Annotated in this window: 53 protein-coding genes, 3 tRNA genes, 2 pseudogenes and 1 riboswitch (1 of these 59 cut by a window edge); of the genes and pseudogenes, 29 read left to right on the top strand and 29 right to left on the bottom strand. The window is 64.6% G+C overall.

The features are described 5' to 3' along the window. Positions 1-123: the 5' end (the start) of a chromosome segregation protein SMC gene (gene smc, locus ACN4F8_RS04725; RefSeq protein ID WP_419472488.1), read on the bottom strand. Its footprint begins 3,396 nt before the window's first position; the window shows 123 of its 3,519 coding nt (coding positions 1-123); it begins with the start codon at positions 121-123; its stop codon lies off the left edge, out of view. 243 nt (positions 124-366) lie between these two features. On the opposite strand from smc, the gene ACN4F8_RS04720 reads away from it, so the two are divergent. From ACN4F8_RS04720 to ACN4F8_RS04685, 8 genes are all read left to right on the top strand, one after another. Continuing rightward, positions 367-1,125, top strand: a complete 759-nt coding sequence (locus ACN4F8_RS04720) for an MHYT domain-containing protein (RefSeq protein ID WP_419472487.1) — start codon at positions 367-369, stop codon at positions 1,123-1,125. Between the two features lie 68 nt (positions 1,126-1,193). Then, entirely contained in the window at positions 1,194-2,417 is a 1,224-nt protein-coding gene (dapC, locus tag ACN4F8_RS04715; protein ID WP_419472486.1) for a succinyldiaminopimelate transaminase, read from the top strand. Between the two features lie 37 nt (positions 2,418-2,454). Continuing rightward, positions 2,455-3,288 carry a 2,3,4,5-tetrahydropyridine-2,6-dicarboxylate N-succinyltransferase gene (gene dapD, locus ACN4F8_RS04710; protein ID WP_419472485.1) on the top strand — a complete coding sequence of 278 codons (834 nt, stop codon included), beginning with the start codon at positions 2,455-2,457 and terminating at the stop codon, positions 3,286-3,288. Between the two features lie 121 nt (positions 3,289-3,409). Next, entirely contained in the window at positions 3,410-4,570 is a 1,161-nt protein-coding gene (locus ACN4F8_RS04705; protein WP_419472484.1) for a PilT/PilU family type 4a pilus ATPase, read from the top strand. Positions 4,571-4,574: 4 nt separating this feature from the next. Next, positions 4,575-5,747 carry a succinyl-diaminopimelate desuccinylase gene (gene dapE / locus ACN4F8_RS04700; protein ID WP_419472483.1) on the top strand — a complete coding sequence of 391 codons (1,173 nt, stop codon included), beginning with the start codon at positions 4,575-4,577 and terminating at the stop codon, positions 5,745-5,747. A gap of 7 nt (positions 5,748-5,754) precedes the next feature. Next, complete coding sequence (gene prmB / locus ACN4F8_RS04695; RefSeq protein WP_419472482.1) at positions 5,755-6,660, top strand: 50S ribosomal protein L3 N(5)-glutamine methyltransferase; 906 nt, start codon at positions 5,755-5,757, stop codon at positions 6,658-6,660. Next, entirely contained in the window at positions 6,657-8,621 is a 1,965-nt protein-coding gene (locus ACN4F8_RS04690; protein WP_419472481.1) for an ABC-F family ATP-binding cassette domain-containing protein, read from the top strand. The genes prmB and ACN4F8_RS04690 overlap by 4 nt, the downstream gene beginning before the upstream one ends. Before the next feature lie 105 nt (positions 8,622-8,726). After that, positions 8,727-8,975, top strand: a complete 249-nt coding sequence (locus ACN4F8_RS04685) for a GlsB/YeaQ/YmgE family stress response membrane protein (protein WP_419472480.1) — start codon at positions 8,727-8,729, stop codon at positions 8,973-8,975. 84 nt (positions 8,976-9,059) lie between these two features. On the opposite strand, the gene ACN4F8_RS04680 is transcribed toward ACN4F8_RS04685, so the two are convergent. From ACN4F8_RS04680 to tolB, 6 genes are all read right to left on the bottom strand, one after another. Beyond that, positions 9,060-9,135, bottom strand: a tRNA-Lys gene (locus ACN4F8_RS04680). A gap of 53 nt (positions 9,136-9,188) precedes the next feature. Next, complete coding sequence (locus ACN4F8_RS04675; protein WP_419472479.1) at positions 9,189-10,025, bottom strand: tRNA threonylcarbamoyladenosine dehydratase; 837 nt, start codon at positions 10,023-10,025, stop codon at positions 9,189-9,191. Continuing rightward, a complete protein-coding gene (locus tag ACN4F8_RS04670; protein WP_419472478.1) occupies positions 10,022-11,134 on the bottom strand; it encodes a YeeE/YedE family protein in 1,113 nt (370 codons plus the stop codon). The genes ACN4F8_RS04675 and ACN4F8_RS04670 overlap by 4 nt, the downstream gene beginning before the upstream one ends. 63 nt (positions 11,135-11,197) lie before the next feature. Continuing rightward, entirely contained in the window at positions 11,198-11,962 is a 765-nt protein-coding gene (gene ybgF / locus ACN4F8_RS04665) for a tol-pal system protein YbgF (protein WP_419472477.1), read from the bottom strand. A 2-nt stretch (positions 11,963-11,964) separates the two neighbouring features. Continuing rightward, positions 11,965-12,549 (bottom strand): peptidoglycan-associated lipoprotein Pal, encoded by a 585-nt coding sequence (pal, locus tag ACN4F8_RS04660; protein ID WP_419472476.1) that lies wholly within the window; start codon positions 12,547-12,549, stop codon positions 11,965-11,967. 64 nt (positions 12,550-12,613) lie between these two features. Beyond that, positions 12,614-13,927 (bottom strand): Tol-Pal system beta propeller repeat protein TolB, encoded by a 1,314-nt coding sequence (gene tolB / locus ACN4F8_RS04655; protein WP_419472475.1) that lies wholly within the window; start codon positions 13,925-13,927, stop codon positions 12,614-12,616. A 151-nt stretch (positions 13,928-14,078) separates the two neighbouring features. Here tolB and msbA point away from each other — a divergent pair, with 151 nt between their 5' ends. Further along, the gene (msbA, locus tag ACN4F8_RS04650; RefSeq protein WP_419472474.1) at positions 14,079-15,926 is read left to right on the top strand and encodes a lipid A export permease/ATP-binding protein MsbA; all 1,848 of its coding nucleotides are present in this window, start codon (positions 14,079-14,081) and stop codon (positions 15,924-15,926) included. Between the two features lie 9 nt (positions 15,927-15,935). On the opposite strand, the gene rng is transcribed toward msbA, so the two are convergent. The 8 genes from rng to ACN4F8_RS04610 form a co-directional block, all read right to left on the bottom strand. Then, the gene (gene rng, locus ACN4F8_RS04645) at positions 15,936-17,480 is read right to left on the bottom strand and encodes a ribonuclease G (protein ID WP_419472473.1); all 1,545 of its coding nucleotides are present in this window, start codon (positions 17,478-17,480) and stop codon (positions 15,936-15,938) included. Positions 17,481-17,508: 28 nt separating this feature from the next. Next, a complete protein-coding gene (locus ACN4F8_RS04640) occupies positions 17,509-18,126 on the bottom strand; it encodes a Maf family protein (protein WP_419472472.1) in 618 nt (205 codons plus the stop codon). Beyond that, positions 18,123-18,590: a 23S rRNA (pseudouridine(1915)-N(3))-methyltransferase RlmH gene (gene rlmH / locus ACN4F8_RS04635; protein ID WP_069046531.1), complete on the bottom strand. Its 468-nt coding sequence runs from the start codon at positions 18,588-18,590 to the stop codon at positions 18,123-18,125. Before rlmH ends, ACN4F8_RS04640 begins: the two co-directional genes overlap by 4 nt. Beyond that, a complete protein-coding gene (gene rsfS / locus ACN4F8_RS04630) occupies positions 18,587-19,381 on the bottom strand; it encodes a ribosome silencing factor (protein ID WP_419472471.1) in 795 nt (264 codons plus the stop codon). The genes rlmH and rsfS overlap by 4 nt, the downstream gene beginning before the upstream one ends. Continuing rightward, a complete protein-coding gene (gene nadD / locus ACN4F8_RS04625; protein WP_419472470.1) occupies positions 19,378-20,025 on the bottom strand; it encodes a nicotinate (nicotinamide) nucleotide adenylyltransferase in 648 nt (215 codons plus the stop codon). The genes rsfS and nadD overlap by 4 nt, the downstream gene beginning before the upstream one ends. After that, complete coding sequence (gene hemF / locus ACN4F8_RS04620) at positions 20,022-20,939, bottom strand: oxygen-dependent coproporphyrinogen oxidase (protein WP_419472469.1); 918 nt, start codon at positions 20,937-20,939, stop codon at positions 20,022-20,024. Before hemF ends, nadD begins: the two co-directional genes overlap by 4 nt. A 78-nt stretch (positions 20,940-21,017) precedes the next feature. Beyond that, entirely contained in the window at positions 21,018-22,292 is a 1,275-nt protein-coding gene (gene purD / locus ACN4F8_RS04615) for a phosphoribosylamine--glycine ligase (RefSeq protein WP_419472468.1), read from the bottom strand. Continuing rightward, a complete protein-coding gene (locus ACN4F8_RS04610; protein ID WP_419472467.1) occupies positions 22,289-23,014 on the bottom strand; it encodes a YebC/PmpR family DNA-binding transcriptional regulator in 726 nt (241 codons plus the stop codon). Before ACN4F8_RS04610 ends, purD begins: the two co-directional genes overlap by 4 nt. Positions 23,015-23,113: 99 nt before the next feature. Here ACN4F8_RS04610 and ACN4F8_RS04605 point away from each other — a divergent pair, with 99 nt between their 5' ends. After that, positions 23,114-24,661, top strand: a complete 1,548-nt coding sequence (locus ACN4F8_RS04605) for a helicase HerA-like C-terminal domain-containing protein (protein WP_419472466.1) — start codon at positions 23,114-23,116, stop codon at positions 24,659-24,661. Between the two features lie 11 nt (positions 24,662-24,672). After that, a complete protein-coding gene (locus tag ACN4F8_RS04600; protein WP_419472465.1) occupies positions 24,673-25,158 on the top strand; it encodes a DUF1499 domain-containing protein in 486 nt (161 codons plus the stop codon). A gap of 68 nt (positions 25,159-25,226) precedes the next feature. On the opposite strand, the gene clpA is transcribed toward ACN4F8_RS04600, so the two are convergent. The 3 genes from clpA to icd all read right to left on the bottom strand — a co-directional run bounded on the left by clpA (position 25,227) and on the right by icd (position 29,506). Then, a complete protein-coding gene (gene clpA, locus ACN4F8_RS04595) occupies positions 25,227-27,563 on the bottom strand; it encodes an ATP-dependent Clp protease ATP-binding subunit ClpA (protein WP_419472464.1) in 2,337 nt (778 codons plus the stop codon). A 93-nt stretch (positions 27,564-27,656) separates the two neighbouring features. Continuing rightward, positions 27,657-28,022 carry an ATP-dependent Clp protease adapter ClpS gene (gene clpS, locus ACN4F8_RS04590; RefSeq protein WP_419472463.1) on the bottom strand — a complete coding sequence of 122 codons (366 nt, stop codon included), beginning with the start codon at positions 28,020-28,022 and terminating at the stop codon, positions 27,657-27,659. Positions 28,023-28,252: 230 nt separating this feature from the next. Further along, positions 28,253-29,506 (bottom strand): NADP-dependent isocitrate dehydrogenase, encoded by a 1,254-nt coding sequence (gene icd / locus ACN4F8_RS04585; RefSeq protein WP_419472462.1) that lies wholly within the window; start codon positions 29,504-29,506, stop codon positions 28,253-28,255. An 81-nt stretch (positions 29,507-29,587) separates the two neighbouring features. On the opposite strand from icd, the gene ACN4F8_RS04580 reads away from it, so the two are divergent. Continuing rightward, positions 29,588-30,037 carry a DUF192 domain-containing protein gene (locus tag ACN4F8_RS04580; RefSeq protein ID WP_419472461.1) on the top strand — a complete coding sequence of 150 codons (450 nt, stop codon included), beginning with the start codon at positions 29,588-29,590 and terminating at the stop codon, positions 30,035-30,037. 27 nt (positions 30,038-30,064) lie between these two features. Here ACN4F8_RS04580 and ACN4F8_RS04575 read toward each other — a convergent pair. From ACN4F8_RS04575 to xseA, 3 genes and pseudogenes are all read right to left on the bottom strand, one after another. Continuing rightward, positions 30,065-32,301: pseudogene (locus ACN4F8_RS04575) on the bottom strand (NADP-dependent isocitrate dehydrogenase). 238 nt (positions 32,302-32,539) lie between these two features. Further along, positions 32,540-33,121 carry a superoxide dismutase gene (locus ACN4F8_RS04570; protein ID WP_419472460.1) on the bottom strand — a complete coding sequence of 194 codons (582 nt, stop codon included), beginning with the start codon at positions 33,119-33,121 and terminating at the stop codon, positions 32,540-32,542. 100 nt (positions 33,122-33,221) lie between these two features. Then, entirely contained in the window at positions 33,222-34,529 is a 1,308-nt protein-coding gene (gene xseA, locus ACN4F8_RS04565; protein ID WP_419472459.1) for an exodeoxyribonuclease VII large subunit, read from the bottom strand. Between the two features lie 349 nt (positions 34,530-34,878). Between xseA and ACN4F8_RS04560 the strand changes: the two genes are divergently transcribed. The 6 genes from ACN4F8_RS04560 (at position 34,879) to adk (ending at position 38,888) form a co-directional block, all read left to right on the top strand. Continuing rightward, entirely contained in the window at positions 34,879-35,520 is a 642-nt protein-coding gene (locus ACN4F8_RS04560; RefSeq protein ID WP_419472458.1) for a MotA/TolQ/ExbB proton channel family protein, read from the top strand. A gap of 4 nt (positions 35,521-35,524) precedes the next feature. Continuing rightward, entirely contained in the window at positions 35,525-35,962 is a 438-nt protein-coding gene (locus ACN4F8_RS04555; protein WP_419472457.1) for an ExbD/TolR family protein, read from the top strand. Positions 35,963-35,987: 25 nt separating this feature from the next. After that, a complete protein-coding gene (gene lpxK / locus ACN4F8_RS04550; RefSeq protein WP_419472456.1) occupies positions 35,988-37,049 on the top strand; it encodes a tetraacyldisaccharide 4'-kinase in 1,062 nt (353 codons plus the stop codon). A 39-nt stretch (positions 37,050-37,088) separates the two neighbouring features. After that, on the top strand, positions 37,089-37,295 hold the full coding sequence (locus ACN4F8_RS04545; protein ID WP_419472455.1) for a Trm112 family protein: 207 nt from the start codon (positions 37,089-37,091) through the stop codon (positions 37,293-37,295). Further along, complete coding sequence (gene kdsB, locus ACN4F8_RS04540) at positions 37,292-38,074, top strand: 3-deoxy-manno-octulosonate cytidylyltransferase (protein ID WP_419472454.1); 783 nt, start codon at positions 37,292-37,294, stop codon at positions 38,072-38,074. Before ACN4F8_RS04545 ends, kdsB begins: the two co-directional genes overlap by 4 nt. A 157-nt stretch (positions 38,075-38,231) precedes the next feature. Then, the gene (adk, locus tag ACN4F8_RS04535) at positions 38,232-38,888 is read left to right on the top strand and encodes an adenylate kinase (protein WP_419472453.1); all 657 of its coding nucleotides are present in this window, start codon (positions 38,232-38,234) and stop codon (positions 38,886-38,888) included. Between the two features lie 58 nt (positions 38,889-38,946). On the opposite strand, the gene ACN4F8_RS04530 is transcribed toward adk, so the two are convergent. Genes ACN4F8_RS04530 through ACN4F8_RS04520 form a run of 3 tightly spaced genes read right to left on the bottom strand, consistent with a single transcriptional unit; the run spans position 38,947 to position 40,827 of the window. Beyond that, complete coding sequence (locus tag ACN4F8_RS04530) at positions 38,947-39,426, bottom strand: DUF6152 family protein (protein WP_419472452.1); 480 nt, start codon at positions 39,424-39,426, stop codon at positions 38,947-38,949. An 11-nt stretch (positions 39,427-39,437) separates the two neighbouring features. Further along, positions 39,438-39,857 (bottom strand): hypothetical protein, encoded by a 420-nt coding sequence (locus tag ACN4F8_RS04525; RefSeq protein WP_419472451.1) that lies wholly within the window; start codon positions 39,855-39,857, stop codon positions 39,438-39,440. A 1-nt stretch (position 39,858) separates the two neighbouring features. Next, positions 39,859-40,827 carry an asparaginase gene (locus ACN4F8_RS04520; protein ID WP_419472450.1) on the bottom strand — a complete coding sequence of 323 codons (969 nt, stop codon included), beginning with the start codon at positions 40,825-40,827 and terminating at the stop codon, positions 39,859-39,861. A gap of 110 nt (positions 40,828-40,937) precedes the next feature. On the opposite strand from ACN4F8_RS04520, the gene lexA reads away from it, so the two are divergent. The 3 genes from lexA to ACN4F8_RS04505 all read left to right on the top strand — a co-directional run bounded on the left by lexA (position 40,938) and on the right by ACN4F8_RS04505 (position 43,185). Continuing rightward, positions 40,938-41,624, top strand: coding sequence for a transcriptional repressor LexA (gene lexA / locus ACN4F8_RS04515; protein ID WP_419472449.1), 687 nt, complete (start codon positions 40,938-40,940; stop codon positions 41,622-41,624). A gap of 134 nt (positions 41,625-41,758) precedes the next feature. Further along, positions 41,759-42,133, top strand: a complete 375-nt coding sequence (locus ACN4F8_RS04510; RefSeq protein WP_419472448.1) for a hypothetical protein — start codon at positions 41,759-41,761, stop codon at positions 42,131-42,133. 44 nt (positions 42,134-42,177) lie between these two features. Further along, positions 42,178-43,185: a D-2-hydroxyacid dehydrogenase family protein gene (locus ACN4F8_RS04505; protein ID WP_419472447.1), complete on the top strand. Its 1,008-nt coding sequence runs from the start codon at positions 42,178-42,180 to the stop codon at positions 43,183-43,185. Positions 43,186-43,250: 65 nt separating this feature from the next. On the opposite strand, the gene ACN4F8_RS04500 is transcribed toward ACN4F8_RS04505, so the two are convergent. Continuing rightward, on the bottom strand, positions 43,251-45,284 hold the full coding sequence (locus tag ACN4F8_RS04500; RefSeq protein ID WP_419472446.1) for a FimV family protein: 2,034 nt from the start codon (positions 45,282-45,284) through the stop codon (positions 43,251-43,253). Between the two features lie 163 nt (positions 45,285-45,447). On the opposite strand from ACN4F8_RS04500, the gene ACN4F8_RS04495 reads away from it, so the two are divergent. The 5 genes from ACN4F8_RS04495 to ACN4F8_RS04475 all read left to right on the top strand — a co-directional run bounded on the left by ACN4F8_RS04495 (position 45,448) and on the right by ACN4F8_RS04475 (position 51,010). Then, the gene (locus tag ACN4F8_RS04495; protein ID WP_419472445.1) at positions 45,448-46,968 is read left to right on the top strand and encodes a 3-hydroxyacyl-CoA dehydrogenase; all 1,521 of its coding nucleotides are present in this window, start codon (positions 45,448-45,450) and stop codon (positions 46,966-46,968) included. 1 nt (position 46,969) lies between these two features. After that, positions 46,970-47,749, top strand: coding sequence for an oxepin-CoA hydrolase, alternative type (locus ACN4F8_RS04490; protein ID WP_419472444.1), 780 nt, complete (start codon positions 46,970-46,972; stop codon positions 47,747-47,749). A 110-nt stretch (positions 47,750-47,859) separates the two neighbouring features. Then, positions 47,860-48,579 carry a Crp/Fnr family transcriptional regulator gene (locus ACN4F8_RS04485; RefSeq protein ID WP_419472443.1) on the top strand — a complete coding sequence of 240 codons (720 nt, stop codon included), beginning with the start codon at positions 47,860-47,862 and terminating at the stop codon, positions 48,577-48,579. 49 nt (positions 48,580-48,628) lie between these two features. Beyond that, positions 48,629-49,714, top strand: coding sequence for a phosphotransferase family protein (locus ACN4F8_RS04480; RefSeq protein WP_419472442.1), 1,086 nt, complete (start codon positions 48,629-48,631; stop codon positions 49,712-49,714). 36 nt (positions 49,715-49,750) lie between these two features. Next, the gene (locus ACN4F8_RS04475) at positions 49,751-51,010 is read left to right on the top strand and encodes an acyl-CoA dehydrogenase family protein (RefSeq protein WP_419472441.1); all 1,260 of its coding nucleotides are present in this window, start codon (positions 49,751-49,753) and stop codon (positions 51,008-51,010) included. Positions 51,011-51,032: 22 nt separating this feature from the next. On the opposite strand, the gene ACN4F8_RS04470 is transcribed toward ACN4F8_RS04475, so the two are convergent. Then, a complete protein-coding gene (locus tag ACN4F8_RS04470) occupies positions 51,033-51,698 on the bottom strand; it encodes a hypothetical protein (protein WP_419472440.1) in 666 nt (221 codons plus the stop codon). Positions 51,699-51,765: 67 nt separating this feature from the next. On the opposite strand from ACN4F8_RS04470, the gene ACN4F8_RS04465 reads away from it, so the two are divergent. The 3 genes from ACN4F8_RS04465 (at position 51,766) to ACN4F8_RS04455 (ending at position 52,744) form a co-directional block, all read left to right on the top strand. Further along, positions 51,766-52,470, top strand: coding sequence for a glutathione binding-like protein (locus tag ACN4F8_RS04465; RefSeq protein WP_419472439.1), 705 nt, complete (start codon positions 51,766-51,768; stop codon positions 52,468-52,470). Between the two features lie 56 nt (positions 52,471-52,526). Beyond that, positions 52,527-52,603, top strand: a tRNA-Pro gene (locus ACN4F8_RS04460). Between the two features lie 64 nt (positions 52,604-52,667). Beyond that, a tRNA-Arg gene (locus ACN4F8_RS04455) sits at positions 52,668-52,744 on the top strand. Here ACN4F8_RS04455 and ACN4F8_RS04450 read toward each other — a convergent pair. The 3 genes and pseudogenes from ACN4F8_RS04450 to ACN4F8_RS04440 form a co-directional block, all read right to left on the bottom strand. Beyond that, positions 52,703-53,986, bottom strand: coding sequence for a D-amino acid dehydrogenase (locus tag ACN4F8_RS04450; protein WP_419472496.1), 1,284 nt, complete (start codon positions 53,984-53,986; stop codon positions 52,703-52,705). The two genes, ACN4F8_RS04455 and ACN4F8_RS04450, sit on opposite strands and share 42 nt — an antisense overlap. Positions 53,987-54,153: 167 nt before the next feature. Continuing rightward, positions 54,154-54,248, bottom strand: a riboswitch (glycine riboswitch). 9 nt (positions 54,249-54,257) lie between these two features. After that, positions 54,258-55,250, bottom strand: a complete 993-nt coding sequence (locus ACN4F8_RS04445; RefSeq protein WP_419472438.1) for a tripartite tricarboxylate transporter substrate binding protein — start codon at positions 55,248-55,250, stop codon at positions 54,258-54,260. Positions 55,251-55,267: 17 nt separating this feature from the next. Beyond that, positions 55,268-55,405 (bottom strand): annotated as a pseudogene (locus ACN4F8_RS04440) (amidohydrolase); the annotation flags it as partial.

Raw genomic sequence — 55,405 nt, 5'->3', positions numbered from 1 at the left:
CATGATGTTGGACTTGCCGCAACCATTCGGCCCGACCACGCCCACCAGCTGGCCCGGGAGCATGAAATTGGTCGGTTCGGCGAAGGACTTGAAGCCGGAGAGCTTGATGGAGTTGAGACGCACGGCGCTGCCCGATGACTGAAGGAGGAACGCCCGCCCTTGGCCGACGACGCGAGCGAAATGATACCCCGCAGCCCTCGCAGGTCGTCGGACCAACGGGCTTGGCGCGAGACAGCCGGAAAACGCAGCGAGTGCGGCGTTTTGCACGCAGTACCGAGGTTTGCATGCTTACTTTCAGCCTCAAAAACCCTATGCTGCGCCCGAGTCGTATGAACCCCGCCATCTCGCGGCTGTCTCAACCCCACCATGAATTCCACAGTCACAACCTCCTTTGACCCCTGGCTGGTCGCCCTGTCGTTCGCTTTCGCCGTCATCGGCTCCTTTGTTGCCCTCACCGCTGCCGGTCGCGTGAACCAGCGCGGCGGGACTCAGAGCCTGTCCAACATCGTCACCGTGGGCGTCGCGCTGGGCGGCATCGGCGTGTGGTCCATGCACTTCATCGGCATGCTCGCGCTCGACATGGACGTGGGCAGCAGCTATTCGATGGTGGATACCTTTGCATCACTTTTGATCGTGATCGTGGCGACTTCGTGGACAGTGAGCTTTGCTGCCCGGTCGCCAGACAAGCTGCCCCGCCTGGTCACGGCCGGCGTGCTGCTGGGCATAAGCGTGGTCGTCATGCACTACCTGGGCATGTTCGGTCTGAAGATCAACGGCTACATCCGCTGGGACTACGGTGTGGTGGTGCTCTCCATGGTGATCGCGGTCGTGGCGGCCACCGCCGCGCTCTGGCTGGCCTTCAACAGCCCCACGCTCAACCGCCGTGTGGCCGCGGCCTTGGCCATGGGCGTGGCGGTTTGCGCCATGCACTACACCGGCATGTACGCGGCCGAGTTCGTGTGCACCACCGAGAGCCGCAACGCCATTCCCCAAGGCACGGGCTACATCAGTTCGTTCCGCCTGCCCACGCTGGTGATCGCCATCACTTTGATGATGACGGCCGTGCTGTCGGTGGACCAGTTGTTCCAGTACCTGCGCAGCAAACCGGCGCGCCTGAACGCCTGAGCGGCGTACAAAGGTACCGAACGCCCCTTGGGGGCGGGGGTATCGTGAGGCAAACGGATAATCGCAGGATGAACCCGCTTTTGTCCCGCCTGCAGCCCTACCCCTTCGAGCGGCTGCGCCGCCTCTTTGCCGACATCACCCCCAACCCCGACCTGCGGCCCATCAGCCTGGGCATAGGGGAGCCCAAACACGCGGCCCCCACCTTTCTCAAGCAGGCCCTGACCGCTGCGCTGGACACGGGCCTGTCCAGCTACCCGGCCACCGCCGGCGATCCCGCCTTGCGCGAGGCGTGTGCGGCCTGGGTGCAGCGGCGCTACGGCGTGGCGGTGAACCCCGCCACCCAGGTGCTGCCCGTCAACGGTTCGCGGGAGGCGCTCTTTGCCTTCGCTCAGACTGTGATCGACCCCAACCGACCGGGCGCCACGGTGGTGTTTCCAAATCCGTTCTACCAAATCTACGAGGGTGCGGCCCTGCTGGGCGGCGCCGAGCCGTTTTATGTGGCCAGTGACCCGGCGCGTAACTTCGCGGCCGACTGGGACAGCGTGCCGGCCGAAGTCTGGGCCCGCACCCAACTGCTGTTTGTGTGCTCGCCAGGCAATCCGGCCGGCGCCGTGATGCCGCTGGACGAGTGGCGCAAGTTGTTCGAACTGAGCGACCGCCACGGCTTCGTGATCGCCTCCGACGAGTGCTACAGCGAGATCTATTTCCGCGACGAACCGCCATTGGGTGGGTTGGAAGCGGCGAAGGCGCTGGGCAGAAACGATTTCCGCAACCTGGTGAGCTTCACCAGCCTGTCCAAACGCAGCAACGTGCCCGGCCTGCGCAGCGGTTTTGTGGCAGGCGACGCCGCACTCATCAAACCCTTTTTGCTCTACCGCACCTACCACGGCGGCGCCATGAGCCCGGCCGTGCAGGCCGCCAGCGCTGCGGCGTGGAACGACGAGGCCCATGTGGTGGACAACCGGCGCCAGTACCGCGAGAAGTTCGCCCAGGTCACACCGCTGCTGGCCGAGGTGCTTGATGTGGCCCTGCCCGACGCGTCGTTCTATCTGTGGGCCGGCGTGCCGGCGTCTTTTGCCGATGCCGCTGCAGGCTTGAGCGCCGACGAAGCCTTCGCCCGTGCCCTGCTGGCTCAATACAATGTGACGGTACTGCCCGGCAGCTACCTCGCACGCGATTTCAATGGATCGAATCCCGGCAAGGGTCGCGTGCGCATGGCCCTGGTGGCCGAATCCGCCGAATGCCTGGAAGCCGCCCACCGCATCAGAGCCTTCATGGCCGGGTGCACCTGACTCCCCCTTTTTTCTTTTTCTTCCTCCGACCTGCCTCATGACACAACAATTGCAAACCCTGATCGACAACGCCTGGGACAACCGCGCCGAACTCTCCCCCGCCTCTGCGCCCAAGGAAGTGCTGGACGCGGTGGAACACGTGATCGCCGAGCTCAACAAGGGCCGCCTGCGCGTGGCCACGCGCCAGGCCGTGGGCCAGTGGACGGTGCACCAGTGGATCAAGAAGGCGGTGCTGCTCTCCTTCCGCCTCAAGGACAACGAACTGATGCGCGCGGGCGACCTGGGCTTCTTCGACAAGGTCAAGACCAAGTTCTCGCACCTGAGCGAATCCGAAATGAAGGCCACCGGCGTGCGCGTGGTGCCGCCCGCTGTGGCGCGCCGCGGCAGCTTTGTGGCCAAGGGCGCGATCCTGATGCCCAGCTACGTGAACATCGGCGCCTACGTGGATGAGAACACCATGGTCGACACCTGGGCCACGGTGGGCTCGTGTGCCCAGATCGGCAAGAACGTGCACCTCTCGGGCGGCGTGGGCATCGGCGGTGTGCTGGAGCCGCTGCAGGCCGGCCCCACCATCATCGAAGACAACTGCTTCATCGGTGCGCGTTCCGAGGTGGTTGAAGGCGTGGTCGTCGAAGAGAACTCCGTGCTGGGCATGGGCGTGTACCTCGGCCAGAGCACGCCCATCTTCAACCGCGACACCGGCGAAGTGGTGTTTGGCCGCGTGCCCAGCGGCAGCGTGGTGATCAGCGGCAGCCTGCCCAAGAAAACGGCTGGCGGCAAGGACTACAGCACCTACGCGGCCATCATCGTCAAGACGGTTGACGCGCAGACGCGCTCCAAGACCAGCCTGAACGACCTGTTGCGAGACTGAACATGATGCCCCCACGCTCCACCGCTTCGCGGGTCGCTGCCCCCCAAGGGGGCTGGCCTTGCTTGGGGCGGCCCGGCGCGGCGGCCTGCCTCACTGTACTTATTCACTTGAAGGGATCAGCATGAGCAGCGGAACAATGGAGCGCATCCTGCGCCTGATGGCCGACAAGAAGGCCTCGGACGTGTACCTGACGGCGCATGCGCCAGCCATGATCAAGATCAACGGCCAGACCATCCCGATCAACAGCCAGGTGCTGCCGCCCGAAGCGCCGCGCAACCTGCTCTCGGAGATCATTCCCTCCACGCGCATGGAAGAGCTGCAGGAAACCGGCGAGCTCAACATGGCCGTGCCGCTGGAGGCGCTGGGCAATTTCCGCGTGAGCGCGTTCCGCCAGCGGGGCAACGTGGCGGTGGTGATCCGTTTCATTCCGGGTGATATCCCGGCGCTCGATTCGCTCAACGTGGCGCCCGTGCTGGCCGATCTGGTGATGGAAAAGCGCGGCCTGGTGCTCATGGTGGGTGCCACCGGCGCCGGCAAGAGCACCACGCTGGCGGCCATGATCGACCACCGCAACGAATGCGCCAGCGGCCATGTGCTGACCATTGAAGACCCGATCGAGTACGTCTACAAGAACAAGAAGTCGGTGGTGAACCAGCGCGAGATCGGGCCCGACACCGCGTCGCTGCAGATCGCGCTGAAGAACGCGCTGCGCCAGGCGCCCGACGTGATCCTGATCGGCGAGATCCGCGACCGCGAAACCATGTCGGCCGCCATCGCCTACGCGCAGTCGGGTCACCTGTGTCTGGCCACACTGCACGCCAACAACAGCTACCAGGCGCTCAACCGCATCCTGAGCTTCTACCCGGTGGAGGTGCGCCCCACCATGCTGGGAGACCTGGCCGCCGCGCTGCGTGCCATCGTCTCGCAGCGCCTGCTGCGTACCCACACCGGCAGCCGCGTGCCAGCCATGGAAGTGCTGCTCAACACCTCGCTGATCGCCGACCTGATCCAGAAGGCCGATTTCTCCGGTGTGCGCGAAGCCATGGAAAAGTCACTCGCCGATGGCTCGCAAAGCTTCGAGCAGGATCTGGCACGCCTCATCAACGACGGCCTGGTCACGCGCAACGAAGGCCTGGCGCAAGCGGACTCGCCCAACAACCTGCTCTGGCGTCTTCAAAACGACTTCCACGCGAGCAAGTCCAACGACGCGGCCAGCGCGAACGATGAAGACACCGCCGAGAACGCCACGTTCACCGAATTCACGCTCGACGTGAAGTATTGATCCCATGACCGACACCCTGCGCCTGACCGAACAGCTCATCGCCCGTGCCTCCGTCACGCCGCGCGATGAAGGCTGCCAGGCGGTCATTGCGCAGCGCCTGGAAGCCCTGGGGTTCCGCTGCGAAACCATCGAAAGCGGCCCCGACGATTTCCGCGTGACCAACCTCTGGGCGCGCCTGGGCACGGGCCAGCAACCCACGCTGATCTTCGCCGGCCACACCGATGTGGTGCCCACGGGCCCCGCCGCGGCGTGGAGCAGCGACCCCTTTGCGCCCACGCACCGCGACGGCAAGCTCTATGGCCGTGGTGCGAGCGACATGAAAGCCTCGCTGGCGGCCATGGTGGTGGCTTGCGAAGAGTTTGTGGCGGCGCAACCCCAACCGGGCATCGACATCGCCTTTTTGCTCACCAGCGACGAGGAAGGCCCGGCGCTGGACGGCACGGTGGTGGTGTGCGAACGGCTCCAACAACGCGGTGAGCGCCTGGACTGGTGCATCGTGGGTGAACCCACCTCGGTCGAGCGCACCGGCGACATGATCAAGAACGGCCGCCGCGGCACCATGAGCGGCAAACTGACCGTCGAGGGCATCCAGGGCCACATTGCATACCCGCATCTCGCAAAGAACCCGATCCACCTGGCCGCGCCCGCATTGGCCGAACTGGCCGCCACCACCTGGGACGCCGGCAACGCGTTTTTCCCGCCCACCAGCTGGCAGGTGAGCAACATCCACGGCGGCACGGGCGCGAGCAACGTGATCCCCGGTACCGTGGTGATCGACTTCAACTTCCGCTTCTCCACCGAGTCCACGCCCGAGGGCTTGCAGCAACGCGTGGCAGAGGTCCTCGCGCGCCACGGCCTGCAGGCCGGCAGTGGCTACGACCTCGCATGGACACTCGGCGGACGCCCCTTCCTCACGCCACCGGGCACCCTGGTGGAGGCCGTGCGTGCGGCCATTTTTGAGGAAACCGGCATCACGACCGAGCTCTCCACCACCGGCGGCACCAGCGACGGGCGATTCATCGCCCAGGTCTGCCCGCAGGTGATCGAACTCGGCCCACCCAACGCCACCATCCACAAGATCGACGAGCATGTGGCCGTGGCCGACATCGAACCGCTCAAGAACATTTACCGCCGCACGCTGGACCACCTGTCCCGCCTCGCCGCATCCCCCGACTGAGCGCCCCGTGAAACTGAAAGAACTGCTGGCTGCGGCCACCCGCCGCCTGGACGCGGCCCGACTGGCCTATGGTCACGGCACCACCAACGCGCGCGACGAAGCCATCTGGCTCGTGCTGTGGCAGCTCGGCCTGCCGCTGGACAGCGACCTCGACGCCCTCGCCCGCCAACCCATCACGGCGCAGCAGCAAGCCGAGGTGGAGGCGCTGATCCAGCGGCGCATCGACACCCGCGAACCGGCTGCCTACCTCACCGGCGAAGCCTGGCTGCAAGGTGTGTCCTTTCATGTGGACCGCCGTGCCATCGTGCCGCGCAGCTTCATCGCCGAGCTGCTGGCCGAAGGCTCCATCGACCCCTGGCTGGACGAACGAACCCGCGATGTGCTGGACCTGTGCACCGGCAACGGCAGCCTGGCCGTGCTCGCGGCCATGGCCTACCCTGAAGTGCACGTGACCGCTGCGGACATCTCCCCGGAGGCGTTGGAGGTCGCGCGCATCAACGTGGCGCGTCACGAACTGCAGAGCCGCATCCAGCTCGTGACCTCCGACGGTCTGACGAACTGCCCCGGTCCCTGGGACCTGATCCTGTGCAATCCGCCCTATGTGAACGCACAGAGCATGGCCGTGCTCCCACCCGAATACCGCGCCGAGCCGGCCCTGGCACTGGACGGCAACACCGCTGGCAACGTCGATGGCATGGACTTCGTGCGCGCCCTGATCCGCGACCTGCCCCGCCGCCTGAAACCCCAAGGCGTGCTGGTGCTGGAAATCGGCAACGAACGCGAGCACTTTGAAGCCGCGTTTCCCCACCTCGAAGTCGTCTGGCTGGCCACCAGCGCTGGCGACGACCAGGTTCTTCTGCTCACCCTTGAATCCCTCACGGCGACGCCCACCTCAACGACGCCCGCTCCATGATCACCTTGAAAAACCTTGTCCTTCGCCGCGGCGTGAAGGTCCTGCTCGACAACGCCTCGTGCACCATCAACCCGGGTGAAAAAGTCGGCCTCGTGGGGCGCAACGGCGCTGGCAAATCCAGCCTGTTCGGTCTGCTGAACCACACGCTGCACGAAGACAAGGGCGACTTCTACGTGCCTCCCCAGTGGCGCATGGCGCAGGTGGCGCAGGACATGCCCGAGACCGATCAGACCGCCACGCAATTCGTGATCGAGGGCGACGTGACCCTGCTCGCCGCCCAGCAGGAAGTGACCGCATCGGAAGACAGCGGCGACGGCGAGCGCATGGCGCACGCCTACATGGCGTTGCACGACGCCGGCGCACACGACGCACCCGCCCGCGCGCAGGCGCTGATCCTCGGCCTGGGCTTTCGCACCGACGAGCTGGAACGTCCGGTCAACAGTTTTTCGGGCGGCTGGCGCATGCGCCTGCAGCTGGCCCGCGCACTGATGTGCCCGAGCGAGTTGTTGCTGCTGGATGAGCCCACCAACCACCTGGACCTGGACGCACTCGTCTGGCTGGAGGCCTGGCTCAAGCGCTACGAAGGCACGATGCTCGTCATCAGCCACGACCGCGAATTTCTGGACGCGGTGACCAACGTCACCATCCACATCCACACCGCGCAGCTCACGCGCTACGGCGGCAACTACAGCCGCTTTGAAGACATGCGCGCCGAGCAGATGGCGCTGCAACAGTCGGCCTATGCGCGCCAGCAGGACAAGATGGCGCACCTGCAGAAATTCATCGACCGCTTCAAGGCCAAGGCCAGCAAGGCCAAGCAGGCACAGAGCCGCGTGAAGGCGCTGGAGCGCATGGAAAAAATCGGCCCGGTGCTGGCCGACGCCGACTTCACCTTCGAATTCACCGAGCCGCAAAACCTGCCCAACCCGATGCTGGCCATGAGCGACGCCAGCTTTGGTTACCCGCCGCCGGACGAAGGCAGCGAGCCCACCGTGATCGTGCGCAACATCAGCCGCTCGGTGCTGGCGGGCCAGCGCATCGGCATCCTGGGCGCCAACGGCCAGGGCAAGTCCACCGTGGTCAAGACCATCGCGCGCGACCTGCAACCCATCGCCGGCCAGATCACCGAAGGCAAGGGCCTGAACATCGGCTACTTCGCGCAGCAAGAGCTCGACGTGCTGCGCCCGGCCGACACGCCGCTGGAGCACATGATCCGTCTGGTGCGCGAATGCACGGCCGAGGGCCGCCTGAGCGGCCAGCCCACGCGCGAGCAGGACCTGCGCAGCTTCCTCGGCAACTTCAACTTCACCGGCGACCAGGTCAAACAAAGCGTGGGCAGCATGAGCGGCGGCGAAAAGGCCCGTCTGGTGCTGTGCATGATCGTCTGGCAGCGCCCCAACCTGCTGCTGCTCGACGAGCCCACCAACCACCTGGACCTCGCCACGCGTGAAGCCTTGTCGGTGGCACTCAACGAGTTCGAAGGCACCGTCATGCTGGTCAGCCACGACCGGGCCCTGCTGCGCGCCGTGTGCGACGAGTTCTGGCTGGTTTCGCGCGGTGGCATCGAACCTTTTGATGGCGACCTCGACGACTACCAGCGCTACCTGCTCGACATGGCCAAACAGTCGCGCGAGGCGCAACGCCAGGAACAGCGCGATGCGCAGCGCGCCCCCGCCGTGGCTGCGGTGGCGGCGCCCGAGCAAAAGCGCGTTGATGCCCAGCGCCGCCAGCAACTGGCCGAAAAAACCAAACCACTGAAAAAAGAGCTGGAGCAGACCGAGAAGCGCATGGCGCAACTGGCGCAGGACAAAGCCCGCCTGGAGGCCGCCATGAGCCAATCGCTCAGCCCCGCCGACATGGCCAAAAACGGCAAACAGCTCAAGGCTGTGAACGACGAGAACGAGACGCTGGAAGCGCGCTGGCTGGAGCTCACCGAAGCCATCGAGGCCGTTGACGCCTGAGCTTGTGACGACCCGCCCGGGACACGGCCTGAGACCGACACAAAAAGCGGCTAGAGTGCAGACTCTATTACTTTTGTATCAACCACAACGCTCAGGAGTTTTCGAATGATGTCCATTCTCGGCACCCTCTTCATCGGTCTCATCGCCGGTTTCATTGCCCGCGCCCTCAAGCCCGGCAATGACAGCATGGGCTGGATCATGACCGCGCTGCTCGGTGTGGCCGGCTCTTTCCTTGCCGGTTTCCTGGGTACCGCACTCGGCCTGTACCGCCAAGGCGATCCCGTGGGCTTTCTCGCGTCGGTGGTTGGCGCGATCGTCCTGCTGATGATCTACAGCTTCGTGAAGAAAAACTGAACCTCCACAAGCCAACGACCCGCAACAGCGCATGCGGCGGGCAACAAAAAAGCCCTGATCTTTCGATCAGGGCTTCACATGTTTTGGTGGGACGTGCGGGGGTCGAACCCACGACAAACGGATTAAAAGTCCGCTGCTCTACCAACTGAGCTAACGTCCCATCAGGGTTTCGCGTTCTGCACACTGTTTGCACACTGTGTATCCCGCGAAGCCTCAAATTATAGCTTCTTTTTCGGGGCCTTTTGAAGACCTCGCGAAGATTGCTTGTGCATCTTTCGCCAGGGTGTTCATCACCCACCCGGCCGCACAAAAACCAAACGCCGCCGTGACGCTCACCACCGAGCCGTAGCCGTGGCAATTGAGCGAACCATCCACGTCTTCGATGTTGCACGACGCATCGGGTGGCGCCACCGTCTCGCGGCTGAACACGCAGCCCACGCCCATGCGGCCTGTGCGTGCGCCACCATGGTGTTTGCGCAAGCGGTAGCGCAGCTGAGCCAGCAATGGGTCGTGCGTGACCTCGCTCAGGTCCGCCACATCGACCGCGTGCGCGAGCCGCTTGCCGCCCGCAGCGCCCACGGTGACGAAGGGGATGGCGTGGGTTGCGGCCCAAGCGGCCAGGGTGGTCTTGGCACGCACCTGGTCGCAGGCATCAATGACCGCCGAAGGCAACCCGTCAAGACCCGACACACCGTGCAGCAAGGCGGGCCAGTTCTCCGGCGTCACAAAATCATCGACCACGTCCACCACGCAGTCGGGATGAAAGAGCGCGATGCGATCGCGCATGGCCTCGGCCTTGGCCTGGCCCAGCGTGGGTTCCAGCGCGTGAATCTGCCGGTTGATGTTGGACTCGGACACATGATCGAGGTCGATCAGGGTGAGGCGCCGCACGCCACTGCGCGCCAGGGCCTCCACCGCCCACGAACCGACCCCACCGATGCCCACCACCACCACGTGTGCGTTGAAGATGCGCTGCGCCCCATCAACGCCGTAGAGTCGACGCAGGCCGCCAAAGCGGCGCTCGAAGCCTTCGTTCGTGTCTTGCGTCACTCGCGGTCCAGCAACCAGATCTGGAATCGGAAACCACCGACGGCACCGAGCACGATGCCAGTGACCGCGATGATGCTGGTGAGGCTCAGGGTGGACAGGCCCGACATGCCCTGCCCCACCGTGCAGCCCAATGCCGTGACGCCGCCCACACCCATGCACACGGCACCGACCATGTGCAAGGCCGTGTCTTGCGTTGTGCGGAATCCTTCCCAGCGGAAGCTGCCTTCCAGCACGGCGCAGGCAAACGCACCGACCACCATGCCAACCACCGTCACAGTGCCAAAGGTGAGCACCTTGGAGGTGTCGCTGAAGAAGATGAGCCAGTCGAGCGTGTAGGCCATGGGTGCGGTGAAGGTCAGCGCGTCCATGCGGCCGGTGTTGCTGCCCAGGAAAACAGCGTCCAGCGTTTCGGGATGTTCGGCCACAAAGCCCAGACGGCCGCTCACCCACCACATGGCGGTCACCACCAGCCCCAGGCCGATGCCGGCCAGCAGGTTGTTGCCGGTGCGGAAATCGCGTCCCAGCAATGCCCAGACCACCAGCGCTCCACCCACCACCAGCGCGAACAACAAACCCGTGAGCGCTGGCGCGGAACCCATCACACTGGCCAGCCAGGCGGGCAGCGCCGAGCCCGACGCCATGTTGAAGGACACGGTGTCCACCGTGTTCACGCGCAGCACGGCGGTCACACCGCGCAAGGTGGCAAACGCCGCTATGGCCATGACGAAAAAGACCACCAGCGACTTGAGACTGCCAGCGCCGATGCGCACCAGCGTCTTGCTGCCACAGCCCGAAGCCAGCACCATGCCGAAGCCGAACAAGGCTCCGCCCAGAATGGCAGACAGCCAGATGACGCGGGAACCGGTGTAGATGCTTTGCGAGGGATCGATCCAGCCCAGCCAGGCCATGCCGTAGAAGCCGATCATCGCGATGCCCACCGCCATGCCCCACATGCGCATGCGGGTCCAGTCGCCCATGTTCACGATGTCGCTGATGGCGCCCATGGTGCAGAAATGGGTGCGTTGTGCGATGAACCCAAAAACAAGGGCCACAGCGAAGGCGGCCCAGAGAACGAGGGTGTTGAGTTTGGCGAGGTCGGCAATTTCCATGGCCGCCATTGTAGGAGGCCGCACCCCGCCCTGAAGGACGCGTGTCAGGGCACGCGGCTCACATCAACGCAGGCGGGCCAGGCGCTCGCGCGCTGCGGCAGCAGCCTCGGAATTCGGGTACGTCTTCACCAGATTTTCGAGTGTGCTTTTGGCGGTGCGCGCGTCTTTCAGCTCCACATGGCTGTTGGCCATGGCGAGCATGGCCTCGGGCGTGCGCATGTGTCCAGGGAACTCACGCACCAGCCGACCATGGGTGGCCACCGCTTCCTTGTAGGCTCGGTTGGCGTACTGCGCATTACCCAGCCAGTACAACACCGAGGGCGTGTAGCCGCTGGCGGGGTAACGTTGCAGGAACGCTGCGTAGGAAGCCGACGCAGGCTGGAACTCCGACTTGCGCAACTGCGCCATGGCAGCTTCAAAGTCGTTCTTCTCGACCGGTGCTGCCGTGAAGGTCTGGCCATCAAACTCGATGCGCAGCGGCTCCACCTGTCTCAGGCGCTCGTCAACGCCAGCCTGCACATCTTTCTGCTGGCGCTGCAGTTCAGAGACTTCGCGCGCCAATTGTTCGTTCTGGCCTCTGAGGCGAGCGAGTTCGGCCCGCAACTGCTCGATCTGGTTCGACAACTCCAGCAGGCTGCGGCGCGTGCTCGCATCGCCTTCGCGCGCTTCGGCCGCCGCAGTGTCGGCAGCCTGTTTGTTGGCGTCGACCTTTTGCCGCAGCTCGATGATGGCCTTACGCGCCTCGTCGTCGCCAAACAAGGCGTGGGCCTGCAAGGGCCACAGCGTGGCCAGGAAAAGCGCCCAGGGCGCGGCGGCTGTGAGCTTCATGTTCAGCGGTAGGTCAGTTCAACGCGGCGGTTCTTGGCGAACGATGCTTCGTCCAGTCCGACCTGGGCGGGCTTCTCTTCGCCGAAGCTCACGGCTTCCATCTGCGCGTCGGACACACCCAGCAGGCTCAGCGAGCGGCGCACGGCTTCGGCACGCTTCTGGCCCAGCGCCAGGTTGTATTCGCGACCGCCGCGCTCGTCGGTGTGGCCTTCCAGGTTCACACGGCGGGTGCGGTTGGCGTTGAGGTAGCGTGCGTTGGCTTCCAGCGTGGTGGCCGAATCGGCCTTGACCTCGAAGCTGTCGTAGTCGAAATAAATGATGCGCGCCACGGCTGCTGGCTGGGCCGAATCGGCACCGCCGACAGCGACACCGGACACGCCACGTGGATCAACCGCACCGCCCTGTCCACCGGCAGCAGCGCCGGAGTTGACCGCCGAACCGGAGCGGTTTTCAACCGGCACGTCGTCGAGCTTGACGCCAGAGCTGCAAGCGGCCAGCACAGCGGCAAGGCCAAGCCCGGCGACCAGGCGCAGGCCGCGCTGGAGGCGGCTGTTTTGAATGAAGGATGGGTTCTGTGTGGGGTTCATGTGGAAGGTCCTTGGAAAAGAAAAAAAAGAATGCGGGCGGGAGCCCATGGGCTCCCGGTGTGGATCAGCGCAGGAACGGGCCCCACTCGGGCTCGCGGATGTCGCCTTGCGCGCCGGCCAGGCGGGTCTTGATGCGTCCGTCCACCGTGGTGGTCATCAGGGCTTCCTGGCCTTTTTCGCGGGTGGCGTAAATGATCATGCGGCTGTTGGGCGCGAAGCTGGGGCTCTCGTCGGCGCTCGACTCGGTGAGCGCGGTCACGGTACCGCTGGCTAGCTCCATCACGTGAAGGCGGAACGCTCCATTGACGCGGGAGATGAAGGCCAGCCAGCGCCCGTCGGGGCTGGGCGCGGGCGAGATGTTGTAGTTGCCGGTGAAGGTCAGGCGCTGGGCGCTGCCGCCTTGCGCGCCCATCCGGTAGACCTGCGGCGAGCCACCACGGTCGCTCACGAAATAGATGGACTTGCCGTCCGGGCTGAACACCGGCTCTGTGTCGATGCTGGCCGACTGGCTCAGGCGGCGCGGCTCGCCACCGTTGGCGTCCATGGTGTAGACCTGTGCATTGCCCGAGAGCGAGAGCGTGGCCACCACCGAGCGGCCGTCGGGCGACCACGAGGGCGCGCTGTTCGAGCCCTTGAAGTTGGCCAGCAGTCGCCGTTTGCCTGAAGCCACGTCGTGGGCGTAAATCACAGGCTTGCGCGCTTCGAACGACACATAGGCCAGTTGCGCGCCACCCGGTGCCCAACTGGGTGAAATGATGGGCTCGGGGCTGGTGAGCGCCGCGCGCGCGTTTTCGCCATCGGCATCGGCCACCCAGAGGTTGTGGCGCTGCGCGGTTTTGGTCACGTAGGCGATGCGGGTGGAAAACACGCCCTTTTCACCGGTGATCTTCTCGTAGATGAAGTCGGCGACGCGGTGGGCCGCCAGGCGCAGGTCTTGTGCGCCCACGGGGTAGCTCAGGCCACCAAGGTCTTGCCCACGCACCACGTCCCACAAGCGGAAACGCACGTCAAAACGGCCGTCGGCCAGTTTGGTGACGCTGCCGGTGAGCAGGGAGTCGGAGCCGCGCTCACGCCAGGGGCCGAGGTCGGGGCGGGAGGTTTCGTCCAGCACGCCGGCGATAGGATCGACAAAGCGAAACTGGCCGCTGCGCTCCAGATCGGCGCGCACGATGGCAGCGATGTTTTCACTGGCCGCGTCGTTGCCGCGAAAACCCACGGCAGAAAACGGAAACTGGGTGAGGCCGACGCCCGCCACCTCGACCCGGAACTGCGCTTGCGAGAGCGTGGGCCAACCGAGCAGGGGGAGGGTGGAAACCAGGCCGAGCGCGCGGCGTCTCGGAATCAGGGGCAGCGCGTTGTGTCGGTTCAAATCCAGCATGCTGTGTGTGTCGCTTGTCCTGAGGTCGCGGCGGGGCAAAACGCCTCGCGAAGCCGACCGATAATAACGGAGGCACCTGGCCCTTCCGTGACAAGATGTGTGCACGCAGGGCCTGTGCCGGTGGTGCAAGGCTGATTCAGCGCCGTGCGGAATGTTCCGCAAGACCGCACTCTTTGGGACCGATCCGCTTTTGACCGCATCCAACAACTCCAGCCCGCCACTGGCCGGCACACTGACCCAGCGCCTGCTGCGCCTGTGGCCCTACTTCCGCTCGGCCAAGACCGGCATCGCTCTGGCGGCCGTGAGCACCCTGATCGGCGCACTGACCGAGCCGCTCATCCCCGCCCTGCTCAAGACCCTGCTGGACCGTGGCTTTGCCGAAGGCAACATCGAACTCTGGATGGTGCCGGTGGCGCTCATGGGCCTGTTCGGCATCCGCGGTCTCGCGGGCTTTGTGGCGCAGTACACGCTGTCCTACACGGCCAGCCTGGGCCTGTTCAACCTGCGCCGGGCGATGTTTCTCAAGCTCAACGATGCGCAGATGACGCTGTTTGCCCGCCAGAGCGCGAGCAAGTTGTCCAACACGCTGGTGTACGAGGTGCAGACCGGCTCGCAGATGCTGGTGTCGGCCTTCCTCACGCTCACCAAGGACAGCCTCACCGTGCTGGCGCTGCTGGGTTATCTGTTCTACCTGAACTGGAAACTCACGCTGATCGTGATGCTGGTGTTCCCCGGGCTGATCCTGATCATGCGGGTGCTCTCGCGCCGCCTCTACAAGCTGACCCGCGACAGCCAGACAGCCACCGACGAACTCGCCTACGTGGTGGAAGAAAACGCGCTGGCCCACCGCATGGTGCGGCTGCACGGCGCGCAGGCCCGCCAGACCGAACGCTTTGATGTGCTCAGCCTGGCGCTGCGCCGGTTGGCGCTCAAGTCCACCATTGCCATGGCGGCCATGACGCCGCTCACACAGTTGCTCGCCTCCGCCGCACTGTCCGCCGTGATTGCCGTGGCACTGTGGCAGAGCAGCAGCAGTGGCGTCACGGTCGGCAACTTCGTGGCCTTCGTCACCGCCATGCTGATGTTGATCACGCCCATCAGGCACCTGGCCGAAATCACCGCGCCCATCACGCGCGGCCTGGCCGCCCTGGAGCGTGGGCTGGAACTGATCGAAAACACACCCGAACAATCCAGTGGAGCCCACATTGCCGACCGGGTGATGGGTTCCATCGCGCTGAGTGGTGTGTGGGTGCGTTACCCAGCCAAGGACGATCAGATCGTGCAAAGCGACGACGACAGCCTGGTGGCCCTGCGCGGTGTCTCGCTGGACATCCACCCAGGTGAGGTCGTGGCCTTCGTGGGTCCATCCGGTTCGGGCAAGACCACCCTGGTCAACCTGCTGCCGCGTTTTGTGGAGATCGAACGCGGCGATATCCGGCTCGACGGCGTGCCGCTGGCCGACTGGAACCTCACCAGCCTGCGTCGCCAGTACGCCATGGTGAGTCAGGACGTGGTGATGCTCAACGACACGCTGGCCGCCAACGTGGCGCTGGGTGCGCTGGGCGACGAGGTTGACGAAAAGCGTGTGCTTGCCGCACTCGTGTCGGCCAACCTGGGCGAGCTGGTGGAGCGCCTGCCCCAGGGCATTCACAGCACGGTGGGCCACAACGCGGCCGAGCTCTCGGGCGGCCAGCGTCAGCGGCTGGCCATCGCGCGCGCCATCTACAAGGACGCACCCATCCTGATCCTGGACGAAGCCACCTCGGCGCTGGACAACGAATCGGAGCGGCTGGTGCAGGATGCGCTGGCCCGGTTGATGAAAGGCCGCACCACGCTCGTGATTGCGCACCGCCTGTCCACCATCGAACACGCCGACCGGGTGGTCGTGCTGGCCGATGGCCGCATCAGCGAAATGGGCACACACCGGGAGCTGCTGGCCGCCGATGGGCTTTATGCCCGGCTGCACTCGCAGAGCTTCAGGCCTGAAGCCGAGGCCTGAGGAGGCCGTTTACAGCAGAACGATGTCGTATTGTTCCTGCGTCATCGAGCCTTCGCTCTGCAGCGAAATCGGCTTGCCGATGAAATCCGACAGTCCCGCCAGGTGGGCCCGCTCTTCGTCAAGGAACAGCTCCACCACCTTGGCCGAAGCCACCACGCGGAATTCGCGTGGGTTGAAGGCGCGGGCTTCGCGCAGGATCTCGCGCAGGATGTCGTAGCACACGCTGCGCGCGGTCTTGACCACACCTTTGCCGCTGCAGGCTTCGCAGGGCTCGCTGAGCATGTGGGCCAACGACTCGCGCGTGCGCTTGCGCGTCATCTCCACCAGGCCGAGCTGCGAGAAGCCGCCGGTCATGGTTTTCACGCGGTCGCGTGCCAGCTGTTTGCGGAACTCGCTGAGCACCGAATCCCGGTGGTCCTCGCGCACCATGTCGATGAAATCCACGATCACGATGCCGCCCAGGTTGCGCAGGCGCAGTTGCCGCGCAATGGCCTGCGCCGCTTCCAGGTTGGTGCGAAACACGGTGTCGTCGAAATTGCGCGCGCCGACAAAGCCGCCGGTGTTCACGTCCACCGTGGTCAGTGCTTCGGTCTGGTCTATCACCAGATAGCCACCCGACTTCAGATCGACCCGCCGGCTGAGCGCGCGCACGATGTCTTCGTCCACGTTGAACAAATCAAAAATCGGCCGCTCGCCGCTGTAGTGCTGCAGCTTGGCCACGGTGTCGGGCATGAACTCGGCTGCAAAGGCCGTGAGCAGGCCGTGCTGCTCGCGCGAATCGATGCGGATGGAATGGGTGTCGGCGCCCACCAGATCGCGCAGCACGCGCTGCATCAGGTTCAGGTCTTCGTGCAAGAGCGTGGCCGAGGGCTGGCGGGTGGCCGCCTCCTTGATGCGCAGCCAGGTCTTGCGCAGATACGCCGTGTCCTCGACCAGCTCTTCGTTGGTGGCGTCTTCAGCGTTGGTGCGCAAGATGAAGCCGCCTGCGGCGCTGCCGTCGGCGGTGGCCGTGAGCTGCAGCAGGCGCTGTCGCAATGCTTCGCGCTGGGCTGGCGGAATCTTCTGCGACACACCGATGTGGTTGTCTTGCGGCAGGAACACCAGCAGGCGGCCCGCAATGCTGATCTGTGCGGTCAGGCGCGCGCCCTTGGTGCCGATCGGGTCCTTGAGCACCTGAACCATCAGCGCCTGACCCTCGAATATCTGACGCTCGATCGGCAGCACGGGGTTGGGGGTGAGCAGCTTGCCGTTGGCACCGGCAGCAGCCGGCTCCGACTCAGCCGCCACCGGCGCGCTCGCGCGAGGGGCCGCGTGCTTGGCAGCGATGTTGGGCATGAGGTCGGCCACATGCAGAAAGGCTGCTCGATCCAGACCGATGTCGATGAAAGCCGACTGCATGCCCGGCAACACGCGCGACACCTTGCCCAGGTAAATGTTGCCGACCAGGCCCCGCTCCAGCGTGCGCTCCAGGTGCACCTCCTGCACGGCCCCCTGCTCCACCACCGCCACCCGCGTTTCCTGCGGTGACCAATTGATCAAGATGTCCTGGCTCATGGGGCCCTTCTCCGTGGCGTGCTGGGGTTCAGATCAGCGGCACACCGGCGGCGTGCAACACCTGCGCTGTCTCGTGCGCGGGCAAGCCCATGATGCCCGAATAGCTGCCGCTGATGTGGCTCACCCACAGGCTGGCGCGGCCCTGGATGGCATAAGCCCCGGCCTTGCCCATGGGCTCGCCGCTGGCCACGTAACGTGCGATCTGCATCGCCGTCAACGGCTCGAAGGTGACCCACGAGGTGGACAGGGCTGCGTGCACGCGCGGGCTGCGTTTACCGGGCACCCCCACCGCCACCGCAGTGAGCACCCGGTGGCGCTGACCCGCAAGGCTGGCGAGCATGTGTTTCGCCTCGGCGGCGTCCGCCGGCTTGCCCAGGATGCGCCGGCCCAGCGCCACCGTGGTGTCGGCGCAGAGCACGGGCGCGGGCGGCAGGCCACGGCGTTTCAAGCGGTCGAGGGAGGCCTGCAGCTTCAGGCCCGTCACACGCTGCACGTACGCCGCTGGTGCCTCGCCCTTCAACACCACCTCAAGCGACTCGGCGTCTTCATCGGCATCGGGCAGCAGCAGTTCACAACGAACGCCCCACTGCTCCAGCAGTTGTTTGCGACGAGGACTTTGCGAGGCGAGGTAGATGAATTCGCTCATTCTCTGTGGTACGGGTGGTTGGCGTTGACAGACCACGCGCGGTAGAGCTGCTCGATCAGCAGCACCCGCACCATGGCGTGCGGCAAGGTGAGGTCGGACAAACGGATGCGCTGGTGCGCCGCGGCGCGAAAGCCTGGGTCCAGGCCGTCGGGTCCACCGATCACCAGGGCCACGTCGTCGCTCTCCAGCTGCCACTCGTTCAACTGCTGCGCCAGCGCTTTGGTGGTGAGGGTGGTGCCGCGCTCGTCCAGTGCCACGATGCGCGAGCCGCGCGGGATCGCGGCTTCGATGCGCTCGCGCTCGGCAGAAAGCAGCGTCTCCAATGTCTTGGAGCCGCGCGGCTCGGTCTTGACGGCTTTGAGTTCCACCCGAAGCTCGGGTGGGAAGCGCTTGGCGTAATCGTCGTAGGCGGTCTGGGCCCAGTCGGGCACCCGCTGCCCGACCGCGACGATCAGCAGCTTCATGCCTTGCGGGGGGCAGCGGCCTTGGTGGTTTTGCGCGCGGGCGCCTTGGCTGCCGGTTTGGCGGCTGCCTTCGGTGCTGCTTTGGGCGCTGTTTTGGCAGCGGCCTTGGGCGCCGACTTCACGGCCGGCTTCGCACTCGGCGCCACGCGCGGTTTGACCACCAGTTTCTGCAACGCGGTTTTTGGCGCGGCTGCGGGTTTGCGGGTGGACTTGGCAGCCGTGGTTTTGACCGGGGCCGACTTGGCTGCCGTCTTCACCGCAGGCTTCTTGCTCGCCGTTTTGGCCGGCGCGGCGGTAGCGGTGCGCGCCGCCGACTGAGCAGCCTTGCGCGCCGTGCTCTTGGCGGGCTGCGCGGCGGCGGTCGCCACCGGCTTCTTGCGGCTCTTGGCAGCGGGCTTGGCCTCGGCCACCACGGGCTTTTCGGCGCCATGCTTCAGGCGAACCGGCTTGGCGCCCCAGATTTCTTCGAGCCGGTAGTACTGGCGGATCACGGGTTGCATCACATGGGCCACAGCCGCGCCACAGTCCACGATGATCCATTCGCCGTTGTCCTCGCCCTCGATGCGGGGTTTGTCGAAGCCGGCTTCGCGCACGGCATCGCGCACGCTGGCGGCCAGGGCTTTTGTCTGGCGGTTCGAGGTGCCGCTGGCAACGATCACGCGCTCGAAGAGCGGTGAGAGGTGTTCGGTGTTGAAAACCACGATGTCCTGACCCTTGACGTCCTCCAGCCCGTCGACAATGGCGCGCTGGAGTCTCTGGATGTCTTTTTTGGCAATGGTTTCGCTGGTCATGAAGGCTTCTGATAAAGGTGATGGGTTGAAATGTAGCCTGCGACGGCCTCGGGCACCAGAACCTCCAGGGCGGCGGTGCTCTGCGCCGCCTGTCCCAGCCGGGCCCGCACGGCGGTCGCGCTGATGTTCTTGAGCGGCATGTCCAGCCGCTCGAAAGGCAGATTCACCTGCGACAGATCGGTCTCCACCGCCTGGTCGAGTGGGGCGTCGGCACCAATGTTGGTGGCGCGGTTGGCCACCGCCAGCGTGGCCAGCTCCAGCACTTCCTGCCAGCGCACCCAGGTGCGAAATGCGAGCAACTGGTCGGCGCCGAGCACGAGAAACAGTTGTGCGCCCGGGTACTCCCGGGCGAGCTCGCGCAGCGTGTCAGCGGTGTAGCTGGGGCCTTCGCGGTGGATTTCGCGTTCGTCGATCTTCACCCGGGCCAGGTCGTCGAACGCCAGATGGCACATGGCCACACGGTCAACGGCGGGCGAGAGCACCCGGGTCTTGTGCCAGGCGTGGCCGGTGGGCAGGATGTGCAGCGCGTCCAGCCCGAGTTGCTTGAGCGCGGTTTCGGCCAGCGCGCGGTGCGCCCAGTGCGGTGGATCGAATGCCCCGCCGAACATGCCCACGCGCTGCGGGCTCGCAGTGCCCTGCTTCAAAGCCAGTCCTTGCGCACCAGAAAGTCCTTGTAAAGCCGCTCTTCGGGTGTGCCTTTTTTGGTCTTGCGGTTGTAGGCCCAGCTCACCAGCGGTGGCATGGACAACAGAATGGATTCGCTGCGCCCGCCCGACTGCAGGCCGAAGTGCGTACCGCGGTCCCACACCAGGTTGAATTCAACGTAGCGACCACGGCGGTACAACTGAAAGCTGCGCTCGCGCTCGCCATACGGCGTGTTCTTGCGGCGGTCGACGATGGGCAGGTAGGCGTCGAGGAAAGCATCGCCCACCGAGCTCATCATGGCGAAGCTGCCGTCAAAGCCGAGTTCGGAAAAGTCGTCGAAGAACACACCGCCGATGCCGCGCTGCTCGTCGCGGTGCTTCAAATAGAAATACTCGTCGCACCAGGTTTTGAAGCGGGGGTACTTGTCCACGCCGAAGGGGTCGAGCGCAGTCTTGGTCGAGCGGTGGAAGTGCACCGCGTCTTCTTCAAAGCCGTAGTAAGGCGTGAGGTCCATGCCGCCGCCGAACCAGCACACCGGCTCGCCACCCGCCGGTGTGGCAGCAAGCATGCGCACGTTCATGTGCACGGTGGGCACATAGGGATTGCGCGGGTGAAACACCAGCGACACACCCATGGCCTCAAACGGCGCGCCGTTGAGCTCGGGCCGGTGAGCGGTGGCCGAGGGCGGCAGGCGCGGGCCGGTCACGTGCGAGAAGCCGCAACCTGCGCGCTCGAACACAGCCCCGTCTTCCAGAATCTGCGTGATGCCGTTGCCTTGCAGGACCTCGCCCGCCGGTTTGGTCCAGCGGTCCACCACGAAGCTGCCACCGTCCACCATGGCCACGGTCGAGGTGATGCGGTCCTGCAGGTCGATGAGGAACTCGCGCACGGAAGACAGGGAAGTCTGTTTCATGGTCTGACCGAATCGTCGGGGAAAGGCCGGAAAAAGGGGCGGCTGCGCTGGCGGCTCGGCCGAGGGTGCCGGCCGGGTTCAGAGTGCACGGTAACCGATGTCGCGGCGGCACTGCATGCCGTCGAAGCGGATGCCGTCCACCACCGCGTAGGCGCGCTGCTGCGCGAGCGCCACCGTGTCGGCCAGGGCGGTCACACACAACACGCGGCCGCCCGAGACCTGCACCTCGTTGCCGGCCGAGGCCGTGCCCGCGTGGAACACCATGCGGTCGGCGGCATCGGACGGCAGCCCGGTGATGGCGTCGCCCTTGCGCGGGTTCAGCGGGTAGCCGGCAGCGGCCAGCACCACGCCCAGCGCCACGCGGGGGTCCCAATCGAGGTTCACACGGTCCAGCTCGGTGCGCGTGGCCGAGAGCAGCACCTGCGTGAGGTTGCTCTTGAGGCGCATCATGATCGGCTGCGTCTCGGGGTCGCCCATGCGGCAGTTGAATTCCAACGTCTTGACGCGGCCATCGGGCGTGATCATCAGACCCGCGTAGAGGAAGCCGGTGTACGGAATGCCGTCGGCGGCCATGCCGCGCAGCGTGGGCAGGATCACCTCGTTCATGGCGCGCTCGTGCACCGCAGGCGTGACCACCGGTGCGGGCGAATACGCGCCCATGCCACCGGTGTTGGGGCCCAGGTCGGCGTCCAGCAGGCGCTTGTGGTCCTGGCTGGTGGCCAGCGCCAGCGCGTGTTCACCGTCGCACAGCACGATGAAACTGGCTTCTTCGCCTTCGAGGAATTCTTCAATGACCACCCGTGCGCCGCCTTCGTTGTGCGCCACGCCCAGCGTGTTGTCGAGCAGCATGAAGTCGATGGCTTCGTGCGCCTCGGCCAAGGTCATGGCGACCACCACGCCCTTGCCTGCAGCCAGGCCGTCGGCCTTGACGACGATGGGCGCGCCTTCGGCGTCCACGTAGGCGTGGGCCAGCGCCGGATCGGTGAACGCCTGGTATTTGGCGGTGGGGATGCCATGACGCTGCATGAAGGCCTTGGAGAAAGCCTTGGAGCTTTCCAGCTGGGCAGCGGCTTTCGTGGGGCCAAAGATCGGCAGGCCGTGCGCGCGGAATTCGTCCACCACGCCGGCGGCCAGGGGCGCTTCAGGCCCCACCACAGTGAGCGCCACGCCTTGGGCCTGCGCCCATTCGCGAAGCGCCACCTTGTCGGTGATGTCGAGGTTGATCAGATCCGGGTCGCGCGCCGTGCCGGCGTTGCCGGGTGCCACAAACACCTGGTCCACGCCCTCGTCGTGTTTGAGTTTCCAGGCCAGGGCGTGTTCGCGGCCACCGCCGCCAATGACAAGAACTTTCATGCGTGAATCTCTGCGTTGTGGAAAACGCCTTGCACGTCGTCCAGGTCTTCCAGCACGTCCAGCAGTTTCTGCATGCGAAGCGCGTCGTCGCCGGTGAGCTCCACCGTGTTCTCGGCACGCATGGTCACTTCCGCAATTTCAGGCGTGAGGCCGGCCGCTTCCAGCGCGTTCTTGACGGCTTCGAATTCTGTGGGTGAGGTCAGCACCTCGATAGCGCCGTCGGCGTCTGTGATCACGTCGTCGGCGCCGGCTTCCAGCGCCACCTCCATCACCTTGTCTTCCGACGTGCCCGGCGCAAACACCAGCTGGCCGCAGTGCTTGAACTGGAACGACACCGAACCGTCGGTGCCCAGGTTGCCGCCGTGTTTGCTGAAGGCGTGGCGCACCTCGGCCACGGTGCGGACCTTGTTGTCGGTCATGGTGTCGATGATCACGGCCGCACCCGCGATGCCGTAGCCCTCGTAGCGAATCTCTTCCAGGCTCACACCCTCCAGCGTGCCGGAGGCCTTTTCCACGTTGTATTTGATGCGGTCGGCCGGCATGTTGGCGGCCTTGGCCTTGTCGATGGCCAGTCGCAGGCGCGGGTTCATGGCCGGGTCGCCGCCGCCCTGGCGCGCGGCCACGGTGATTTCACGGATGACGCGGGTCCAGATCTTTCCGCGCTTTTCGTCCTGGCGACCCTTGCGGTGCTGAATGTTTGCCCATTTGCTGTGTCCGGCCACGAAATTGTCCTTTTGCCTGCTTGGGCTTTGATCTAATAAGCCTGCGATTTTACGTTTTCACCCGCCCTGCCCCGAACCCGCACACAAGGAAGCTCCGCCATGGCCGAACCGATGCTGATCGCCCAGAACGCCAACACCACCTGCCAGCTGCTGCCGGGCCTGGCCAACCGCCATGGATTGATCACCGGCGCCACCGGCACCGGCAAGACGGTGACGCTGCAAACCCTGGCCGAGCAGTTCTCCAACATCGGCGTGCCGGTGTTCATGGCCGACGTGAAAGGCGATCTCTCCGGCATCAGCCAGAAAGGCAGTTTCGGCGAAAAGATCAGCAAGGTGCTGCAAGAGCGTGGCATCACCCTGCCCGCCTCGCAGGCCTGCCCCACCACGCTGTGGGACGTGTTCGGAGAGCTCGGCCACCCGGTGCGCGCCACCGTGAGCGACATGGGCCCGCTGCTGCTGGCGCGCATGCTCAACCTCAACGACACCCAGGCCGGCGTGCTCAACCTGGTGTTCAAGATCGCCGACGACAACGGCCTGCTGCTGCTGGACATGAAAGACCTGCGGGCCATGCTGCAGCACATCGGCGACAACGCCAAACAGTTCACCACCGAGTACGGCAACATCAGCGCGGCCAGCATCGGCGCGATCCAGCGCGGGTTGATGCAGGTGGAGCAGCAAGGCGGCGACCAGTTCTTTGGCGAGCCCATGCTCGACATCAGCGACTTCATGCAAACGGTGGACGGCAAGGGTGTGATCAACATCCTGGCCGCCGACAAGCTCATGAACGCGCCACGCCTGTACGCCACCTTTTTGCTGTGGATGCTCTCCGAACTGTTCGAGACCCTGCCCGAGATCGGCGACCCCGAGAAACCCAAGCTGGTGTTCTTCTTCGACGAGGCCCACCTGCTGTTCAACGAAGCGCCCAAGGTGCTGATCGAGCGCATCGAACTCGTGGTGCGCCTGGTGCGCTCCAAGGGCGTGGGCGTGTATTTCGTGACCCAGAACCCGCTGGACATTCCCGACAGCGTGCTGGGCCAGTTGGGCAACCGCGTGCAGCACGCGCTGCGCGCTTTCACGCCACGCGACCAGAAGGCGGTGAAGTCCACCGCGCAGACCATGCGGCCCAAGGCCGGGCTGGACATCGAAGCCGCCATCACCGAACTCGCCGTGGGTGAGGCGCTGGTGAGCCTGCTCGACGCGAAGGGCCGGCCGAGTGAGACCGAGCGCGTGTTCGTGGTGCCACCGGGCAGCCAGCTCGGGCCCATCACCGATGCGCAGCGCCAGCAACTGCGCCAGGACTCGCTGGTGGCCGGGGTCTACGAGAAGCTGCTCGACCGTGAAAGCGCGTACGAGATGTTTGCCAACCACGCCGGCAAACGGGGCGTGGAAGCCGAAGCCGAAACGGCGAAGGACACACCGAAGACCCCGCGCATTCCCGGCGCTGCCAAGCAGGAGGCCGAGGCCGGTGGTGGCGGTTTCGGCGGCATGGTCAACGAAGCCTTGTTCGGCCGCACCGGCCCGCGCGGCGGCCAATACGACGGCCTGGTGCAGACCATGGCCAAAACCGCAGCGCGCAGCGTGGCCAGCGGCCTGGGCCGCCAGATCGTGCGTGGCGTGCTGGGCAGCTTGCTCGGCGGCAAACGCTGAGCGCACGCACCATGAAATTCGCCTTCTACATCGTGTTGGCCGCGATCGTGCTGGCCCTGGTGGCTGCACAGGTTGGCTTGTTGAGCGGTCAACGTCCGGGTGACCTCGGCGTGAAAGACGGCCGCCTCAAGCCGCCCTCAAACACCCGCAACAGCGTGAGCAGCCAGGCCGCGCTGATGGCCGACCACCCACAGCGCGCATACGCCAGCATCGATCCCCTGCCTATGAAAGCGGGCGGCGCCTCTGCCTCGCTCAAGACACTAGAAGCGGTGCTGAGCGCCATGCCGGGGGTGACCGTCGTCGAGCAGCGCCCGGACTACGTGTACGCGCAGGCGCAAACGCGCTGGCTCAAGTTTGTGGACGACGTGGAGTTCTGGGCCAACCCCGCCAGCAACGCCATCGAGGTGCGCAGCGCCAGCCGCCTCGGGCGCGAAGACTTCGGCGTGAACCGCCAGCGCATCGAGAAGATTCGCGCGGCTTACCTTGCAGCGCCCTGAGCCGCAAGGCGGTCAACCCAAAGCAAAAGGCCCGGCATGACCGGGCCTTTTGCATGAGAAGCAGCAACTCAACCCGCCGTGGCTTCTTCTGGCTTGGCTTTGCCTTCCTTCTTGGGCAGCGGCTGGATGTCCAGATCGACCTCCTGCACTTCCTTGCCGGCCTCGTCGGTCTTGGTGACGATGTCCACCGTGAGGCGGCCACCGTCGGTCAAACGACCGAACAGCAACTCGTCGGCCAGGGCGCGACGGATGGTGTCCTGGATCAGGCGCTGCATCGGGCGCGCACCCATCAGCGGGTCGAAACCCTTCTTGGCAAGGTGCTTGCGCAGCGCATCGGTGAACGTGACCTCGACCTTCTTCTCGCCGAGTTGCGTCTCAAGCTGCAGCAGGAACTTGTCCACCACCCGCATGATGACGTTTTCATCCAGCGCCTTGAAGCTCACGGTGGCGTCCAGGCGGTTGCGGAACTCGGGCGTGAACAGGCGCTTGATGTCGGCCATCTCATCGCCCGCTTCGCGCGGGTTGGTGAAGCCGATGGTCGCCTTGTTCATGGTCTCTGCGCCCGCATTCGTCGTCATGATGATGATGACGTTGCGGAAGTCGGCCTTGCGCCCGTTGTTGTCGGTCAGCGTGCCGTGGTCCATCACCTGCAGCAAGACGTTGAAGATGTCCGGGTGCGCCTTCTCGATCTCGTCGAGCAGCAACACGCAGTGCGGCTTCTTGGTCACGGCCTCGGTCAGCAGGCCACCCTGGTCAAAACCCACGTAGCCCGGAGGCGCACCGATCAGGCGGCTCACCGCGTGGCGCTCCATGTACTCCGACATGTCGAAGCGGATCAGGTCGATGCCCATGATGTAGGCCAGTTGCTTGGCAGCCTCGGTCTTGCCGACACCCGTGGGGCCGCTGAACAGGAAGGCGCCGATCGGCTTGTCGCTCTTGCCCAGGCCGGAACGCGCCATCTTGACGGACGAGGCGAGGATCTCGAGTGCCTTGTCCTGGCCAAACACCACGCTCTTGAGATCGCGCTCCAGCGTCTGCAGCTTGCTGCGGTCGTCGTTGGACACGTTGGCCGGGGGAATGCGCGCGATCTTCGCCACGATTTCCTCGACCTCGGTCTTGCTGATGGTCTTCTTGCGCTTGGACACCGGCAGGATGCGCTGGGCGGCACCCGCCTCGTCGATCACGTCGATGGCCTTGTCGGGCAGGTGGCGGTCGTTGATGTACTTGGCGCTCAGTTCGGCCGCGGCTTGCAGGGCGGCCACCGCGTACTTCACGCCGTGGTGCTCCTCAAAGCGCGACTTCAGGCCCTTGAGGATGTCCACCGTTTCCTGCACGGTCGGCTCGACCACGTCCACCTTCTGGAAGCGGCGGCTGAGTGCCGCGTCTTTCTCGAAGATGCCGCGGTACTCGGTGAAGGTGGTTGCGCCAATGCACTTGAGCTGGCCGCTGGAGAGCGCCGGCTTGAGCAGGTTGGACGCGTCCAGCGTGCCGCCCGAGGCAGCGCCCGCGCCGATCAGGGTGTGGATCTCGTCGATGAACAGGATGGCGTTGGGGCGGTCCTTGAGCGACTTGAGAACACCTTTCAGGCGCTGCTCGAAGTCACCGCGGTACTTGGTGCCGGCCAGCAAGGCGCCCATGTCGAGCGAAAACACGCTGGAATCGGCCAGGATCTCGGGCACTTCACCCTGGGTGATGCGCCAGGCCAGGCCCTCGGCAATCGCAGTCTTGCCCACACCGGCTTCGCCCACCAGCAGCGGGTTGTTCTTGCGGCGGCGGCACAGGATCTGGATCACGCGCTCGACTTCGTACTCGCGCCCGATCAGCGGATCGATCTTGCCGTCCTTGGCCATCTGGTTGAGGTTCTGGGTGAACTGCTCCAGTGGCGAGGCTTTTTCGTTGCTCTTGGCTTCGCCGGCCTCTTCGTTCTCGGCCGCGCTCTCGCCGGGCTTGGCAGCCTCGGGCGGATCGCTCTTGCGGATGCCGTGGGCGATGAAGTTCACCACGTCCAGGCGGGTCACGCCCTGCTGGTGCAGGTAGTACACGGCGTGCGAGTCTTTCTCGCCGAAGATGGCCACCAGCACGTTGGCGCCGGTGACTTCCTTCTTGCCGTTGCCGGTGGATTGCACATGCATGATGGCGCGCTGGATCACGCGCTGGAAACCCAGCGTGGGCTGTGTGTCCACCTCGTCGGTGCCGGCCACCTGAGGGGTGTTGTCCTTGATGAAGTTCGTCAAGGACTTGCGGAGGTCGTCGATGTTGGCCGAGCAGGCGCGCAACACTTCAGCGGCGCTGGGGTTGTCCAGCAGCGCGAGCAACAGGTGCTCGACCGTGATGAATTCGTGCCGCTGCTGCCGGGCCTCGACAAAGGCCATATGCAAGCTGACTTCAAGTTCCTGGGCAATCATGGGGCACGTCCTTTGGGCTGGGATGATCGGGAAAGCAAATGTCTGAAAAAAGAACAGAACGGGTTCGTGGGGTCAGATGAGGCGGTTTGCGTTTTATTCAACCGGCTCGCTCATGCATTGCAAAGGATGGCCGGCGGCGCGGGCCGCCTGGAGGACCTGATCGACCTTGGTGCTGGCCACGTCGCGTGAATAAACACCACAGATGCCTTTTCCTTCCAGGTGGATCTTGAGCATGATCTGGGTGGCGGTTTCGCGGTCCTTGCTGAAGAACTCCTGGATGACGTGCACCACAAACTCCATGGGCGTGAAGTCGTCGTTGAGCAGGACCACCTGGAACATCTGGGGAGGCTTGGTGCGCTGGGCACGCCGTTCGAGCACCACCGACTCGTCGTTGCTGACGCTGGGTGGCGCCGTCGGGTTTTCGGGTTTTTTGGGGTTCTGGGTGGCCATGAAAACCATTCTAGCGGCGCGTATCCGCCCACATCACCATGCGGGATTAGGTGAAGCGCGGAGCGCACAACCCAGCCCAGGTCCGCAGGCGGAGCCGACGTGCGAGGCATGGTTTTTTCCATGCCTCATTGTGAGGGGAAAGGTGAAAACAAAACCGCAGAGCAAGCGGTTTTTGGGGGTGTAGTTCGCAATATCGGGCGACGGATGGAGCCGGTTGGAATGCAACCGGCGCCGACGCCTCACATGTTGCCGATCATCACCCCGCCAAAACCCGAACAACTGACCTGGGTGGCCCCCTCCATCTGGCGTGCGAAGTCGTAAGTGACCTTCTTGCTCAGAATGGATTTTTCGAGCGAGCTGATGATCAGGTCCGCAGCCTCTTTCCAGCCCATGTGGCGCAGCATCATCTCGGCCGAGAGAATCTCGGAGCCGGGATTCACGTAGTCCTTGCCCGCGTACTTGGGCGCGGTGCCGTGGGTGGCCTCGAAACAGGCCACAGAGTCCGACAGGTTGGCACCCGGAGCGATACCGATGCCGCCCACCTGCGCGGCCAGCGCGTCGGAAATGTAGTCACCATTCAGGTTGAGCGTCGCGATCACCGAGTACTCCGCCGGGCGCAGCAGTATCTGCTGCAGAAAGGCGTCGGCGATGCTGTCCTTGACGATGATGTCCCGCCCGGTCTTGGGGTTCTTGAACTTGCACCACGGGCCCTCGTCGATCAGCACGGCGCCGAATTCCTTGCGGGCCAGGGCGTAGGCCCAGTCGCGGAAGCCACCTTCGGTGTACTTCATGATGTTGCCCTTGTGCACGATGGTCACGTTGGGCTTGTCGTTGTCGATGGCGTACTGGATGGCCTTGCGCACCAGGCGCTCGGTGCCTTCGATCGACACCGGCTTGATGCCGATGCCCGAGGTGTTGGGAAAGCGGATCTTGGTCACGCCCATCTCGTCCACCAGGAACTTGATGAGCTTTTTGGCCTTTTCGGATTCGGCCTCGTACTCAATGCCGGCGTAGATGTCTTCCGAGTTCTCGCGGAAGACCACCATGTTGGTCTTTTCAGGCTCTTTCAGCGGGGAAGGCACGCCCTTGAAATACTGCACCGGGCGCAGGCAGACGTAGAGATCGAGCTCCTGGCGCAGCGCCACGTTGAGCGAGCGGATGCCGCCGCCCACCGGTGTGGTCAGCGGGCCCTTGATGGACACCACGTACTCGCGCAGCACCGCCAGGGTTTCTTCGGGCAGCCAGACATCGGGGCCGTAGATGCGGGTGGACTTTTCGCCTGCGTAGACCTCCATCCAGTGGATCTTTCGCTGACCGCCGTAGGCCTTTTCCACCGCAGCATCGACCACCTGGAGCATCACGGGCGTGATGTCCAGGCCCGTCCCGTCGCCTTCGATGTACGGCACGATGGGCTGGTCCGGCACGTTGAGCGACATGTCGGCGTTGACGGTGATTTTCTGGCCCTCCGTGGGCACTTTGATATGTTGGTACATGGGCGAAATTTTCGCACGCCGCACCCTGCGCGGGTTGATGGCGGACAATGAATGCCCGAGTCGAACCACCCCACCACCTGCATGAAAAAACTGTCCATCCGCCTGCTGTGCCTGCTGGCCCTTGTGACCGCAACGGCATGGTCCCAGGAAGCACCTCAGTTGCAACTCCCCAGAGTCACCTTGTCGGCCGGCATGCACCTGATCAACGCGCAGGTGGCTGCCACACCACAGCAGCGGGCAGTCGGCCTCATGTTTCGCAAGGAAATGCCGGTCAACGAAGGCATGCTGTTTGCTTTCGAGCAGCCCTCCGAGCAATGTTTCTGGATGAAGAACACCCTGCTCCCGCTGACGGCGGCGTTTGTGTCGGACGACGGCACCATCGTCAACCTGGCCGACATGCAACCGCAGAGCCTGGCTTCGCATTGCTCCACCAAGCCGGTGCGCTTCGTGCTGGAGATGAACAAGGGCTGGTTTGACAAGCGCGGCCTGAAGGCCGGCTCAAAGCTGAGCGGCCCACCGTTCACACGGTAGGCCGCTTCATCGACTCACACGCAGCCTTCAGGCCTGAACAGAGGCCAGCGCCGCGTTGAAGGTCTTGCTCGGCCGCATGATGGATTCGAGCTTGTCGAAGTCGGGCCTGTAGTAACCGCCGATGTCCACCGGCTGGCCTTGCACGGCGGCCAACTCGGCCACGATGGTTTTCTCGTTGTCGGTCAGTTGTTTGGCCAGCGGCGCAAACCGGGCGGCCAGCGCCGGGTCGTCGGTTTGCGCGGCGAGTTCCTGCGCCCAGTACAACGCCAGGTAAAACTGGCTGCCCCGGTTGTCGAGCTGGCCGGTTTTGGGTGAGGGATTCTTGTTGTTGTCCAGCAGCTTGCCTGTGGCGGCATCCAGCGTCTTGGCCAGCACCTTGGCCTGCAGGTTGCCGGTCTTCAGACCCAGGTCTTCCATGGACACAGCCAGTGCCAGAAACTCGCCGAGTGAGTCCCAGCGCAGGTGGTTTTCTTCCACCAGTTGCTGCACGTGCTTGGGCGCCGAGCCACCGGCACCGGTTTCGTACATGCCACCGCCGGCCATCAGCGGCACGATGGACAGCATCTTGGCGCTGGTGCCCAGTTCCATGATGGGGAACAGGTCGGTCAAATAGTCGCGCAAGATGTTGCCGGTGGCGCTGATGGTGTCCAGCCCACGGATCACGCGCTCCAGCGTGTAACGCATGGCGCGCACCTGGCTCATGATCTGGATGTCCAGGCCCGCCGTGTTGTGCTCGTGCAGGTACATCTTGACCTTGGTGATCATCTGCGCCTCGTGCGGGCGGTACTGGTCGAGCCAGAACACCACCGGCATGCCGGAGTTGCGCGCACGGCTCACGGCCAGCTTGACCCAGTCGCGGATGGCAGCGTCCTTCACCTGGCACATGCGCCAGATGTCGCCCTGCTCCACGTTCTGGCTCAGCAGCACTTCGCCGGTGGCCAGATCGGTGATGTTGGCCACACCGACTTCGGTGATCACGAAGGTCTTGTCGTGCGAGCCGTATTCCACGGCCTGCTGTGCATCAGGCCCACGTTGGGCACGGTGCCCATGGTCTTGGGGTCGAAGGCGCCGTGCCATTTGCAGAAGTTGATGATCTCCTGGTAGATGCGGGCAAAGGTCGACTCGGGCATCACGGCCTTCACGTCCTTCAGGCGGCCGTCGGCCCCCCACATCTTGCCGCTGTTGCGGATCATGGCGGGCATGGAGGCGTCCACGATCACGTCGTTGGGCGAATGGAAGTTGGTGATGCCCTTGGCCGAGTCGACCATGGCCAGCTCGGGGCGGCCTTCGTGGCAGGCGTGCAGGTCGCGCTTGATCTCGTCTTGCTTGCTTTGCGGCAGCGTGGCGATCTTGTTGTACAGGTCGACCATGCCGTTGTTGACGTTCACACCCAGCTCGTCGAACAGCTTGCCGTGTTTCTCGAACGCGTCCTTGTAGAAGATCTTCACGCAGTGACCGAACACGATGGGGTGCGAGACCTTCATCATGGTGGCCTTCACATGCAGCGAGAACATCACGCCGGTCTTGTGAGCGTCCTCGATCTCTTTTTCGTAGAACTCCAGCAAGGCCTTCTTGCTCATGAACATGGAGTCGATGATTTCGCGATCGAGCAAAGACACCTTGGACTTGAGCACGATGGTCTGGCCGCTTTTGGTGATCAGCTCCATCTTCACGTCGCGCGCCTTGTCCAGCGTGATGGACTTTTCACCGTGGTAGAAGTCGCCTGCGTGCATGTGCGACACATGCGAACGCGAGGCCTGGCTCCACTCGCCCATGCTGTGCGGGTTCTTGCGGGCGTATTCCTTCACCGCCCGGGGTGCGCGGCGGTCCGAGTTGCCTTCGCGCAGCACCGGGTTGACCGCGCTGCCGGTGCACTTTGAATAGCGCGCCCGAAGCTCTTTCTCTTCGTCGGTTTTTGGGTTCTCGGGGTAGTCCGGAATCTTGTAGCCCTTGGCTTGCAGTTCCTTGATGCAGGCCACCAGTTGCGACACCGAGGCGCTGATGTTGGGCAACTTGATGATGTTGGCTTCGGGCTTGAGCGTGAGCTTGCCGAGCTCGGCGAGATGGTCAGGCACGCGCTGCGCTTCGGTCAGGCATTCGGGAAACGCGGCCAGCACACGGGCGGCCACGGAGATGTCGCTGGTGGCGACATTGATGCCGGCAGGCGCGGCGAAGGTGCGGATGATGGGCAGGAACGCGCTGGTCGCCAGCAGAGGGGCTTCGTCCGTCAGGGTGTAAATGATGGTGGGTTGCTGGCTGCTCATCGCGTATCTCCAAATTGTTGGGCTGAGGTCTTCGAAGCGTCCGGCACGCTGTCTGCGGCGGGTGGCGTCGAACCGTATGTGATTTTGCTTTCCTGAACCTGATTCAAACCCCATTTTTTGAACCACTATCTCACCATGCAAAAATCGCGACGAAATATCTGATTTCTTTTTCCGGATCGCCACCAGCAAAAAGGGCCCGAAGCTCGCGCTCCGGGCCCTGTCACTGTGAAGCCGTTGCTCAGGCGAAGTTGGCTTCGGCAAACGACCAGTTCACCAGCTTGTCGAGGAAGGTTTCCACGAACTTGGGGCGGGCGTTGCGGTAGTCGATGTAGTAGGCGTGCTCCCACACATCCACCGTCAGCAGGGCCTTGTCGCCCGTGGTCAGCGGGGTGCCAGCGGCGCCCATGTTGACGATGTCGACCGAGCCGTCGGCCTTCTTCACCAGCCAGGTCCAGCCAGAGCCGAAGTTGCCCACAGCGGACTTCACAAAGGCTTCCTTGAAGGCGGCGTAGCTGCCCCACTTGGCGGTGATGGCCGCGGCCAGCGCGCCGGACGGCTCACCGCCGCCGTTGGGCTTCATGCAATTCCAGAAGAAGGTGTGGTTCCAGATCTGCGCGGAGTTGTTGTAAATGCCGCTGCTGGATTTTTTGACGATGGACTCGAGGTCCATGGCTTCGAACTCAGTGCCTTTTTGCAGGTTGTTGAGGTTGACCACATACGCGTTGTGGTGCTTGCCGTGGTGGAACTCCAGCGTTTCGCGGCTGTAGTGGGGGGCCAGGGCGTCCAGGGCGTAGGGCAATGCGGGCAGGGTGTGTTCCATGGGGTTCCTCGTGAGTGCTGTTGTTGAGAAGCTTGCCGCCGGGCTGGGCGCGCCTGCGATCAGCAGGCGATTGTAGGCACGCGTGTGTGCAGCGACGGTGTCAGGGTTTCTGAATGTCGGGCTCCACCCGAACGTCCAGGGTGCCATCGGCCAGTGTGGCGGTGAGTGCCTGCCCGGCCTGCGCCTGCGCCGCCCGCGTCACCGCCAGTCCTTGAGCATCGGTGAGAAAGGCGTAGCCGCGCTCCAGCACCAGCTGGGGATCTAGCAGGCCCAGCGACAGTTCGCAACGGTGCAGACGCTCCTGCTGCCGTTTGAACGATCGCTGCAACGCACTCGGGAGCTGGTTCTCCAGAACCTGCAGCCGGCTGCGCCGCTGCTGCGAGCCCAGCATCCAGCCACCCTGCAGGCGATGCTGCAAACGGTTGAGCTGCTGTTGGCTGTCGTGCAGCCGGGCAGACGGTCGCCCCATGCGCTGCGCCAGCCGATCCAGCCGCTGGCCACGTTGGTCAACGATGCTGAGGACACCCGCACCCAGCCGCTCCTGCAGATAGTCGAGTTCGCCCAGGCGTTGTTCACGCGCAGGAGCACAGAGTTCGGCGGCAGCGGTGGGCGTGGGTGCCCGCAGATCGGCCACAAAGTCGGCCAGGGTGAAGTCGGTCTCGTGCCCCACACCACAAATCACCGGCATCGGTGAGCGCGCCATGAGGCGAACGAGCTCGGGGTCGTTGAACGACCATAGGTCTTCCAGCGATCCGCCACCGCGCACCAGCAACAAGACCTCGCTCTCACCGGTCTCGGCGTGGCGACGGTAGGCGGTCTGCAGGGCTGTGCACAGCTCAGCCGGGGCTTGTGCACCCTGCACCGACGCCGGGTAAATCACCACAGGCACATGGGGCACCCGCCGCCGCAGGGCTGTGACCACGTCGCGCAAGGCGGCGGCTCCCATGGAGGTGACCACGCCGATGCTGCGCGGCTGGGCGGGCAGCGGCTTCTTGCGTGCGGCCTCAAACAAGCCCTCGGCCTCCAGTTGGGCCTTGAGTCGAAGGAACTGCTCGAACAGCGCGCCCTGCCCGGCCGGCTGCAAGGTGTCCACGATCAGTTGCAGCTCGCCACGTGCACCGTACACATCGAGCTTGCCTCGCGCCTGCACGAGTTGTCCATCCCGCGGCGCAAACGTGAGCTGCTCGGCCGAGCGGCGAAACAGCGCACAGCGCACCTGCCCGGTTTCGTCTTTCAGGGAGAAATAACAATGGCCGCTGGCCGCGCGCGAAAAGCCGGAAATCTCGCCGCGCACCGCCACCGGGTTGAACCGTGCGGCCAGCGTGTCCGCCACTGCTCGCATGAGCGGGCCAACCGCCCACACACGCCCCGTCGATGGGGCGTCCGACCCCTGAAACGGCTCAGACACGTGGGTCTCCCGGGCAAAAGTGTCCACAGGCCGCATGAACACTGGCCTGTCTGTGGCGAGCACTTGCCTGGACGGGCTGGGGCGCACAGCGCATTGATTCAGAAGCTTTTTGCACTGCCTGTTTGCTGATCGTTTTGTTGAAAGTGAGGCACTGCGCGGGTGCGCGGCACAAGCGCGCCGGGTTCTTCACAAAGTTATCCACAGAATCTGTGCACGAAGCAGCGCGCCGTTCGAGACCGATAGGGTACGGGGTTGGGGGCTGTATCGCCGAGAGGGCACCACCCCTGAGACATAATCGCCGGACTGTTTTGCGCCGCACGACCCGGCGGCACCCGACTGGAGCCCAGACTTGCTTTCCATCATACAAGCCGCCGGATGGCCCATCTGGCCACTGATCCTCTGTTCCGTCATCGGATTGGCCCTCGTCATCGAGCGGTTCGTCAGTCTCAAAACAGCCAAGATCATCCCCCCCAAACTGCTGGACGAAGCCATCATGGTGTCACGCAATGGCGTGCCTGGACCGGACGTCGTGACCCAGCTCGAACAGAACTCCGTGCTCGGCGCCGTGCTGGCCAGCGGCTTTCGCACCTTCAACAGCAACCCGCGCGCCAGCGAAGACGACCTGCGCGCCAGCCTGGAAGGCGCGGGCCGCCAGGCAGCAGCGCAACTGCAGCGCTACCTCGGCGCACTCGCCACCATCGCGTCGGCTGCGCCCTTGCTCGGCCTGCTGGGCACCGTCATCGGCATGATCGAGATCTTCGGGTCGCAGGGAACCGCTGGCGTTGGCGGGGTCCCGGGCATGGGCGACCCGGCCCAACTGGCGCAAGGCATCTCGATCGCCCTCTACAACACCGCGTTCGGTCTGATCGTGGCCATCCCCGCCCTCATCTTCTGGCGCTATTTCCGCGCCCGGGTTGACGACTACCTGCTCAGTCTGGAACTGGCTGCGGAGCGGTTTGCCCGACACCTGCTGAACCTGCGCAAGCACTGAGGCCATGAATTTCCGTCCCGGAACCCGCGATGAGCCCGAGATCAACCTGATCCCGTTCATCGACATCCTCCTGGTGGTGCTCATCTTCCTCGTGCTGACCACCACCTACAGCAAATTCACCGAACTCAAGGTCAATCTGCCGGTAGCGGATGCGCAGGCGCCCAAGACCAACACGCAAGAGGTTGTGGTGGCGGTCGGCAGCGACGGGCGCTACTCGATCAACAAGCAGGTGCTCGAAGGCGCCAGCGTCGAGCTGCTCACCAGCGCACTGAGCCAGGCCTCGCAAGGCAACGCCGAGACGGTGATCATCATCAGCGCCGATGCCCAGGCCACCCACCAGTCGGTCATCAACGTGATGGACGCGGCCCGGCGCGCGGGCCTGGTGCAGATCACGTTTGCCACCCAGCAAACGGGCACCGCCTCGGCCCGTGGCAGGCCCTGACGGACAAACGCCCGACCGAGCGCCGATGAGTCGGTCAAACTGGCAGGCGCTGTGGTTGGTGCAGTCACAGCAGCGCGGTTGGCTGGCCTGCCTGCTCTGGCCGGTATCGCTGGCGTATGCCGGTCTGATGACGCTTCGCAGGACACTGTACGCACTGGGTGTTTTCAAGATCCACCGTGTCAGGGTGGCCGTGATCGTGATCGGCAATGTGGTGGTGGGCGGCGCGGGCAAAACCCCCACGGTGATTGCCGTCGTCAACCACTTGCGCGATCAGGGCTGGCGACCCGGTGTGGTGTCTCGTGGTCATGGGCGTCGCAGCCGCGAAGTGGTCGACGTCACCGCCGACACCCCCCCCGACGACAGCGGTGACGAACCCGCCCTGGTTCATGGGAGCACCGGTGTCCCCGTGTTTGTGGCTGCGAGCCGGGTCGCTGCGGCACATGCCTTGCTGGACGCCCACCCGGAGGTCAACGTTCTCGTGTGCGACGACGGCTTGCAGCATTGGGCGCTGCACCGCGATGTGCAAGTGGTTGTGTTTGACGACCGTGGCACGGGAAATGGCTGGTTGCTGCCCGCTGGGCTGCTGCGTGAGGCATGGCCGCGCCAAAGTCCGGCGAAGGACCTGGTGCTGCTGCAGCACCGGGAGGACACACCAGCAACGACCTTGATCAACGCGCCAGGGGCACAGCAGTTCAATGCAACGCGACGGCTTGCCTCCCACGCAGTGGGACCAGACGGGGAGCGAATGCCATTGCAAACGCTGCGCACTCACCGACTGACCGCGGTGGCCGGTATCGCAAGGCCCTCCGTTTTTTTTGACATGCTGCGTGCAGCGGGCGTGCAGCCAGAAAACGAGGTGGGCCTGCCCGACCATGCCGAGGCGGCCGACTACGCCGCGCTGCTGCAGGACCCTGAGCGAACCCTGATCTGCACCGAAAAAGATGCCGTCAAACTGCGCCCCTTGCTGGCACACACGCCAGCAAACCGAAGTCCGAAGGTGTGGGCTGTACCTCTGGAAATGACACCAGACCCCGCCTTCTTCCGCGCGCTCACCCAGCGCCTGCAGGAACGCTTGCGCGCACCCTGAATTGGCGCAGCCGGGTTGGCGCGCGACTATCATCCGCAGATGGACACCAAACTGCTCGAACTGCTGGTCTGCCCCGTCACCAAAGGGCCATTGATCTTCAACCGCGAGACCCAGGAACTGCTCTCCCGCAGTGCGCGTCTGGCCTACCCCGTGCGCGACGGCATTCCCATCCTGCTGGAGCACGAGGCCCGTCCATTGACCGAAGAAGAGGCTGCGCGGCCCAACGCACCCACGCCACTGCCATGAGTTCGCGCGAAGTCCCCAGCGGCTTCACCGTTCTGATCCCGGCCCGCCTGGCTTCCACGCGGCTTCCCGACAAACCCCTGGCCGACATCGCCGGTCTGCCCATGGTGGTGCGGGTGGCGAGGCAGGCGCAACGCAGCGCCGCCCACCGCTGCGTGGTGGCGGCAGACGATGCTCGCATCGTGCAAGCCTGTGAAGCCCACGGCGTGAGCGCGATCCTGACCCGCGTCAACCATGCCAGTGGCAGTGACCGACTGGCGGAAGCCTGCTCCCTGCTCGACCTGGCCGACGACGAGGTGGTGGTCAACGTGCAAGGTGACGAGCCTCTGATCGAGCCGGACCTCATCAATGCGGTGGCGCAAGAGCTGCACGCCAGACCCGATTGCGTCATGAGCACAGCCGCCCACACCATCGACGAGCTGGCCGACTTCCTGAACCCCAACGTGGTCAAGGTGGTCATGGACCAACGCCGGACCGCACTGTATTTCAGCCGCGCGCCCATTCCCTGGTGGCGAGATGGCATGGCACACGGCTCGGCTGGCGCGCTGCCCTCACCGCCACCCCTTCGCCATGTCGGCGTGTACGGCTATCGCGCAGGTTTCCTGCGCCGCTTCCCCGGCCTTGAGCCCGCGCCACTGGAGCTCACCGAGTCGCTGGAACAGCTGCGGGTGTTGTGGCACGGCGAGCGCATTGCGGTGCACATGAGTGCAGCAGCGCCAGGCAGCGGCGTGGACACACCAGAAGACCTCGAACGGGTCCGGCGACTGCTCGCACAAGACTGACGCGATACCCTGCCGGGCAGACTTTTTCGGGGCCATGCGCCGTAAGCCGGACGCGGGGATGTGCATGCTATCCTCAAACGGTCGCCCCGGCCCCACGCCCAGGGGCGGCCGCTCGAGACAAGCGGCCAAGCCATTGAAACATCAAAGAAGGAAAGCGATGAGACTGATTTTGTTGGGCGCGCCGGGAGCCGGTAAAGGAACGCAGGCGACGTTCATTTGCCAGAAGTACGGCATCCCCCAGATTTCCACCGGTGACATGCTGCGAGCCGCCGTCAAGGCCGGTACGCCGCTGGGATTGCAAGCCAAAGCGGTGATGGAATCCGGTGGTCTGGTCAGCGACGACCTGATCATCAATCTGGTGAAGGAACGCATCGCACAACCCGATTGCACGGGCGGCTTCCTGTTCGACGGCTTCCCTCGCACGATTCCCCAGGCTGACGCCATGAAATCGGCTGGCGTCAAGCTCGACTACGTGCTGGAGATCGATGTGCCCTTCGACGCGATCATCGAGCGCATGAGCGGTCGCCGCTCGCACCCTGCTTCGGGCCGCACCTACCACGTGAAGTTCAACCCACCCAAGGTAGAGGGCAAGGACGACGTGACCGGCGAGCCGCTCATCCAGCGCGAAGACGACAAGGAAGAAACCGTGAAGAAGCGGCTGGAGGTCTACAGCGCACAGACCCGCCCGCTGGTGGACTACTACAGCAGTTGGGCGCGCACCGATGCAGCGGCTGCGCCCCGGTACCGCGCCATCAGCGGCATGGGCTCGGTGGAAGACATCACGGCGCGGGCCTTCGAAGCGTTGTCGAAGTAAGCGGGTTGCGCCCAACAAAAAACCGGCCTTGAGCCGGTTTTTTGTTGGGCGTTACGCATCAGGCTGGACTGGAACGCAACCCATACACCTTGCCACCCAGGAACACATACTCGGCCCGCACGACAGGCTCTCCCGCTTCATCCTTGAAGGTGAAGCCCACCAGAGAGAGCGTCTCGCCATTCTTGATCTCGGGCATCTGCCACTGACCCAGGCGAAACAGCGGCGCCAACTCGACTTCCCAGCGCCGATCACGTCGCGTGGGCACCACCGCCTTGGCCAGCAGCGCGGGCCCATCCACACCGGCAGTCTGTGCAGGCAATGCGCGCTGAGCCAGATCGGCAGGCACACGCAAGGCTTCGGGCAGCTCCAGCGACAGTTCAACGTGCGGATTGCGCCACCTCACATTGGTGGCCTTGCCTTCCAGGTAGATCGGTCGGCTCTGGTCAAAGCTGCTCCAGCCGTGGTGGGCCAGCGCGCCGGTGGCAACACCGCTCCATCCCAGCGCGGCGGCCACCTGAACAAATTCACGTCGTTGCATGGGGTTCTCCTTCAAACGTAAGCAATCCAGCGCCCGCAGGTGATCACGAGGATCCAGATCAACAGAGACAAAACCATGCTCGCGCGGGCCGTGATGTCCTGGAGCTGCAGCGAACGGCGTGCATGAAACCAGCCGGCATTGCAACCAGCCAACATGATCAGCGCCATCTTCGCTGTGAACACGCGGTTGGCCAACAGTTCCCCGGGTTGGGTGCCAAACATCAACAAACCCGTCACCACCGCCAGACCAAATCCAAGCCCCACCAATCCCAAGCTCAGCCGGGCCAGCGGCTCGATCGACAAGGCCGAAGCCCAGCCGAACACGCGCAGCTCCAGCAGGACGAGATTGCCCAGGATCAGGGCCACGCCGATCAGGTGCACCACCTCCAGCATCGGATAAGCCCAGGGGTGGGCACCCAGAGCGACCAGCACCTCAGGCCTCCAGCAGCCGCAACGCAAGCGCCAGACGCGCCTTCACGGGCGAGAGGCCAGCAGAATCGGGCAACGGTTGAGCGCTGTGAGGCACCACTCGACCGAAGGCGCAGCGGCTGGCCACCACCACCTCGACGCCGCTGGCCTGCGCTTGTTTCAGCGCTCGCAGCAAGTCGTCGTGCACAGTGCCGTTGCCGGTGCCAGCCACCACGATGCCGCTCAGCCGAGCCGCCGCATGGTGTCCGAGCAATGCGCGCACCACTTCGCCGTCGGCGTTGGCATGGCTGAAGATCAGCTCCACGCGCGGCAGCGCAGCAGCGCTCAGGAGCCGCTGCAGCGCTGCGGCGTCATGGGTGCCCTCGGGCGCCGACTGGGGCCACGACCTGAACATGCGCAGCTGCGCCTCTTCGACACAACCCAGCACGCCCGCATCACCCGAATCGAAAGGGTCTGTGGCGTAGGGATGCACCTTGGCCACGTCCATCGCGCCATGGATCCGCCCGGCGCACACAACCACCACGCCTTGAGCCCCAGGATGCAAGGCCACGGCCACCGCATCGCTCAGGTTCTGCGGCCCGTCGGGCACCAGCGCCGTGGACGGCCGCATTGCGCACGTCAGCACCACCGGTTTGGAAGGCCGCAAGAGCGTCTGCAGCAAGTACGCGGTTTCCTCAATCGTGTCGGTGCCGTGCGTGATCACGATGCCGGCCACCTCGGGCCGATCCAGATGAGCAGCCACCCGCGCGGCCAGCGCCTGCCACACGCCGAGCACCATGTCCTTGCTGTTGATCTGTGCCACCTGCTCCACATCGACCGGACAAGCTGACAGCGCCGGAACCATGGCCACGAGATCGCTCACCGCCACCTGCCCGGCCACATAACCCACGTTGTCGTTTGCCTGGGCTGCCCGTCCGGCAATCGTGCCGCCCGTGCCCAAAACCACGAGGCGGCGCACCTGGTTTGCATTCACCACTTGCCAAGTCCTTTGAACTGGTTAAAAATACAGATACTGGATAAGAAAACAGTGACACACCGATCGGATACCCCGCCCGGTGAGGCATCCACCACGATGAGGTTCACATGCTAGACATGCCCGCCACCCCGCCCAAGCTCACCGCCCGGCAACAGCAGATCCTGGAACTCATCCAGACCGCCATTGCCCGCACCGGCGCACCCCCCACGCGGGCCGAAATCGCCAGCGAACTGGGCTTCAAGTCGGCCAACGCGGCCGAGGAGCATTTGCAGGCCCTGGCACGCAAAGGGGTCATCGAGCTGGTCAGTGGCACCTCGCGCGGTATCCGCCTGCGAAGCGAAGACCTCCGCTCCATCAACGATTCGCGCGGGCGCCAGCTTACACTCCCGCTCCCCAGCCTGGCCCAGCTCATGCTGCCCCTGATCGGCCGTGTGGCCGCTGGCTCGCCCATCCTCGCGCAAGAGCATGTGGACCAGACCTACCACGTCGAGCGCAGCCTGTTCCAGCGCGAGCCCGACTACCTGCTCAAGGTGCGCGGCATGTCCATGCGCGACGTCGGCATCATCGACGGCGATCTGCTGGCGGTGAAATCGGCCAAGGAAGCCAAGAACGGCCAGATCGTGGTGGCCCGCCTGGGTGACGATGTGACGGTCAAGCGCTTCATGCGCCGGCAAAACCTCATCGAGCTGCACGCCGAGAACCCCGACTACAAGACCATCGTGGTCGAGCCCGGTGAGCCGTTCGAGATCGAAGGTCTCGCGGTGGGCCTCATCCGCAACAGTTTTCAAGTCTGACCCCCGGGTCACGTTGCCTCAGCAGGTGGCGGGCGTTTGGTCCGACGGGCATTCCGCTCGTCTCGTGGACACATCCCTGCGTTGGCGACTTCCTTGCAATCCTGCCTGTGTTCAACCCCTCTCTGGAGTTTCGCATGGGAAAAATCTTCAACACCAACACGTGGCGCGCCCCTTTGCAGTTGATCGACTGCTGGCTGCCATTGCCGACCCGACCCCAATCTCGTCCAGCCGTCTCGTCTGTGGCGGTCAAGGCGATGCAGCGCTTTGCACGCGCCGGCTGGCTGAACCGCGAAGCCGCCAACAGCGCTGCGCTGCAGACACACCAGCACGCGACGGCTGAACCGATGGCCTCGGCTTCATGCCGCGTCCGTGTCCTGCGTCAGGCCGACGGTCGGACTGTGAAACGCCCCGCCATGCGTCTTGTCATATCCGGCCCCATCAACGACGTGTGTGCCGAACTGGACCGGCTCGCCGCACTGGAGCAGGCCTCCATGGCACGCGTCGCCTGAGGCGGCAGGGGCAATCGCGCGAGGCGCGCGGGCACAATACGCCCATGAACATAGTGATTCTTGACGACTATCAGGACGCGGTCAGAAAGCTGAAATGCGCCGAAAAACTGGAGCCGTACCCCGCCAAGGTATTCACCAACACCGTCAAGGGGGTCGGGCAACTGTCGATCCGGCTGCGTGACGCCGATGTGCTGGTGCTGATCCGCGAACGCACCCAGATTTCTCGCCAACTCATCGAAAAACTGCCCCGACTCAAGCTCATCGCCCAGACGGGGCGCGTGGGCGCTCACCTGGACGTGGCGGCTTGCACTGAGCGAGGTATCGCAGTCGCCGAGGGCGTGGGGTCGCCCGTGTCCACCGCCGAACTCACCTGGGCACTGGTCATGGCGTCAATGCGCCGGATTCCCCAATATGTGTCCAACCTGAAGCACGGCGCCTGGCAGCAAGCGGGGCTCAAGTCGGCAGCCATGCCGACCAATTTTGGTGTCGGCATGGTGTTGGGAGGCAAGACGCTCGGCGTCTGGGGCTATGGCCGTATCGGCCAGTTGGTGGCCGGGTATGGACGCGCTTTCGGCATGCAGGTGATGGTCTGGGGCAGCGAGGCATCGCGCGCACGGGCTGTGGCCGATGGCTTCGCAGCCGCAGAAAACCGGGAATCCTTTTTTGCCTCTGCCGACGTGCTTTCCCTGCATTTGCGGCTGAGCGACACGAGCGCAGGCTGCGTCACGCTGGAGGACCTGGGTCGCATGAAACCCACGTCATTGCTGGTGAACACCTCGCGCGCGGAACTCATCGAACCCGAGGCCTTGCTGGCTGCACTCAACCGGGGGCGCCCGGGGCTGGCGGCGGTCGACGTGTTCGAATCCGAACCGATCCTGCAAGGACATGCGCTGCTGCGGCTGGAGAACTGCATTTGCACCCCCCACATCGGCTATGTGGAGCAGGACAGCTACGAACAGTACTTCTCGTCCGCCTTCGACAACGTGGTCAATTTCATCAAGGGCACGCCCACCAACATCGTGAATCCTGGCGCGCTGCAGGTTCGCCGCTGAGCGGCAACCCATCTGAAAAGAAACGCCGCATCTGCGGCGTTTCTTTTTAAACCCCGGCGAAGCGCTCAGCTCTTCTTGCCCGACTGGCTCGAGCGATCTGCCTCACTCGGCAGGTCGAAATCAAGCACTTCGAAATCGATGAGATTGCCATCCGCTTCCCGGATCTCAAAATCTGCCGGCTGCGTTGGTTTGGCCGAAAGCTCCACTGGCTCGCTCACCTCCGCCAACGAGGCCTCAAAGCCGTCCATCTCCGAGAAGTCGTCCAGGTTGATGTCCAGGCCCAGGCGGGAAGAAGCTGGATGCATGTGATCCAGGCCCATGGGCTGGGTATGGCGCTCCGAGGCGTCGTGCAGGGATGCGCTCACCCGGGGCATCTGCTTGTCAGCCGCCTTGAGCGGCTGCATGGCCGTGTGTTGAAAATCGCCCACCGCGCGCGGGGCTGCTGCGTCAGGCCTGATGAGGTCTTTGGCGATGGCATGCAGCATCAGCAACTCGCGATACGCCTCCAGGTCGAACACCTCGGAGGCACTGTCGGTGGCGTCACGAAAGATCGACTGCTCGATGAGATCGAGCACCCTGGGCTCTGGCCACAGCGCCTGGATGCGGCTGAACGCGGTTTCGTACGCCTCGAGCCCCCTGCCGCGCTGGGAGTAGCTGTCAAACGGTGGCGCTCCCGCGTTGAACACGTGGTTGAACTCTTCGCGCAAGTTCTCATAGTCGCCGCGCCGTCCGAGCCGGTGGTAGATGTGGAACAGGTCCAGATACGTCAGTGCGCTGGGTTCGTGGCTTTCCGCCAGATGGTCCTTGAGCACCTGAATGGCCTGCTCGTCCTCTCCCAGGGACACAAAGAAATCGGCTTGCTGCTGCACGTCGAACAGCTCTTCGGTGGCCACCGAACGGGACACGCTCATCGCGCTGGTGGAGAACTCCCGGCGATCGCGAGCCGACAGCGGGGCTGCTGCATCCTCTTGGGCTCCCGGAGCCTTGAGCTTCAATGCGTTTTCGTTGGCGCGGGTCAAGGCGTCGAACGACGAATCCTGGTCGAGGTCAAGATCCAGGTCAACACCGCCGCCCAGCGGCGTGAAGCCCGATGGCGCCTTGGACGTGCCGTCCTCAGACTCCAGCGGCACCAACACGGTTTTCTCCTCTTCCTCGGGCGCCCACCAAGCCCGAGAAGCTTCGGAGCCTTGAACCACGGCCACCTGACGGCGGCGTGACATCAGGAGCACAGCCAGCAGGGCCAACAGCAGCAAGGCTCCCAGCAGATACACCAGCCAGTTCTGGTAGCGCTGGGCCAGCGATTGCTCAAGCTGTGAGTTGAGATCGCCCAGCGCGGCCTGGGACTGTGCCTGTTCCTGGCGCAGCCGCGCCACCTCGGACTCCAGTGCAGAGACCTTTTGTGCATCGCGCAAGATGTCTTCGGGCGAGGCGTTGATACTTTTCCAGAGCAAGGCGGCTGCTGCGCGTGTTTCTTCGGACGCACTGGGCTCGCTGAGCAGCAAAGGCGAGAGTTTGAGCGTGGGGTCCCGTTCAATGCCGGTGGTGAGGTCGATCGGATCCAGCTGCAACCGGGGCGCCGCCACCACAGGCGGCTTGGCAGGGGCACGGCGCACCACCGAGGCGGGGCGCTGCGCGGGTGCATCTGCGCGGGCTGGCGCTGCCGGTCGGGGTTGCGCCGCTCCCGGGGTCTGTCCTGCGGCAGGCGCGGGAGCAGATGATGAAGCGGACGCTGAAGGCGCACCGGGGACATTGGCCACTGCCGGCGCTCGGGCCGCAGTTGCCGCCACGGCCGAAGGCGCCACCGCCGCTGCAACCGGCTCGTTGACCAGATCGGCCAACAACACGAAACGGCGCGTGAATTGCGTGCCGCATCCGGCTCGCACATAGAGCGTGACAAAGGGCTCGTTGACTGGCAGGCTGGACTGAATCCGGACCGACGCTTCCGCATCTGGCGCGGTCTTTTGTGGCGAAGTGCGCACGAGGTTTGCCGAAACCTGGGTGTCGCCGTAGAACACGTCTGTCTCGATGCAGAGGTTGGCGAGATCCTCGCCGGGAGACAACAGCACCTGCACCCGAACATCAAGTGCGCGTCCGATCATGGCGGCGCCACTGTGCCGCCCGAGGGTCACGGCGGAGCTGCTCAGGGCAGTTGATAGCAAAATACAACCTGTCCAGTACTTGCGCACGCCAGACTTCCTTCTTTCGTTCGTTGGGCGATTCTGTCATAGCTCCAGAAGCTCTCATTCCAAATACAACACACTTATGCAACCCATCTTTCAGAACACGGGCATTGTTGGAACCGGCGCCATGGGCCGCGGCATCGCCCAGATGGCGGCACAGGCGGGCAGTCAGGTCTGGCTGTTCGATGTTCAGCCGGGCGCAGCACTTGCAGCCCGTGATGCACTGCACAACACCTGGCAGACCCTGGTCAACAAAAACAAGATGCAGGCCGAGCAGATGCAGGCCTGCGTGGACCGCCTGCAACTGGCCAGTGCCTTGAACGACCTCGCTCCCTGCGATCTGGTCGTTGAGGCCATCGTCGAGCGGCTCGACGTCAAGCAGCGCCTCTTCGGTGAACTCGAAGGCATCGTCGGGCCAGAGGCGGTGCTGGCCACCAACACCTCGTCCCTGTCGATCACCGCCATTGCCGCGCCGCTCAAACGCCCCGCGCAACTGGCTGGCTTTCACTTCTTCAACCCGGTGCCGCTGATGCGCGTGGTCGAAGTCATCGCCGGCCTGAAGACCAGCACATCGGTGTGCCAGGGCCTGACCGACTTCACCCGCCAGTTCGGCCACACACCCGTGACCGCGCAGGACACGCCGGGCTTCATCGTGAACCACGCCGGGCGCGGCTACGGCACCGAGGCGCTGCGGGTGGTGGGCGAGCGCGTGGCGGACTTCGCCACCATCGACCGCATCCTGAAAGACCAGATGGGCTTTCGTCTCGGCCCGTTCGAGCTGATGGACCTGACCGCGCTGGACGTGTCACACCCGGTGATGGAGTCGATCTACCACCAGTACTTTGAAGAACCCCGCTACCGCCCCAGCGTGATCACCGCACAGCGCTTGGCTGGCGGCGTGGTGGGCAAGAAGGTGGGCGAAGGTTTTTATGCCTACGACCAGGGCGTGGCCCAGGTGCCGGCAGAGCCCGCTGCGCCGGTGGTGGCCGAGATGCCGCCGGTGTGGGTGTCGCCCAAGGCGGCGCGGCGCGGCGAGCTCTACCAACTGCTCAAAGACCTGGGTGCGCAGATCGAAACCGCGGCGGCGCCCTCTTCTGCCGCGCTGATCCTGGTGGCGCCGCTGGGCCTGGACGTGACCACGCTGGCTGCGGTGGAGCGGCTGGACGCCACGCGCACCGTGGGCATCGACATGATGCTGGACGATGCTTCCGTGAAACGCCGGGTGCTGGCCACCAACCCCGCCACGCGCCCCGACATGGCGCAGGCGGCACACGCACTGTTTGCGCGCGACGGCAAGGCGGTCAGCGTGATCCGCGACAGCGGCGGTTTCGTCACGCAGCGCGTGGTGGCCACCATCGTCAACATCGCGGCCGACATGTGCCAGCAGGGTGTCTGCTCACCCGCCGATCTGGACGTGGCCGTCACGCTGGGTCTGGGTTACCCCATGGGTCCGCTGGCCATGGGCGACCGCATCGGCCCGACCAACATGCTGGAGATCCTGTTCAACCTGCAGACGGTCTACGGCGACCCGCGTTACCGCCCTTCCCCCTGGTTGCGCCGCCGTGGCGCACTGGGCCTGAGCCTCACGCACGAGGAAGCCTGACATGACCGCGAGCCTCAAGAGCCACAGCCATGGCCAGACCATGGTGTTGACCATCAGCAACCCCGAGCACCGCAACGCGCTGGGCCCCGACATGTACGCCGCGGGTGTGGAAGCGCTCAACGTGGCCGAGAGCAGCCCCGAGGTGCGCAGCGTGGTGATCACCGGCGAGGGCAACCACTTCTGCGCCGGTGGCAACCTGCAGCGCCTGCTGGCCAACCGACAGCAGCCGCACGAAGTGCAGGCGCAAAGCATCGAAGGCCTGCACAACTGGATCGAGACCATCCGCGCGTTTCCCAAACCGGTGGTGGCGGCGGTTGAAGGCTCCTGCGCCGGCGCTGGCTTCTCGCTCGCGCTGGCCTGCGACATGGTCGTGGCCGCGCACAGCAGCGTGTTCGTCATGGCCTACAGCAACGTGGGTCTGTCGCCCGACGGCGGCGCCAGCTGGAGCCTCATGCGTGCCCTGCCCCGCGCCACGGCGCTGCAATTGCTGATGTGCGGCGACCGCATCGGCGCTGAACGCCTGCAGCAGCTCGGCGTGATCAACACCGTGAGCGCCACCGGCGAAGCGCTCACCGATGCGCTGGCGCTGTGCGAGCGCCTCAACGCGCGCGCCCCGAACGCGCTGGCCAGCATCAAGGAGCTGGCCAACGACGCGCCCACCGCGCCGCTGCACGCGCAGCTGGGCGCCGAGCGCGATCACTTCGTGCGCAACCTGCACCACGCCAACGCGGGCGAAGGCATCGACGCCTTCATCAACAAGCGGCCCGCGCAATACCGTTGAACCGCCGCTGAAATGCGGCCCGCGCGGAGCCTCTGCGCGCATACCCTGAGCCTGTTGCCACGTCCCAGTGGCGACAATCATCGACTTTCCAGTCACTCAAAAGACAGCCCATGGACGAACCGATTCTGACAATGGAAGAACGCGAGGCGATCAACAGTGGTCGCTGGTTCTCCACCCTCTCTCCTTCCCTGCGGCACGACATACTCCGATGCGCTTACGTCAAGCGATTCAAGGACAGCGATCTCATCGTTGCCCGCGGCGATCCACCCTCCGAATGGACGGCGGTGGCCAAGGGTGCCGTGCGCGTGAGCTCCACCTCGCTCTCGGGCAAGCAGATCACGCTGACCTACGTGGAGCCGGGCGTGTGGTTTGGCGACGTGGCGATGTTCGACGGCGACCAGCGCACGCACGACGCCTATGCCCATGGACCCACCACGCTCTTGTGCGTGGCGCGCACCGATTTTCAGAAGATCCTGAGCTCCCACGTGGAGCTGTACGAAGCGCTGATGCGCCTGCAGGCGCGGCGCATCCGCACGCTCTTCGGCCTGGTGGAAGACCTCAACACCTTGCCGCTGCGCGCGCGCCTGGCCAAACAGCTGCTGCATCTGGTGCGCAGCTACGGTGTGCCTTGCCTGTCCGACGGCAGCGAGATGCGCATCGGTTTGCAGCTGGCGCAGGAAGAACTGGCTCAACTGCTCGGTGCTTCGCGCCAGCGGGTCAACCAGGAACTCAAGTCGATGGAGCGCGACGATGCGATCCGCATCGAACAGGGCGGGCTCGTGGTGCGCAACCGGGACATGCTGATGCGCATCGCGGAAGCCGAGTCCTGAGGCTCTGCGTGAGGGCCTCCTCTCCCACTTCACACCAAGGCCTTCACGCATGAGCGACACCCAGAATTTCACCGGCACCCGCGCCGTTTCGGGCCAACACACGTTCGACGAAGCCGCGCTGGCCACCTGGCTGCAGAGCCGCCTGCCGGGTTTTGAAGGTCCGCTCACGGTGGAGATGTTCAAGGGCGGTCAGTCCAACCCCACCTACAAGCTCATCACGCCGCAGCGCGCCTACGTGATGCGCGCCAAGCCCGGCCCGGTGGCCAAGCTGCTGCCCTCGGCCCATGCCATCGAACGCGAATTCCGCGTGATGAGTGCGCTGCACGGCACCGGCGTGCCGGTGGCGCAGATGCACGTGTTGTGCGAAGACGAGTCGGTGATCGGTCGCGCGTTCTACATCATGGAGTGCGTCAACGGGCGTGTGCTGTGGGACCAGTCGCTGCCCGGCATGACGAACGAACAACGCAGCGATATCTACAACGAGATGAACCGCGTCATCGCGGCGCTGCACACCGTCAAGCCACTGGCCATCGGCCTGGACGGCTACGGCAAACCGGGCAACTACTTCGAGCGCCAGATCGGTCGCTGGAGCAAGCAGTACGTGGCCTCCATCACCCAGCCCATCCCCGAGATGGACCGGCTCATGGCCTGGCTGCCCAACAACATTCCGGCCATGGCGCGCGACGAGTCCATGCTCTCGGTGGTGCACGGCGACTTCCGGCTCGACAACCTGATGTTCCACAGCGAAGAGCCGCGCGTGCTCGCGGTGCTCGACTGGGAACTCTCCACCCTGGGCCATCCGCTGGCCGACTTCAGCTACCACTGCATGTCCTGGCACATCCCGCCCGGCCTGTTTCGCGGCATCGGCGGGCTCGACGTGAAAGCGCTGGGCATTCCCACGGAAGACGAGTACATCGCGCTGTACTGCGAACGCACCGGCATCGCCCAACCCGCGCAGCTCAAGGCCGACTGGAACTTCTACCTCGCCTACAACATGTTCCGCCTTGGGGCCATCCTGCAAGGCATTGCCAAGCGGGTCGAGGCCGGCACGGCATCGAGCGACCAGGCGGTCAAGTCCGCCGCCGGCGCCCGCCCCATGGCCGAGATGGCCTGGCGATTCGCCAGCGGCAACTGAACCGTTTCAAACACCCGATCACCCACAGGAGACACGATGAATTTCGACTACACCGACAAGGTCAAGGCCATGCGCGAGCGCCTGCTGGCGTTCATGGACGAGCACATTTATCCGAACGAAGCGCGCTTCTTTGCCGAGATCGCGGCCAACCGCGCCAAGGGCAATGCGTGGATTCCGACCACCATCATTGAAGAGCTCAAGCCCAAGGCCCAGGCCGCCGGCCTGTGGAACCTGTTCCTGCCGCGCAGCCCGCGCGCGCCACAAGGTTTGTCCAACCTCGAATACGCACCCATGTGCGAGATCATGGGCCGCGTGCCGTTCGCCGCCGAGGTGTTCAACTGCTCGGCCCCCGACACCGGCAACATGGAAACCTTCGAGCGCTACGCCAGCGAAGAACTCAAGGACCAGTGGCTGGAGCCGCTGCTGCGCGGCGAGATCCGCTCGGCCTTCCTGATGACCGAGCCCGACGTGGCCTCGTCCGACGCGACCAACATCGAATGCCGCATCGAGCGTGATGGCGACGAGTACGTGATCAACGGGCGCAAGTGGTGGTCGTCGGGTGCGGGCGACCCACGCTGCGCGGTCTACATCGTCATGGGCAAGAGCAACCCCGATGCGCCGCGCCATTCACAGCAGTCGATGATCATCGTGCCGGCCAACAGCCAAGGCGTGACCATCGTGCGTCCGCTCTCGGTGTTCGGCTACGACGACGCACCGCACGGCCACATGGAGGTGCTGCTCAAGAACGTGCGCGTGCCGGTGGGCAACCTGCTGCTGGGCGAAGGCCGTGGTTTCGAGATCGCGCAAGGTCGCTTGGGCCCCGGGCGCATCCACCACTGCATGCGCTCCATCGGCGCGGCTGAGCGCGCCATGGAGCTCATGTGCAAGCGGCTCAACAGCCGCGTCGCTTTCGGCAAACCGGTGTCGGCCCAGTCGGTTTGGCACGAGCGTCTGGCCGATGCACGCTGCCGCATTGAAATGGCGCGCCTGCTCACGCTCAAGGCCGCCTACATGATGGACACGGTGGGCAACAAGGTGGCCAAGGCCGAGATCGCGATGATCAAGGTGGTGGCGCCCAACATGGCCTGCGACATCATCGACATGGCCATCCAGGCGCACGGCGGTGGTGGCGTGAGCGACGATTTCCCGCTGGCCTACAGCTATGCCAACCAGCGCACGCTGCGTCTGGCCGACGGCCCGGACGAGGTGCACCGCATGTCGATCGCCAAACTGGAACTGGCCAAACACATGCTCGTGAAAACCGAGGTGGAGATGCCCATCACGCGCGGCTCCTGAGCGCGCCCTGCCCGCTGGCTGTTCAGCGGGCAGCCATCTCCAGTGCCCGCTGGCTGGCCCGGTCGAACAGGCCGAAGGCGTGCAAAGCGGTGCCTGTGTCACCTTTGCGGTCGATCTGCATGCGCATGTAGGTCTTGCCGCGCTGCAGCATGAGCATCACCGGGGTCTCGTCAGAAACTGGCTCGGGCCAATCCATCAGCCGCTGTTCGGTCTCGCTGTCGATCCAGCGTCTGGCCATCTCGGGCGCATCGGTGAGCACCGCGTAACGAGCCCAGAACCCCCGATCAGGCCCTGCCCAGCCGGCATCCCGGTACATGGACAGCCACCGGACTTCGTCGGGCACCACGCCAGCCATGGTTTGCAGATCGTCTGTGTACTGTGAATAGAGTGCGCGCGATTGCGCCTCAAGCACCTCTTTGAGCCTGCGGTTCATCACCACCACATTGCCCTCTTGTTTGAGGCCCAGGTCGGCGCGCGCCATCAGCTCCATGCCTTGAATGAAAGGGCGAGAGGTCTCCAGGCACTGGATGCGCACCGGGCGATCCTGCCATCGGCCAGCAAGCGCGTACGCACCACCCACCCGGGGGTTGAAACTCAGTGCATGGTCGTGCGCCCATTTGGCCAGCGGCGCCGAGCGAGCACGCCTCCACGGCGATGGGATCAAGACATTGGGGAAGTCAGCGAACATGGTTTTGCGTTTTACCTTAGAGTGCGGCGACTTGCGCATGGCAAGCCCTCACAGAAAGGCCGATTTGATGATCAATGTCCACTCTTGGCCCACTCCCAACGGCCACAAGGTCCACGTCATGCTCGAAGAATGTGGATTGCGACTGGGTCGAGACTGGCAAGTCCATGCCGTCAACATCGGTCAGGGCGACCAGTTCAAGCCCGAATTTCTGAAGATCAGCCCGAACAACAGGATCCCGGCACTGGTCGACTCCGATGGCCCGGACGGCAAGCCCATCAGCCTGTTCGAGTCGGGCGCCATCCTGCTGTACCTGGCGGCCAAGACGGGGAAATTTCTGCCGAAGTCCGATCGCGCAAAGTTCAAGGTGCTGGAGTGGCTGATGTTCCAGATGGGCGGCGTGGGGCCGATGCTGGGCCAGGCGCACCACTTCCGCATCTACGCACCCGAGAAGATCGAGTACGCCGTCAACCGGTACACCAACGAAGCCAAACGCCTTTACGGTGTGATGAACAAACAGCTGGAACATCAGAAGTTCATCGCTGGCAACCAGTACAGCATCGCCGACATCGCCATTTTTCCCTGGCTGCGCAGCTGGCAGAACCAGGGCATCGACTGGGTGGACTACCCACACCTCAAGGTCTGGTTTGACAAGATCGCGGCCCGCCCCGCTGTGCAACGCGGTGTGGCGGTGCTCGCCGATGCCCGCAAACCGCTCACCGACGACAAGTCCCGCGACATCCTGTTTGGCAAAACGCAGTACGAAAAACGCTGAAAGTTGGGGTCCAGTTCAGAACCCGGCATTTCAGCAGGTACAATTCGCAGCTTAGTCGGAGCGTAGCGCAGCCTGGTAGCGCATCTGCTTTGGGAGCAGAGGGTCGCGAGTTCGAATCCCGCCGCTCCGACCATTCATCAAGAAAAGAAAAAGGCCCACTCTGTGGGCCTTTTTTCTGTGTGCTGCCGGTTATCTGTCTGCCCGTAGCTCAACCGGATAGAGCAGCTGCCTTCTAAGCAGCAGGTCGGGGGTTCGAGTCCCTCCGGGCAGGCCATCCCGACACGGCCACGCCGTGTGGCGTACGCGAGCGCTCCCACTGGGCCACATGCTCGCCCAGCTGGTGAGCCGTGATGGCCGACAACGTCCAACCCAGATGGCCATGCCCGGTGTTGTAGAACACGTTGGACTGTCGGCCTGCACCCACGCGCGGCATCATGTTCGGCATCATGGGTCGCAGACCTGCCCAAGGCTCCACCCGGCGTGTGCTCACCCCGGGAAAACATTGGTTCACCCAATCCACCAATGGCCGGATGCGGTCGGCGCGGATGTCGTGGTTGATGCCGTTGAACTCGGCGGTGCCAGCCACGCGGAAACGGTCCAGGCCCAATCGGCTGGTCACCAGCTTGGTTTCGTCGTCCAGCAGGCTCACCTGCGGCGCAGCGGCCTGGCTTTGCTCGTCGTTCAGCATCACGGTGATGGAGTAACCCTTGACCGGGTAGACGTTGAGCCGGTCGCCAAGCTGGGCACCCAGCGCGCGGCTGTGAACGCCGGCGCTGATCACCACGGCGTCGGCGTTCACCACCTGCCCGTCGGCCAGCGTCACCTGCGCGGTGGTGCCGGTGCTGCGCACGCGGGCCACCGTCTGGCCGGTCATGAGCTTCACGCCCAGGCGGGCGCAGGCCTGGCTCAGGCCGTGGGTGAACTTGTGGATGTCGCCGGTGCTGTCGCTCTCGGTGAAATAGCCACCGAAGTAGTCGCCTTGCAGCGTGGGCTCGATGGCGCGCATCTCGTCGAGTGTGACGGCGCGGCGCGGCAGGCCGCCTTCGCTCAGCAATTTGGACACCTCGCCCGCGTGCTCGAAGCCGGTGCGGTCGCGGTAGATGTGCAGGATGCCCTGCTGCTTCAAATCGAAGTCGATGCCCTCGGCCCGGGCCCAGCCGAACAGGTGCTCGCGCGCCGCGATGGCCAGGCGCGTGGTGGCCACGGTGTTGCTGCGGTATTTCGGGATGGAGGCGACGAACTCGGCGAACCAGCTGAGCTTGTGCCAGCTGGGCTTGGGGTTGACCAAGAGCGGCGCGTCGGCCTTGAACATCCACTTCAGGCCCTTGAGCAAGGTGGAGGGATGGGTCCAGACCTCGGCGTTGGAGGCCGAGAGCTGACCGCCGTTGGCATGGCTGGTTTCCATGCCCGCGTAGCGGTGTTTTTCAATCAGGGTGACCTGGTGGCCCTGACGGGCCAGGGCGTAGGCGCTGGTGACGCCGGTGATGCCGCCGCCGATGACGATGAGGTGTGCCATGGGAATCTCGCTTGCAAAGTCGTCAAACAATGGAGGACACGATCCGCACACCGTGTGCGGACCATGACCCCCTCTGTTTGTGACCTGAGAGATTCACCGGCCCTTGGGGCTGGCTTGCTCCTGCGGTGGGCCGGGGGACGAATCCCGGCCACTCTTCAGAGTGTGATGCGTGTCGACCGGTCCTTTTGCCTGAGAGTTTCCGGGGCGGTTGCTCCTTCGGCGCCGGCTTGTCCTGCAAGCCGGTCTCTCCCGGTCGACGTGTTTGAAGCGCTTATTGTGCCTGCAGCTGGATCGATTTTGCGATGGCCCGGAACTGCTGGATGCCGTCGGCGTAGGCCTTGTCCACCGCTTTCAATGACAGGGGTTTGGCCAGCAACTGGCTGTTGGCCTCCAGCGCCTGGTGCACGCCGGGATCGGCCAGCGTCTCGGTGATGGCTTTGTGCAATGCGTTGACCACGGGCTCCGGGGTGTCCTTCTTCACGAAGTAACCGGTCCAGATGTTGAAGGTGAAGTCCTTGAGCTGCGTGCTCTCGGTGATGGCGGGGTAGCTTTTCACGCTCTCCAGCCGCTCGCCGTTGAGCATGGCCAGCACCTTGACGCGGCCGCTCTTGTGCATGTCGTCGTACTTCTTGCCATAGGGCGCGAGGAAAAAGTCGACCTGGCTGGCCAGCAGATCCTGCTCGGCCGGTGCCGCGCCCTTGTACGGCACATGCACCATGGGAATGCCGGTGACCTTGGACAGGTGCTCGCCGAGCAGGTGGTAGAACGAGCCCGGGCCGACGCTGGCGTAGGTCAGGGGCCGGCCCTGCTGCGCCGCCTTGCGGGCCTGGTCGAGGAACTCGTCCACGTTGCTGGCGGGGAAATCCTTGCGGGCGAGAAACGCGATCTGCGCGGTGGCGATCATCTGCACGAGACGAAAGTCTTCGCTCTTGAACTTGATGGAAGCAATGGCCAGCGGGGCCAGGATCAGCTCGTTGGGCGAGCCCTGGAACACGGTGTAGCCGTCGCTGGCACCGTTGAGCACTTTTTGCGCGGCAATCGACCCGCTGGCGCCGCCCAGGTTTTCAATGACGACGGGCTGGCCCAGCTGCTTGCCCAGCGTGTTGTTCACCGAGCGCGCGATCACGTCCGACAGGCCACCGGCCGGATAAGGAACCATCAACGTCACCGGTCGGCTGGGGTAACTCTGCGCAAGTGCCGCGCCCGACAGGCTGGCCAGTGCGATGGCGGCGGAGGCCATCAGGGTCTTGAAGGGGCTGTTCATGGGCGTCTCCAGTGGTTTCAGGGGTGGGTGGGGGAAAGCAGTTCGTTCACCAACGCGATCCAGTAGGCGGAGCCGGTGGCGATGTTGTGGTCGTTGAAGTCGTAGGCGGGGTTGTGCACCATGCAGGCGCCGGGCTCCTGACCGGCGCCGTTGCC

Source organism: Hydrogenophaga sp., assembly GCF_048549895.1.
Lineage (GTDB): Bacteria > Pseudomonadota > Gammaproteobacteria > Burkholderiales > Burkholderiaceae_C > Hydrogenophaga.
The sequence above is the reverse complement of the archived record's forward strand: the minus strand, read 5'-3'. Positions and strand labels throughout refer to the sequence as shown.

Excerpts from the sequence above, each read along its gene's own strand:
- ACN4F8_RS04720 (WP_419472487.1), top strand. The coding sequence starts at position 367 with ATGAATTCCACAGTCACAACCTCCTTTGACCCCTGGCTGGTCGCCCTG.
- dapC (WP_419472486.1), top strand. The coding sequence starts at position 1,194 with ATGAACCCGCTTTTGTCCCGCCTGCAGCCCTACCCCTTCGAGCGGCTG.
- dapD (WP_419472485.1), top strand. The coding sequence starts at position 2,455 with ATGACACAACAATTGCAAACCCTGATCGACAACGCCTGGGACAACCGC.
- ACN4F8_RS04705 (WP_419472484.1), top strand. The coding sequence starts at position 3,410 with ATGAGCAGCGGAACAATGGAGCGCATCCTGCGCCTGATGGCCGACAAG.
- dapE (WP_419472483.1), top strand. The coding sequence starts at position 4,575 with ATGACCGACACCCTGCGCCTGACCGAACAGCTCATCGCCCGTGCCTCC.
- ACN4F8_RS04690 (WP_419472481.1), top strand. The coding sequence starts at position 6,657 with ATGATCACCTTGAAAAACCTTGTCCTTCGCCGCGGCGTGAAGGTCCTG.
- ACN4F8_RS04685 (WP_419472480.1), top strand. The coding sequence starts at position 8,727 with ATGATGTCCATTCTCGGCACCCTCTTCATCGGTCTCATCGCCGGTTTC.
- ACN4F8_RS04670 (WP_419472478.1), bottom strand. The coding sequence starts at position 11,134 with ATGGAAATTGCCGACCTCGCCAAACTCAACACCCTCGTTCTCTGGGCC.
- ybgF (WP_419472477.1), bottom strand. The coding sequence starts at position 11,962 with ATGAAGCTCACAGCCGCCGCGCCCTGGGCGCTTTTCCTGGCCACGCTG.
- pal (WP_419472476.1), bottom strand. The coding sequence starts at position 12,549 with ATGAACCCCACACAGAACCCATCCTTCATTCAAAACAGCCGCCTCCAG.
- tolB (WP_419472475.1), bottom strand. The coding sequence starts at position 13,927 with ATGCTGGATTTGAACCGACACAACGCGCTGCCCCTGATTCCGAGACGC.
- msbA (WP_419472474.1), top strand. The coding sequence starts at position 14,079 with ATGTTCCGCAAGACCGCACTCTTTGGGACCGATCCGCTTTTGACCGCA.
- rng (WP_419472473.1), bottom strand. The coding sequence starts at position 17,480 with ATGAGCCAGGACATCTTGATCAATTGGTCACCGCAGGAAACGCGGGTG.
- ACN4F8_RS04640 (WP_419472472.1), bottom strand. The coding sequence starts at position 18,126 with ATGAGCGAATTCATCTACCTCGCCTCGCAAAGTCCTCGTCGCAAACAA.
- rlmH (WP_069046531.1), bottom strand. The coding sequence starts at position 18,590 with ATGAAGCTGCTGATCGTCGCGGTCGGGCAGCGGGTGCCCGACTGGGCC.
- rsfS (WP_419472471.1), bottom strand. The coding sequence starts at position 19,381 with ATGACCAGCGAAACCATTGCCAAAAAAGACATCCAGAGACTCCAGCGC.
- hemF (WP_419472469.1), bottom strand. The coding sequence starts at position 20,939 with ATGAAACAGACTTCCCTGTCTTCCGTGCGCGAGTTCCTCATCGACCTG.
- purD (WP_419472468.1), bottom strand. The coding sequence starts at position 22,292 with ATGAAAGTTCTTGTCATTGGCGGCGGTGGCCGCGAACACGCCCTGGCC.
- ACN4F8_RS04605 (WP_419472466.1), top strand. The coding sequence starts at position 23,114 with ATGGCCGAACCGATGCTGATCGCCCAGAACGCCAACACCACCTGCCAG.
- ACN4F8_RS04600 (WP_419472465.1), top strand. The coding sequence starts at position 24,673 with ATGAAATTCGCCTTCTACATCGTGTTGGCCGCGATCGTGCTGGCCCTG.
- clpA (WP_419472464.1), bottom strand. The coding sequence starts at position 27,563 with ATGATTGCCCAGGAACTTGAAGTCAGCTTGCATATGGCCTTTGTCGAG.
- clpS (WP_419472463.1), bottom strand. The coding sequence starts at position 28,022 with ATGGTTTTCATGGCCACCCAGAACCCCAAAAAACCCGAAAACCCGACG.
- icd (WP_419472462.1), bottom strand. The coding sequence starts at position 29,506 with ATGTACCAACATATCAAAGTGCCCACGGAGGGCCAGAAAATCACCGTC.
- ACN4F8_RS04580 (WP_419472461.1), top strand. The coding sequence starts at position 29,588 with ATGAAAAAACTGTCCATCCGCCTGCTGTGCCTGCTGGCCCTTGTGACC.
- ACN4F8_RS04570 (WP_419472460.1), bottom strand. The coding sequence starts at position 33,121 with ATGGAACACACCCTGCCCGCATTGCCCTACGCCCTGGACGCCCTGGCC.
- ACN4F8_RS04555 (WP_419472457.1), top strand. The coding sequence starts at position 35,525 with ATGAATTTCCGTCCCGGAACCCGCGATGAGCCCGAGATCAACCTGATC.
- lpxK (WP_419472456.1), top strand. The coding sequence starts at position 35,988 with ATGAGTCGGTCAAACTGGCAGGCGCTGTGGTTGGTGCAGTCACAGCAG.
- ACN4F8_RS04545 (WP_419472455.1), top strand. The coding sequence starts at position 37,089 with ATGGACACCAAACTGCTCGAACTGCTGGTCTGCCCCGTCACCAAAGGG.
- kdsB (WP_419472454.1), top strand. The coding sequence starts at position 37,292 with ATGAGTTCGCGCGAAGTCCCCAGCGGCTTCACCGTTCTGATCCCGGCC.
- adk (WP_419472453.1), top strand. The coding sequence starts at position 38,232 with ATGAGACTGATTTTGTTGGGCGCGCCGGGAGCCGGTAAAGGAACGCAG.
- ACN4F8_RS04530 (WP_419472452.1), bottom strand. The coding sequence starts at position 39,426 with ATGCAACGACGTGAATTTGTTCAGGTGGCCGCCGCGCTGGGATGGAGC.
- lexA (WP_419472449.1), top strand. The coding sequence starts at position 40,938 with ATGCTAGACATGCCCGCCACCCCGCCCAAGCTCACCGCCCGGCAACAG.
- ACN4F8_RS04510 (WP_419472448.1), top strand. The coding sequence starts at position 41,759 with ATGGGAAAAATCTTCAACACCAACACGTGGCGCGCCCCTTTGCAGTTG.
- ACN4F8_RS04505 (WP_419472447.1), top strand. The coding sequence starts at position 42,178 with ATGAACATAGTGATTCTTGACGACTATCAGGACGCGGTCAGAAAGCTG.
- ACN4F8_RS04500 (WP_419472446.1), bottom strand. The coding sequence starts at position 45,284 with ATGATCGGACGCGCACTTGATGTTCGGGTGCAGGTGCTGTTGTCTCCC.
- ACN4F8_RS04495 (WP_419472445.1), top strand. The coding sequence starts at position 45,448 with ATGCAACCCATCTTTCAGAACACGGGCATTGTTGGAACCGGCGCCATG.
- ACN4F8_RS04490 (WP_419472444.1), top strand. The coding sequence starts at position 46,970 with ATGACCGCGAGCCTCAAGAGCCACAGCCATGGCCAGACCATGGTGTTG.
- ACN4F8_RS04485 (WP_419472443.1), top strand. The coding sequence starts at position 47,860 with ATGGACGAACCGATTCTGACAATGGAAGAACGCGAGGCGATCAACAGT.
- ACN4F8_RS04480 (WP_419472442.1), top strand. The coding sequence starts at position 48,629 with ATGAGCGACACCCAGAATTTCACCGGCACCCGCGCCGTTTCGGGCCAA.
- ACN4F8_RS04475 (WP_419472441.1), top strand. The coding sequence starts at position 49,751 with ATGAATTTCGACTACACCGACAAGGTCAAGGCCATGCGCGAGCGCCTG.
- ACN4F8_RS04470 (WP_419472440.1), bottom strand. The coding sequence starts at position 51,698 with ATGTTCGCTGACTTCCCCAATGTCTTGATCCCATCGCCGTGGAGGCGT.
- ACN4F8_RS04465 (WP_419472439.1), top strand. The coding sequence starts at position 51,766 with ATGATCAATGTCCACTCTTGGCCCACTCCCAACGGCCACAAGGTCCAC.
- ACN4F8_RS04450 (WP_419472496.1), bottom strand. The coding sequence starts at position 53,986 with ATGGCACACCTCATCGTCATCGGCGGCGGCATCACCGGCGTCACCAGC.
- ACN4F8_RS04445 (WP_419472438.1), bottom strand. The coding sequence starts at position 55,250 with ATGAACAGCCCCTTCAAGACCCTGATGGCCTCCGCCGCCATCGCACTG.